Consider the following 57,671-nt stretch of genomic DNA (forward strand, 5'->3'; position numbering starts at 1 on the left):
TCCGTGAGCGCCATATTGCGGCGCCGGACCAGGCGACTTCGGATCTGGCCTATGAAGCCGCCGTCAAAGCGCTTGAAACAGCCGGCATGACAGGCGGCGATTTGGACCTGATCATCGTGGCCACCATCACGCCGGATTCCGCATTCCCGTCGACGGCTTGCATCCTGCAGGATAAGCTCGGTGCCAAAGGCGCGGCAGCGTTCGATCTGTCTGCGGCTTGCTCCGGCTTTGTGTACGGGCTGGCAACAGCGACGAGTTTCATTCAAAGCGGCATGTACAACAATGCGCTTGTGATCGGTGCCGATACGCTTTCCCGCATCACGGATTATACGGACCGCAACACCTGCGTGCTCTTTGGAGACGGAGCTGGAGCCGTTATTCTGGGTGAGGTTCCGGAAGGCCGCGGCTTCAAATCGTTCGATCTCGGAGCCGAAGGTGCCGGAGGCGGTTTGTTGAAATTAGAGGGCGGCGGCTCGCGTTTGCCTGCATCTGCCGAGACGATCGAAAACAAACAGCATTACATTTACATGAACGGGCGCGAGGTGTTCAAATTTGCGGTGCGCGTCATGGGAACGGCAACCGTTGACGTGCTTGAGAAAGCGGGCCTGGATCGTACAGATGTCGATCTGTTCGTTCCGCATCAGGCCAACATCCGCATTATTCAATCCGCGATGCAGCGGCTCGAGCTGCCGGAAGAGAAGGTTGTCGTCAACGTGGACAAATACGCCAACACTTCGGCTGCGTCGATCCCGCTTGCCCTCGTGGAAGCAGCGGAAGAAGGCCGCATGAAGGAAGGCGACACGGTGCTGATGGTCGGCTTCGGCGGCGGTTTGACTTGGGGTGCGTCCGTACTCGTTTGGTAAAATTACAAGCTGGGAGAGAAGAATCAGATGGGTAAAATAGCATTTGTATTTCCCGGACAGGGATCACAGGCAGTCGGGATGGCAAAGGACGCTCATGATCACGTGCCTGCATCCGCGAACATTTTCCGTACAGCGGACGAGACGCTTGGCTTTTCGCTGAGTTCATTGATTTTTGAAGGTCCGGATACCGAGCTGAAACAGACATCGAATACACAACCGGCTCTGTTGACGGCAAGCATTGCCTTGCTTGAGGCTTTCAAAGAAAAAGGGATCGAGCCTGACTACGTGGCTGGACACAGTCTTGGCGAATACAGCGCATTGGTTGCAGCCGATGTACTGACTTTCGCGGATGCCGTGAGCATTGTGCGTGCGCGCGGCCAGTATATGGAACAAGCTGTACCTGGAGGTCAAGGAGCGATGGCAGCCGTGCTGGGTGCGGATCGGGAAGCGCTGGGGGTGCTTTGCCGGGACGTATCGGCTGGTGGTCATGCCGTGGAACTCGCAAATATGAACTGTCCGGGCCAGATTGTCATCTCGGGCGTGAAGGAAGGCGTTGCTGCCGTCGCTGAACGGGTGAAAGAAGCTGGCGGCAAACGCGCCATTACGTTGGAGGTTAGCGGTCCGTTCCATTCCTCGTTGATGAAGGAAGCTGCTAATAAACTGGCAGATAAACTGAGTGGCGTTACATTTTCTCCGGCGCGTGTGCCTGTCGTGGCCAATGTAACGGCAAGACCTGCCGAAGACGGTAAAATCCCGCAATTGTTGACGGAACAGGTCTATTCTCCCGTATTATGGGAAGACAGTGTGACATGGCTGATCGAACAAGGCGTCGATACTTTTGTGGAAATCGGTTCAGGCAGCGTGCTGACAGGTTTGATTAAAAAGACAGATAAAACCGTCAGCCTCTACAACGTGAACAGCCTTGAAACGCTGGAAGCAACCGCGGCTGCGCTGCAATCCTGAGCCGATCGGATACTCTGGGAAAGGAGGACTGACTATGTCCAAACCATTGGAAGGAAAAAACGCGCTTGTTACGGGTGCCTCCCGAGGCATCGGACGCAGCATTGCGCTTGCGCTGGCGGAGGCCGGGGCTAACGTGGCCGTGAACTATGCAGGAAGCCAGGCTGCTGCGGAAGAGGTGGCTGAAGCGATTCGTGCCAAAGGCGTGAAGAGCATAACGGTTCAAGCGAATGTGGGCGTGATGGATGAAGCCGAACAAATGGTGAAAGCTACGATTGAAGCATGGGGCAATGTGGACATTCTGGTGAATAACGCCGGAATTACCCGCGATAACCTGATCATGCGCATGAAAGAGGAAGAGTTCGATCAGGTGATCGAGACGAATCTCAAAGGGGTGTTCAATTGCTTGAAAGCAGTGACACGTCCAATGATGAAACAGCGTTCAGGCAAAATCATCAACATTTCCTCCGTTGTCGGCGTGCTTGGAAATGCAGGGCAAGCTAATTATGTCGCTGCGAAAGCAGGGGTCATCGGTTTGACGAAGGCGTCTGCCCGCGAATTGGCATCCCGCGGTATTGCGGTCAATTGCGTGGCACCGGGCTTCATTGAAACCGATATGACCAAGGAACTGTCACAAGAGCTGGTCGATGGCATGTTAAGCGGCATTCCGCTTGCCCGTCTTGGCCAGCCGAATGAAATTGCTGGCGTGGTGACATTCCTCGCTTCGGATGCTTCTTCTTATATGACAGGGCAGACGCTGCATGTCGATGGCGGCATGTACATGTAGTTCTTCCCGGACTTGAACGCATGCCCGGGGAACAGACGCTGGACGATCCGCAAATGCCGGAAAAAGGTTGGGTTCCCCGGCCGGGGACCGCATATGTCTTCTATGGCATTTTGCTTGCGATTCTCGTATAATACCAAGGAGGAGGTGAACCGGATGTCCGATGTATTGGAGCGTGTAAAACGCATCGTCGTCGACCGCTTGGGCGCAGACGAGGCTGAAGTTACACTTGAAGCATCTTTCAAGGAAGACTTGGGAGCTGATTCTCTCGACGTAGTAGAATTGGTTATGGAATTGGAAGATGAATTCGATTTGGAAATCTCTGATGAAGATGCAGAAAAAATTACGACCGTAGGTGAAGTTGTAAACTACATACAATCTCATACCTAAAGTCAATTTAGTCCCGCACCTGTTTTCGAACGGCGGGACTTCTCATCATTCATCGGTTTTTCTCATTCCGCAGGTAAATTCGTCCCGGTGTCTTCGGACAGAGGACCGGATTGCCTGCGGATATTCCCACAAAATACGTGCGTATACGCAGTCGATATAGAGGTGAGTCGGTTTGAAACAAAGAGTCGTAATTACCGGTATGGGCGTCATGACATCGCTCGGAAAGGATTTGGAAACGTTCTGGGGCAACCTGATGGCAGGAAAGTCCGGCGTCTCCAAGATCGAGGCTTTTGATGTGAGTGAATACACCACACAGATCGCGGCAGAGATCAAGGATTTTAATCCGGAAGATTACATGGATCGCAAAGATGCGCGCAAAATGGACCGTTTTGTTCAGTTTGCCGTTGCTGCGGGTTTCAAAGCCGTTGAAGACAGTGGTTTGAAAATCAACGAAAATATTGATGCAGAACGTTTCGGCGTGTCCATCGGTTCGGGCATCGGCGGATTGGGCACATGGGAGGACCAGCATAATGCGCTCCTGCAAAAAGGCCCTAAACGGGTAAGTCCGTTCTTCATTCCGATGATGATCTCCAATATGGCATCAGGCCAGATGTCCATCTCCCTGGGCGCCAAAGGACCGAACATCAACGTGGTCACGGCTTGCGCAACAGGAACTCATTCCATTGGTGATTCCTTCAAGCTGATTGCGAACGGCGACGCCGACGCGATGATCTGCGGCGGTGCCGAAGCGACGATCCGTCCGACGGGCCTTGCGGGATTTTGCGCCATGCGCGCCATGTCCACGCGAAATGATGAGCCGGAAAAAGCAAGCCGTCCTTTCGATACCGGTCGCGACGGTTTTGTGATGGGCGAGGGTGCGGGCATTCTGATCCTGGAATCGCTGGAGCATGCCCAGAAGCGCGGAGCTCGCATCTATGGCGAAGTCATCGGGTATGGCCTTACAGGTGATGCTCATCATATGACCGATCCTGATCCTGACGGCGCGGCACGCTGCATGAAGATGGCTCTTCGCAGTGCAGGCATCGAGCCGGAAGCCGTGGATTACATCAACGCACATGGCACATCGACGCCTGCGGGTGACCTTTCCGAAACGACGGGCATCAAAAAGGCATTTGGAGACCATGCGTACAAGCTGGCGGTGAGCTCTACTAAGTCGATGACGGGCCATATGTTGGGCGCGGCAGGCGGCGTGGAAGCCGTCATTTGCGGTTTGACGCTGGCGCACCAGACGATTGCGCCGACCATCAATCTGGACAACCAAGATCCTGAATGTGACCTGGACTACGTGCCTAACGTTCCTCGCCAAGCGGATATCAATGTTGTTATGTCCAACTCGTTTGGATTTGGCGGTCACAACGCAACCATCATTCTCAAAAAATTCGAAGCATAAGGGGCTAGTTCGTTTGAGTGAAGATCTGAAGCAGTTACAGCAAAAACTTCAAATCAAATTTGACAACAGGCAGCTCTTAAAACAAGCGTTTACCCATGCTTCTTATGTAAACGAACACCGGTTCAGTCAGCATCAGGACAACGAACGCCTGGAATTTCTGGGCGATGCGGTGCTTGAGCTGACCGTATCGGAATACTTGTATCAACTGTATCCTGATCGGCCGGAAGGTGAACTGACCAAACTTCGGGCATCTATCGTATGCGAACCTTCCCTGGTCAAATTTGCTGAAGTTCTCGGTTTTGGACAGTACGTTCTTCTCGGCAAGGGAGAAGAACTGACGGGTGGTAGAACGCGGCCGGCATTGCTCGCTGACGTGTTCGAGTCTTTCATTGGCGCGTTGTATCTCGACCAAGGACTGGAACCCGTAAGAACGTTTTTGGAAAAACATGTGTTTCCGTTGATCGTCCCGGGCGGCAAGCTGCAGGTCAGCGACTTTAAGACGGAACTGCAGGAACTTACTCAGCATCATAATATGGGTGTCCTTGAATACCGCATTGTGGAGGAACGGGGACCTGCCCATGAACGGGAGTTTGTCTCCGAGGTCCTAATGGGTCAAGAACGGCTTGGCAGAGGCACAGGACGATCCAAAAAGGAAGCCGAGCAGCAGGCTGCATCTGCGGCTCTGGAGCGCTTGAAGCTGCCGGAGGCCTGAGCTTGACCGTGTGCGTACAGACAAACGAAGAGCAAAGAGCAGCCCGTGGGTCCGCCCCGGCGGAAATGACCGGCCGGACTGCTTTTTGCTCTTTTTTTTGTAAGACGGACACGTGAAAGCCGGTGAGTACTTGCCGGCGCGAATTTAACTTTTTACACGAAAACGGAGGAGGTGACGGGAAGCCCGATGTTTCTGAAACGCATTGAATTGGGTGGATTCAAGTCATTCGCCGACAAAACGGAAATGGAATTTGTCCGCGGCATTACCGCGGTGGTAGGTCCCAACGGGAGCGGGAAAAGCAACATTTCCGACGGGATCCGCTGGGTGCTTGGAGAGCAAAGCGCCAAATCGCTGCGCGGCGGCAAAATGGAAGATATCATTTTTGCCGGCAGTGATGCCAGGAAAGCCGTCAATTACGGCGAGGTTTCCTTGACGCTGGACAATGAGGACCATGCGCTGTCCCTGGATTTTGGTGAAGTGACGGTAACCCGCCGCGTGCATCGCAGCGGAGACAGCGAGTATTTTATTAACAAACAAGCCTGCAGGCTGAAGGATATTACCGAACTGTTTATGGATACCGGCATCGGAAAAGAGGCCTATTCCATCATCGGACAGGGAAGAATCGAGGAAATATTGAGCACCCGTTCCGAGGACCGGAGAGGCATCTTCGAAGAGGCTTCGGGAATCGTCAAATACAAAACGCGCAAACGGGACGCCACGCGCAAGCTCGATGAAACAGAACAGAATTTGCTGCGCATCCATGACCTGGTCACCGAGCTGGAGGATCAGATTGGCCCGCTGAAGGAGCAATCCGAAAAGGCGATCCACTATAAAGAGTTGCGTGGGCAGTTGAAATCCAAGGAAATTTCCATGTACGTGTACCAAATCGAACAGATCCATGCCTCCTGGAGCAAGGCCAATGCGCGTCTGGAAGCATTGAAGGAAGAAGAAGTCGGGTTGGCTGCGATCGTTTCCACGCATGATGCCAAGCTGGAGAGCGACCGGAACGCCTTGCGCCTGCTGGAGTCAGAGGTGGAGCAGCTTCAGGCAGAATTGTTGCAATACAGCGAAGCGACGGAGAAAAGCGAAGGGCATGGCGAGCTGTTGAAAGAACGTTTTCGCCATCTGCAGACGAATCGCGAACAACTGCGGACGAGCCTGGAATCGAGCGAGGAAAGACACCGGGAACGCAAGGCAGAACTCATTGCCTTGCGCGAGAAGTACGCTGCGCTGGAACGCGAGCTCGCCGACGTGCGGAATCGGCTTTCCGAAGAGGAGGCAAAGCTGGTCGGCGTTACCGGCGGCATCAGCCAGCAGCAGGAAGAAAGCCTGAAGGGCAATTTGCTGGAGCTGATGAACCAGATGGCCCAGGCGCGCAACGAAATTCGTTACGTGGACCAGCAGAAGGAAAATCTGGAGCGCCGAATGAACCGCGCTTCCGAGGAGTCCGGCAAATGGGAGGGCCAAAAGGAAGTTCTGGAACGCCGCAAGGCCGAAATCCAGAAAAAGGTTGCGCAGCTAGGCAAACAGATAAGCGATCTTCGCAGCGGATATATTTCGGAAAGCGAACGGCTGAATTCTTTGCAGAAGCTGCTCGAAGAGAGCCGGGGCACGGTCCGGAAATGGGAGCAAAAACGCGAGGCGCAGATTTCACGCCGGGATACGATGAAAGAAATGCAGGATGACTTCGACGGATTCATGCTGGGTGTCAAGGAAGTGCTGAAGGCATCGCGCAAAGGCGTGCTGAACGGCGTCCACGGCGCCGTGGCCGAATTGGTTCAGGTGCCTGAGCGGATCGAACTTGCCGTCGAGACGGCCATGGGGGCATCGCTGCAGCATATCGTCATGGAGAACGAATCGGTCTCCAGGCAGGCGATCGCTTTCTTGAAGCAGCGCCAGCTTGGACGGGCCACCTTTCTCCCGCTGGACGTCATCCGGCCGCGCGCGATCGGTGCCGGAGAGCGTTCCATGATCGAAGGCATGGACGGTTATGTCGGAATCGGAGCCGATCTGGTCCATTACGACTCCCGTTATGCGGCCATTATAGGCAGTCTGCTTGGCAATGTCATCATTGCGGAGACGCTGGAGCATGCCAACAAAATTGCCGCGCGCTGCCAGTATCGTTTCCGGGTAGTTACGCTCGAAGGCGACGTGGTGAATGCGGGCGGTTCCATGACCGGGGGAAGCCAGCATAAAAAAAATTCCAGTCTGCTCAGCCGAAAACGCCAGCTGGATCAGCTGGATCAGGATATTTTGGATACCGAACAGCAGATCAGGAAGCTGCACCAAGGCGTGGAGGACATAAAGTCCCAATTGGAGCAATGCCAGGACAAGCTGGATGAGCTGCGCCAATCCGGGGACGTGACGAGAAACGAAGAGCAGCAGGCGTCCATGGAGATGAAACAAGTGGAGCATGAGCTTCGCCACGTGCTGGAGCAAGTCGCTGTCGCCGGACAGGAGAAGAGCGGGTTTACCGAGGAGCTCAAAGACCTGGACGCGGCCCGGGCGGATGCAGTCAAAAAGCTTGAAGAGCTCGAAGAAGAAGAGAAAGCGACGCATCGGGCGATCCATGCTGCCGAATTTGCCCGCAAAGCGAACGAATCGGCCAAGGAAGAACTGCAGACCCAGCTGACCGAGCTGAAAGTTCGGGAAGGGAAACTGGATCAGGAGCGTTTCTCGAATGAGGAACAGCTGCGGCGCCTCGAACGGGAAGTTTCCTCCCTGGAGAAGGAATTGAAACAAAATAGCACCTTGCTTGCATCAATGGAAGCGGACCTGAAGAAGACGGAACAGGACAGCGTGAAGCAGATCGAAGACCTGAACCGGTTCAAGCTGAAAAAAGCGGAGTCTTCCCGCGAATTGGACTTTAAGCGCGCCGCCCGGAGCGAATTGTCGAAAAAGCTTGAGCTCGCCGAAAGCGAGACGAAGGAGCAGCGGGTTCAGCTCAAAGCGGTGGAAGAGCAGATGCGCCAGACGGAAATATCCGTCAATCGTCTGGATGTCGAGCTGGAGAGCATTTTGCGCAAGCTGACCGATGAATACGAGCTTGGCTACGAGCTGGCCAAAGAGCGATACCCTGTACCTGAAGACGTGGAAGGCACGAGGCAGGAAGTTCAGAAGCTTAAACGGAGCATTGCCGACCTGGGCGATGTCAACCTGGGTGCCATTGAAGAATTCCAGCGGGTCAACGAGCGTTATGAATTCCTGAACGATCAGAAGAATGACCTGGTGGAAGCCAAAACGACGCTGTATCAGGTGATCCGCGAGATGGAGGACGAGATGGCCAAACGGTTCAAATCAACGTTTGATGCCATTCGCCGCGAATTCGGCACGGTGTTCAGCAAATTGTTTGGCGGAGGACGCGCCGATCTCGTATTGATGGACCCTGAACGTCTGTTGGAAACGGGCATCGATATCGTCGCCCAGCCTCCGGGCAAAAAATTGCAAAACCTGCAGCTCTTGTCCGGCGGTGAACGGGCATTGACCGCAATGGCGCTTCTGTTTGCCATCCTGCACGTCAAGCCGGTTCCGTTCTGCGTGCTCGACGAGGTCGAGGCTGCGCTGGACGAAGCAAACGTGGTGCGTTTTGCCCAATATTTGCGCGAGTTCTCGGAGCAGACGCAGTTTATCGTGGTTACCCATCGCAAAGGCACGATGGAAGAGGCCGACGTGCTGTACGGGGTCACGATGGAGGAAGGCGGCGTTTCCAAGCTGGTTTCGGTCAAACTGGAGGATGAAGAGGCCGTAATCGCATAAATGCCGGAAAAGGCAAGCTGTATTTAAAACGAATCAACTAAGGAGCTGCGATGACATTCGTAAGGTATTTCGTCGCAGTCTCTAACACGATGGAGGGGCTTTATGAGTTTCTTTAAAAGGCTGAAGGATAGCATTGCAAACAAAGCGGAGTCGGTGACGAAGCAGTTCAAGGACGGTTTGGAAAAAACGCGCAAAGGGCTTGTGGAAAAGGTAACCGACCTGGTCATCCGCCGCAAAAAAATCGACGAGGAGTTCTATGAGGAGCTCGAAGAGATCCTGATCGGTGCCGACGTAGGGGTGAACACAGTTTTGACGCTGATCGACGACCTGCGCGACGAAGTGAAGAAGCGCAGAATCGAGGATGCGGCAGAGCTGCAGCCGGTGCTGTCGGAGAAGCTGAAAGACCTGCTCCGCGGGGAGCAAAACAGCGAATTGAGAATGAATCCGGATGGGATCACGGTTATTTTGTTTGTCGGGGTCAACGGCGTGGGCAAAACGACGACCATCGGCAAACTGGCCCATCGTTTCAAACAACAGGGCAAAAAGGTCATGATGGCTGCTGGAGATACATTCCGTGCCGGGGCGATTGAACAGCTGGAGGTATGGGGACAACGCGCCGGCGTTGAAGTCATCAAACAGCAGGCAGGTTCCGATCCGGCTGCGGTCATGTATGATGCCGTTCAAGCGGCGAAACAGCGGGGAGTGGACGTGCTGCTGTGCGATACGGCAGGCCGTCTGCAAAACAAATCGAACCTGATGGAAGAGCTGAACAAAATCTATCGTGTCATCCAGCGCGAAATTCCCGACGCTCCGCACGAAGTGCTGATGGTGCTTGACGCGACCACAGGCCAGAATGCACTTAGCCAAGCCAAGCTGTTCGGCGAGAAAAGCGGAGTTACGGGCCTGGTGTTGACCAAACTGGACGGCACAGCCAAAGGTGGAATCGTGGTAGCGATCCGCCAGGAGCTTGACCTTCCGGTCAAACTGGTCGGTTTGGGCGAAAAAATCGATGATCTTCAGCCGTTCGATTCGGAGCAGTTCGTTCATGCGCTCTTTGCCGGATTAATCCAGGAGCAGTCTGCCGACAACGAGAAGAACGAAGATACAAACGAATCGTAGTACAATGATACCTATATTGGTTGATGTTCAACTTATATAGATTACCCTGATTGCCGTTGATGAATGGAAACCTCGCGTGCCATGGACAGCGGCAATCGGTGTATAATGGAACTAAGCAGGAAATGAAAGCCAGGATTAGAAAGGACGGTTGATATGGCCAACACCTATACCTATTCCCGCCGCGAGGAAGTCGCCAATGCCGTGACCCATGGCATCGGCGCCGCCCTTAGCGTGGCTGCATTGGTGCTGCTCATCGTATTTTCAAGCATGAAAGGCACTGTATGGCATGTCGTCAGCTTCACGATTTACGGTATTACGATGCTGCTGCTGTACACCAACTCAACCATGGTCCATGCCCTGAAGGAGGGCAAGGCCAAAGATTTGTTCGAGTTTTTTGACCATTCATCCATCTACCTTTTCATTGCAGGTACCTATACGCCGTTTTTGTTCGTGGCAGTGCGCGGAACGCTTGGATGGACCTTGTTCGGCGTTATTTGGGGCATCGCCTTGGCGGGCGTCATTTTCAAGGCGTTTTTCACGAAACGGTTTTTGTTCATGTCCACGTTGTTTTACCTCGCAATGGGCTGGTTGATCGTTATTGCCTGGCAGCCGCTGGTGGCAGCTGTACCTACCGGCGGCATTACGCTTCTGGTGGCCGGGGGAATCATGTACACGCTCGGAACGCTGTTTTATGTGTGGCGCGGTTTCCCTTACCACCATGCGATTTGGCATTTGTTCGTGCTTGCAGGCAGCATTCTTCATTTCTTCGCGGTGCTGTTATACCTCACGCCACTGCGTTAAAATCGGAGAAAAACGAATCGTTTTCCGTGCCGGAAACGGTTCGTTTTTTGCTTCGTGAAGGAAAAAAGATTGTGACAAGTATTTTTGCTTGACATCCGGTTTTGTTTTGGGTATGATAAGGAACGTTGCAAGAGTGTAAAGTGTTTTTCCTTGACGAAGGGAGTGCCCCGATGTGAGTCAAGAGAACCGGCTGGACAAGACAAACCGGATAAACTTGCTATTTGCTTTCTATGAGCCATTGCTTACGGAGAAGCAGCAAACATTTTTGAAGTATTACTTTCATGATGACTTCTCGCTCGGTGAGATTGCTGCCGAATTCGAGATCAGCCGCCAGGCGGTATATGAACATATCAAGCGTGCGGAGCAGGTGCTGGAAAACTACGAAAGCAAGCTGGGCTTGCTGGAGAAGCATGAACGGCGCGGCCGTACTTTGGAACAATTGCGAATGGCATTGGAACGCGCAGGCGTTTCCGTGGATAACGACAAACAAATAAACGATTTGGTTCGTCAGTTAGCGGATTGATCGGCAATCCTGGATGAAACCAAATCGGTATGAAACAGTATAAAGGCTAAGGAGGTGGGATCATGGCATTTGAAGGATTGACGACCCGACTGCAAAATGTGTTCAGCAAGCTGCGCGGCAAAGGCAAAGTGTCCGAAGAAGATGTTGCCGAAGCGATGCGCGAGGTTCGTCTGGCATTGCTCGAAGCGGACGTAAACTTCAAAGTGGTCAAGGAATTCATCGCCAAGGTGAAAGAAAAAGCTGTCGGCAAAGAAGTGATGGACAGCTTTACGCCAGGCATGGTCATCATCGACATCGTTAACAAAGAGTTGACGGAGCTGATGGGCGGAAGCCAGTCCAAGCTGGCCAAGGCCAACAAACCGCCGACGGTGATCATGATGGTCGGTTTGCAGGGTGCGGGGAAAACGACCACATCCGGCAAACTTGCCAAAATGCTGCAGAAGCAAAACAGCCGTCCATTGTTGGTGGCGGGCGACATTTATCGTCCGGCAGCCATCAAGCAGCTGCAGGTGCTCGGTGAGCAGCTGAAGGCTCCGGTCTTTAGCCTGGGAGACCAGACAAGCCCGGTCGAGATTGCTCGCCAAGGTTTGCAGCACGCCAAGGAGAACGGCAATGATTACGTCATTATCGATACGGCAGGCCGCCTGCACGTCGATGAACAGTTGATGGAGGAATTGCGCCAGATCCATAGCACGGTAAATCCGGACGAAGTACTGCTTGTCGTGGACAGCATGACGGGTCAGGATGCCGTTAACGTGGCTGAGCATTTCAACAACCAGCTTGAGTTGACCGGCGTTGTTCTGACCAAGCTGGATGGCGATACGCGCGGCGGTGCCGCTTTGTCGGTAAAAGCCGTTACCGGCTGCCCGATCAAGTTTGCTTCGCTCGGCGAAAAGCTTGATGCACTGGAGCCTTTCCATCCGGAACGAATGGCTTCCCGTATTCTGGGGATGGGCGACATGCTCTCATTGATCGAGAAAGCCCAGTCCAACATCGATACCGAAAAAGCGAAGGAAATGGAACGTAAAATGCGTAATGCCGAATTTACGTTCGAGGATTTCCTGGAGCAAATGGATCAGGTGAAAAAGCTGGGACCGATCGACCAGATCATGGACATGATACCCGGCATGGGCAAGATGAAACAAGCCAAGGACCTTAAAGTCGATGACAAACAAATGGGACGCATCGAAGCGATCGTGTTCTCGATGACAACGGAAGAGAAACGAAATCCGGACCTCATCAACCACAGCCGCCGGAAACGGATTGCAACAGGCAGCGGAACTTCGCTTGCGGAAGTCAACCGCCTGATTAAGCAATTCGATGAAATGCGGCGCATGATGAAGCAATTGTCCGACATGATGGGCCCTAAAGGCGGTAAAAACAAAGCGATGAAGCAGCTCAAAGGCTTGGGCAAGGGAATGAAATTTCCTTTCCGTTGATGGCATGGGCAGCTGAATGATAGGCAACAGATTTCGTTGAAGGAGGTGAATGTTCAAAATGGCAGTTCGTATTCGTCTGAAACGTATGGGTGCTCACAAAGCTCCTTTCTACCGCGTCGTGGTATCGGATTCCCGTTCCCCGCGTGATGGTCGTTTTATCGAGGAGATCGGTTACTACAACCCGGTTGAACAACCGGCAGTTGTCAAAATCGATGAAGATAAAGCATTGCAATGGCTCCAAAACGGTGCGCAAGCATCCGACACTGTTCGCAACTTGCTGAGCAAAGCGGGCGTGATGAAAAAGTTCCACGAGTCCAAACAATCGAAATAAGTTGCTGATTCGGAGGGTCATCTATGGAAGAATTAGTAAGTACAATTGCTAAGGCTTTGGTCGATCATCCGGAAGATGTGGCAGTTCGAACGGTGGAGAAGGATCGGCTCGTCGTTTACGAGCTGACCGTTCATCCCGACGATGTCGGAAAGGTGATCGGCAAGCAAGGGCGAATCGCGAAATCTCTGCGTACGGTCGTCACGTCAGCAGCAGTTAAGATGGATAAACGGGTTACCGTTGATATCATATCTTAAAGATATACGAAAGGGGGTTAGGATGCATGTCCTAGCCCCTTTTCGTACATGCTGAAACTTACAATCATAGCGATGGGTTGAATGAAATGCAGGAGGAATGTATGTCACAATTCATGAATGTAGGTAAAATCGTTAACACTCACGGCATCCGCGGTGAACTGAAAATCATGCCCACCACGGACTTTCCTGAAGTTCGCTTTGCCAAAAATGCAGAGCTTTATTTGTTCATGCCTGACGGGCAATCCGTATTGGCAAAGGTTGAAGCGGCTCGTCCGCACAAAAACATGTATATCGTTCGTTTTAAGGAATTTGGCAACATTAACGAGGTGGAGAAATTCAAAGGCGGTATGGCCAAGGTTTCGAAGGAAGACCTTGCCGAGCTGGAGGAAAACGAATATTATTTCCATCAAATTATCGGCTGCTCCGTCGTCACTGAAGAAGGCGATACACTGGGCAAGATTACAGACATTTTGACACCCGGCGCCAATGATGTATGGGTCGTTAAGACATCTGCCGGCAAAGAAGTGCTGATTCCGGTGATTGACGACGTTGTACTGGATGTGGACATCGAGCAGCAGCAGGTCAAAATTCATCTGATGGAAGGGTTACTATAGGATGAAGGTCGATGTACTGACGTTGTTCCCGGAAATGTTCGAAGGTGTGTTTGGTTCAAGCATTTTGGGCAAAGCCCAGGCAAAAGGGCTGGTTTCCCTGAATGCCGTCAATTTTCGGGACTATGCCAACAACAAACATCATACGGTGGATGATACCCCTTATGGCGGCGGAGGCGGAATGGTGCTTAAGCCTGATCCGATCTTCGCAGCCGTGGAGGATGTCGTGCAGCAGCGGGGACCTGAAGGGAAACGGCCGCGCATCATACTGATGTGCCCGCAAGGAGAGACCTTCACGCAGAAAAAGGCGGAAGAACTCATGCAGGAGGATCACCTGATTTTTATATGCGGCCATTATGAGGGTTACGATGAACGAATTCGCGAATTCCTCGTCACGGACGAGCTGTCCATTGGGGACTACGTGCTGACTGGAGGCGAATTGCCGGCCATGGTGGCCATTGACAGCATTGCACGACTTATTCCGGGCGTGCTGGGCAATGAAACGAGTGCGGTGACCGATTCGTTCAGCACGGGGCTGTTGGAGTACCCGCATTACACCCGACCGCCGGAATTCAGAGGCATGAAGGTTCCGGATGTGCTGCTGTCAGGACATCATTCGAATATCGAAGCCTGGCGCAGGGAGCAGTCGCTGCTCCGCACGCTGGAGCGCAGGCCGGACCTGCTCGAAACGGCGGAGCTGTCCAAGAAAGAACGCGAGTGGCTGGACAAGCTTCGTTCGAAGAAACAGGAAACCGGATCAGGGGACCGATGATCGGTCCGGAGATTCTCCATAGCGTGGATCAAAAGAGCACATCTTGCATTGGGCAAGGTTGCTCTTTTTTTTGGATAGGTTGTTCTCCCTTTTCTCAAAAAGAGGTTGTAAATAATGGTAAAAATGCTTATCGTTTAATGTGAAGTTGATGGACCGAACAAATGGGGAGGCGGAAATGACATGAACGACCAAACGCATGAGGTGGGCAGAGTCGATATCAGCCAAGCAGGCCTGCGCTGCAAAATGCTGCTTGGTGACCTGAACGGCGATGGCAGGTTGGAGATGCTGCTGGTACAAGCCGATGGCGGGATCGATGATCGTTATGTTCCACATCAGGTACGTTGTTTGACGGCGTATGACCTGACCGGAGAGCTTTTATGGCAAGTAGGGTCTCCTGATCCGGATGCAGGCGGACCGGGATCGGATTATCCGGCCCAAATTGCGGACTGGGATGGAGACGGCAGCAATGAAGTGGTTTGTGTCATGGAGAAGCGATTTCTGGTGTTGGACGGGTCTACGGGGGAAATCAAAGAAAGCCATGCCTTACCCGGCGAGCAGGCGCATGATTGCATTATTTTGGCGAACCTTACGGGTGAACCACAGAAAATGGACGTTATTTTAAAAGATCGTTATAAAACGATGTGGGCATTGAACCATGAGTTTGAACTGTTGTGGAAGCATGAGGGCAACACGGGGCATTTCCCCTGGGTGTATGACATCGACGGTGACGGGCGGGACGAAGTGATGGCCGGGTATGACATGCTCGATCATGATGGCACGTTACTGTGGTCCTGCAGGGACCTGGAGGATCACGCGGACTGCATCTGGTTTGGCGACGTGGATGGCGATGGAAAGACCGAGATTGTCATCGGGGGAAGCGTGACGGTAATGATGGATCTCCAGGGTAACGAGAAATGGCGTTATACCGGTTCAATCGAATCGCAGCACGTTGCGCTCGGAACGTTTTGCGATGGCCTGAAAGGCTTGCAGGTGGCGGGATTGGACCGTATTGTTCGCGGGGACGAACAGGGTCTTGACGGCATGTTTTTGCTGGATGCTGCGGGTCAAGAAATATGGAAGGAGAACCGGACGACCCGCGGCTGGCTTACGATCATCGAGCCTGTACGTAAGTGGGACGACAGCGGGCTTGATTATATTTTAGCTTATCGCAGGGGAGGGGGCGTGCTCCCGTCATTGATCAACGGAGATATGGAAACGGTTGCATCCTTTGGCAAAGAGGGGTATGCGGTTCATGCGGACCTCTGCCAAAGCGGACGCGAACAGGTCATTATTTACGATGCGCTGGAAGCTGTCATCTATTCGAGCTCCCCGTTAAGCCTAGAACAGGCCCAGACCGAAAGAGCCCAGCCACAGTCCAAACGACTGTATAGCTCGACTCTTTATCCGGGTGGGGAAGTATAATGATCACGATGCGGGACATGCTCTTCGTAGGAGAAGTATATCCAAATGTACAGCATTTCCGAGTGGTTGGAAAAGGAAGAATTAGTCCCTCTTTTGTTCGGGTTGAAGCAATGTGGATAGATCCGTGTCTGTTGTTACAGTTAACCTTGGAAGCTTCATGGGGTTGTCTCCAGGCCGCACAAACCCGGGACGCACCGAGAACGCCATGCGGTAACCGTTTTGTTGAAGCTTATAGATCATTTGCGTGCTGGTGTAACCAAAAGGATAAGCCAGATATGGCGTATCGATCCCGGCAATCTCTTTCATCTGCTCGATGTCGCCGTTCAGGAGGGTGGTATCCAGTCCGACCGGTACGCTTTCGCCGCAGCGCATGAAGCCTTTGTGATGAAGGTTGTAAGTATGGCTGTTGAATTCAAATACGTCCGAAGCCGCTTGCATTTCCTGTTTGGATATGAATGATTTCTTGGCCGGATCAAAATGGACGGGACGCTCCTCGATTTTGCTGCCGATCACGAACTGGGAAGCATGAAAATTGTACTTTTTGAGTATGGGATACCCAAGGGTATAGTTGTTCTGATAACCGTCGTCAAAAGTGATAACAATGGATTTTTGGGGCAAGGAAATCTGGCCCTTCACGTATTGTTCCAACTGTTCCAGCGTCACGGTCTGGTATCCTTCATCGTGCAAAAATTTCATGTTTTGCTCAAAAGCCTCGAGAGTGATGATCGATTTGTTGCCTGGTTCGCGATTATCCGCTTTGGGTTCTATGTAATGGTACATCAGTACCGGAACCTCGGTTGCCGTCCCGGGCTGAACCTTAAATGATGGATCGAGTTTCGGAACATTGGAGTAATCCGGATGGGAGATGAGAAATGCTTTCCGCTTCACCATGTCCCACGAGGTACATGCCTTATGGGATAAAGCATTGGTGGGATGATTGACTGCATATACGTACAATGTCACAAAACATGTAAGTGCAGCGAGCAGGGCGAGCATGATTTTTTTGATTGGTTTCATAATGACAAAGCTCCTTCTATTGAAAATCCGCGCATCGACAAAGTGCTTGTTGCCGACAAGCTCTATCATAGACGAATGAATCGAAGAGAAAGTTACATTATTGTGATTGCTCCACTTCATGGGGAGCGGATATAAGATGGATTCGGGTGTTTATACAGGTTTTTAAGTTGTGACAAATCATTGTTATCGGTATTTTTGGTTTAATATGCATAATTTTTTGGAGATATCCTTGTGTTTTGAATTTGTGCATGGTACAATATTTCTGTTGTGTGGAATACGGCGGTCCTCTATGGATAATGATGGAGACATCGTAGTCTCCGGAAGAAGTATGAACGCCTGTACGGAAGGAGGGAGTCATAGATGAATATCGTCCAAGCGATTACTCAAGAACAACTTCGCAAGGATGTGCCAAGTTTCCGCCCTGGTGACACTTTGAAAGTGCACGTTAAGGTTATCGAGGGAACTCGTGAGCGTATCCAGTTGTTTGAAGGTGTTGTGATCAAGCGCCGTGGTGGCGGAATCAGTGAGACTTTTACGGTTCGTAAAATTTCTTACGGTGTAGGTGTGGAAAGAACATTCCCGCTTCATTCCCCAAAAATCGATAGAATCGAAGTGGCTCGCCGTGGTAAAGTGCGTCGTGCGAAGCTTTATTATCTTCGTGAACTGCGCGGTAAAGCAGCGAGAATTAAAGAAATTCGTTAATATAACGGATAACGGAGAGGGCTTGGAAACAAGCCCTTTTCGTTTTTGTCTGGGAAAAGTTGAACCGGAGGTACACTTCCGAGTAAAATGGTATAGCGACACATGCGCAAAAGTCCGGGAGGCTTTGTAAAATCAGTTATTTTCGTAAGACATGGGGATAGCATCGCCATACAAATGCACATAGATGCTTACGTTTCGATTTACATAACTGATGGTCGGCATCACTGCTTGCATGGAAGGACAACGATCGTGAGCGGCAGTATGCTGAATGTGTTATTGGCTGTAAACATGTACCGTGAAGAGAGGAAGATCAGTGATGGAACAAGAAGTTCAACAGGACCACGGCAAACCTGCCGAAGAGAATGGCAGTCGATCCAAGAAAGCCAAAAATGAAATCGTGGAATGGATCAAAGCGATTGCGATTGCATTGGTTTTGGTCGTTTTGATTCGTTGGCTGCTGTTTAAGCCGTTTGTGGTGGACGGGCCTTCGATGCAGCCGAATTTTCATACCGGCGAACGGGTGATCGTCAATGAAATTTTGTACGACATCCGCGAACCGAAACGCGGTGAGGTTATCGTCTTCCACGTGCCTTCGGAAGGCCGCGATTTCATTAAGCGCGTCATTGCCGTTGCCGGCGATACGGTTGAAGTCAAGGGAGATACCGTATTGGTGAATGGAGAAAAAGTGAATGAAACCTACATTCAGGGCGCGATTGATGCTGCGGAAGCAAATGGGGGAACCTACAACGTGAAGGACTTCCCGAATGAGCAGTTCCCTGACGGAAAGGTGCCTGAAGGTCACGTTTTCGTGATGGGGGATAACCGTCCGAACAGTACGGACAGCCGAATGATCGGTTATGTGCCGCTTGGCGATATCGTAGGTCGCGCAGACGTGATTTTCTGGCCGATCAGCGACGTGAAGTGGATTAACTGATCCAGGGATGATTTTTAAGTAAACAACGAGGTGAAGACAAGGTGACGATACAATGGTTTCCAGGTCATATGACCCGAGCCAGACGCCAGATTCAGGATAAGTTAAAGCTGATTGACGTGGTCATCGAACTGCTGGATGCCCGTCTGCCTGTCTCCAGCCGCAATCCGATGATTGACGAAATTTTGCAGGGCAAGCCAAGAATGATTTTGCTGAACAAAGCCGATCTGGCCGATCCGAAAGTGACGCAAGAATGGATTGCCTATTTCAAAGAGGAAGGCATTACTGCATTTCCCGTAGATGCCTCGACAGGCACCAATGTGAAGGATATTCCGGCACAGGCCCGATTGCTGCTGAAAGAAAAGATCGAACGCCAGTTGGCCAAAGGTATGAACCCCAGAGCTATCCGCGCCTTGATCGTGGGCATTCCGAACGTCGGCAAATCGACGCTGATCAACCGGCTTGCCGGACGCAACATTGCGGCAACGGGGGATCGTCCGGGCGTAACCAAAGGGCAGCAATGGATCAAGGTTGGCAAGGAAATGGAATTGCTGGATACACCGGGCATTTTGTGGCCCAAATTTGAGGATCAGAACGTCGGTTATCGCTTGGCGGTAACGGGGGCCATCAAAGAAGAAATTTTGAATGCCGAAGATATCGCCTTTTTTGCCATCGGCTATCTCATGCGTTATTACTGGGAGGCACTTGAAGAGCGTTTTGATCTGCAGGAGTTCTCGCGGAATGCGGACGAGTCGGATGACGTCATTGCCATCATGGAACAGGTCGGACGCAAACGCGGCTGCATCGTCAGCGGCGGGCGCGTGGATCTGGAAAAGGCGTCCCGAACGTTCCTGAGGGAGCTGCGTGCAGGCAAAATGGGGCGGTACTCGATGGAAGCACCATACTAAACCATATGCAAGATGCCGAAAGAATCGGCCGTTACCGGATTGTCGGGAACGGCCGATTTTTGCGTTTTATATTCCCCGGGGCTCTCGATCCGGTCTGACAGATCGAGCGTAAATTCAAATAGGGGCAGATTTTGTTCGGCAGGCTTGCAAAAGATGGAAATGGGTCTTACATATATTCAGCGTATTTCCATGCATGGTATGATGAAGAGCAGGGCTGTTCGTGGGAACGAGGGACAGGATATATTCAATTTTAAGCATAAGTGACCGATAAAATAAGAAATTGATCGTGACGGGATGAACGGGCAGAACGAGTCTGGAGAAGCGAGGCATTGCCTAAAACGTTCTGAAGGAAATCTGCATCGAAAGCGGCTGCCGATCCCTGGATTCCCCTTTAAACCATATTTTGTGAAAACAATTGAAAGGATATGGCGTCTAAAGAAAATAGGGTGCCGTAACCGTATATATGATTTGCCAGGAACAAGCATGGGCAGAGGAGAGGATATGAAGTGACTGAAAATATGGAGTTTGACGAGCTGATTCATCAGCATGCCCGAACTGAACCCGCACATAACGATGCAGACAGCGATTCGACGGACTTGCTGTTCTATGAACGGGAATATTGGGCAAGCGGTTTTGGACACATTGCCGGCATCGATGAGGTGGGACGCGGCTGCCTGTTCGGGGACGTGGTCACTGCGGCGGTGATTTTGCCGCCAGGACTGATTCTGGAGGGCGTGAACGATTCGAAAAAGCTGTCCGAGAAAAAACGCGATGCCTTGTATGAAATCATCATGGAAAACGCAGTGTCCGTCGGGGTAGGATTCGTGGACGCGGAAACGATTGATCGCATCAATATCAAGCAGGCGACCAGGCTGGCCATGAAGCGGGCTGTTGATGCGCTTGACCAGACGCCGGACTATTTGCTGGTGGACGCCGAAAAAGTGGATGTCCAGATCCCGCAGTTGTCGATCGTTAAAGGGGACGCGAACAGCCAATCCATCGCGGCAGCGTCCATTATAGCCAAGGTGACCCGCGATCGGCTGTGCCAAGGGGAATGGAACAGGTTATATCCGGACTATGGTTTGGCTGTACATAAGGGCTACGCCACGAAATTTCATCGGGAGCAAATCATGCTTCTTGGCGCTACGCCAATGCATCGCAGAAGCTTCTTGGGCAATTTGATCGGGGAGCAGCCTACATTGTTTTAATCTAGAAGCACGAAAGGAGGGGGAATTATGAATATCAGCTCGATGATTCGCGGAATTTTAGGGGATAGCAAGCCTGGAAATGCCAAGCCGCTTGAACTCAAGGAAGGCCAAGTGGTACGGGGGTCGGTCGTCAGCGTCTCGGAGGACGGCGGAGATGCCGTCCTGCAAATTCAGGGAGTTCAGGTGCGGGCAAAGCTGGAAACACCGCTTCGTGCGGGTGAAACGACGCTGCTGCAAGTGCAGCCGCCCGGTGAAAACGGCATGACGGTGATGAAGCCGCTGGCCGGTTCGTTGTCTGAACTGCCGCAGGCTTCCATGAATCAATTGCTGCAGGACGTAGGCCTGCCGGACACAAAAGGCAATCGTGAGCTGCTGATCGCGATGCAGCGCAGCGGATTGCCCTTGACCAAGGATAATGTGACCCTGGTTCAAAACATGCTTGCGGCCAAACCCGCCCAAGTTCCGGCAGAGGAATGGGTTCAGGCGACGGGAATTGCATTTCAGAGAGGATTGCCGGTGACGGCGGAAACGGTCAAAGGATTGCATCAGGCCGTGTTTGGGCCGCCTCTGCATCAACTGTTAAGCGGTTTGACGGAGCAGCTCGAATCAATGTTGTCGCAGATGTCTGGCAAAACGCCGGGGAAGAATGGAGAGGCGAACGGCAAGGTTGTGGCTCCGACGACGGCTGCGCCGATGACGAGCAGTGCGGAAGCTGCGGATAACGGGACCGCAGCAGGCGGAAGCCGCGCTGCCGGAGGACCGGCTGCGGCAGCGCAACAGGCGGGGGCGGCTCCGGCGGGCGCGGCGACAACGGTAAATGGAGCCGGAGAGGCTCCGGCAGCTGCGGCGAAGCCGGGGACGCAGCCGGGCGTGCCCGGGACCGAAGCCGGAGGCGCGAAGGCAGGGACGGTGGCCGGCGGCGCTGAGAACGCCGGCAAAGGCGGTATTCCGGCAGGCACCGGAATACCGGGATCGAGTCCGCAAGATATGGATGCGGACTCGCCGGGGTTGGGCCGTCCGGCGGGAACCGGGACGGCAGGTGAAGCAGCTGGCCGCGTGATCGACGGTCAGCCCGGGGCGGCCGGGCGTGCAGCCGGCCGCGGGGAAGCGCCTGCCGCAGCCGCAGCAGGCCCGGCATCGCCTGCTGCGGCGCAGGCGGCGCCAGCAGCGCCTACGGCAGCGGAGCTGGCGCCCCGGCTGCTGGCGCTGCTGGATGCGCTGCGCGGCGCATCCACGGCCGCACCGGCTCAGCCAGGTGCGGCGTCCCAGGCCGCCCCTGCCGCGCAGCAGGGCGGCCAAGCGGCTGCGGCTGCCGGAGGCTCGCCGCAGCCCGTGCCAGCCGGCGCGGATGCGCCGCCGGCTGGCCCCGCCGCAGCCCCTGCGGGCGCTGCGGCAGGGCACGCGCCTGTCACCCACGAGGGGGACCCGTGGGTGGGGCGCGTGCTGAAGCTGCTCGGTGCGGAGCACGAGCAGCAGGCCGTGCACGGCGCGGCTGCGCAAGCGCGCGCCGGAGAGGCGGCGAGTCCGGCTGGCGCGGACTCGCTGAAGGGCCTGCTGCTGCAGCTTGCAAGCAGCGATGGAGCTCCGGCGGCTCTGAAGGATGCCGCCGTCCAAGCCGTTCAATATCTTACCGGTCAGCAGCTGCTGCTGACGACGGACCGAAACGCTACGTTTGCACAGATGCACTGGTTTATCCCGATAATCGGTCCCGATGGTGAAGAGACGGCTTCCGTACAAATCCAGTCCCGCCGGGGACAACGCGGCGAGCTGGATGCAGCAAATTGCCGGCTGTGGTTTGACCTCAACATGAAAAACCTTGGTCCTACGCTCGTGGACGTACAGGTCGTTAACCATATCGTCAGTTTGCGGGTACTTAACGATCGGGAAGGGATGGGACCGCTGCTGGAAGGTGGACGACAACTCATCCATCAGGCGCTTGATCAGCTGGGGTATCAGCTGCTAAGCTTCCGGACGGAGCCTTGGCCTGCAGATAAAGAGCCTGGAGGCGAACGGAAAGTTAGCGCTTCGGATTATAGTCCTGACCGATACAAAGGGGTGGACGTGAAAATATGAAGGATGAGGTTCAGCCCATTGGGTTGTCCAAAAGAGCCGTTGCGCTGAAATACATTCCGGGAGAGACGGATGCTCCCGTTGTTGTAGCCAAAGGACGAGGCAAAGTTGCGGAAGCCATTCTGGAAAAGGCAAAAGAAAACGGGGTTCCCGTTCAGGAGGACGCCGCCCTGGTGGAAGTGTTGTCCAAACTCGATTTGGACGAGCAGATTCCTGCCGAGCTGTATCAACTGGTGGCGGAAATATTGACTTATATTTACCGTGCCGATCGGATGGCTTCTGCGCAAGAGGATGGAGACGCATGGTAAACGACAAGTCGAATCCATCCAAGGCAATCAGGCTCACGCGCCAACAAAAAGGCAGGATTGGAGAAGAGGCGGCTTTAGCTTGGCTCAAGGAGCAAGGATACCTGATTCTGGAACGCAATTGGCGTTGTCGAAGCGGCGAGATTGATATCATCGCGCAGCTGGATGGGCTGGTCATTTTTGTGGAAGTACGGAGTCGAAGCCATGTCTCCAAATTCGGAACGCCCCAAGAATCGGTAGATGCCCGTAAAATGCAGCAGGTTCGTTCAACGGCTGCGGTTTACCTGCAAAGCCGGGAGACGGCATCTCAGCCGCAAGTTCGTTTTGACGTGGTCGCTGTGATGCTGGATCATCGCGGAACGACCGTTTCGGTGAATCATATCGTCAATGCGTTCTGAGAGGCCATGGTGTGACCAAGCGGCACACGCATAAGAGAATTTGATAGAGGCATGTCCGAGGCAGAATCCTTGTCACTCGGACCAAGCCTCTTTTTATTGTAGGTGTTTTGAATATGCTCGCTGGCTGGGTGTATAATGGAGCAGCATGGCGTACGATTTAAAAAACAGGAAATGATCTCGCATATTTGATTGCCGGACTTCGCTCTCAAACCCATTACCATATCATTGGCAGGAGGTATCCTATTTTTATGAACCATTCCATTCAAACCCATAACGTTGTAAGAGAGACCATTCAAAACCGCCGTACCGTCAAAAAATTCAAACAAGAAGCGGTTCCGACTTCCACGATCGTTGAGCTGCTGGACACGGCCGTGTGGGCACCGAACCACAAATTGCGGGAGCCATGGAGATTTGTGCTTTTCAACGGCGAGGGCAAACAGAAGCTTGCCGATGCCATCGATGCAGAGATGGGCGAAGACAACAAGTTTTCGGCCAATATCAAACAAGTGCCTGCCGTGCTTCTGGTAGTATTGAAAGAGGACCCAAGGCAAAACGTATGGGACGAGGATTTCGCAGCCGTGAGTGCACTGGTGCAAAACTTTATGCTGGCCGCCTGGAGTGAGGAAATCGGAACGTTCTGGGTAACGAAGCCGTTCCTTTACGCTCCGAAATTCCGCGAATTATTGGATATTGAGCCGGGGGAAAAAATTATCGGTATGGTTTATCTCGGGTATCCCGAAGTGATTCCGCCTGCCCGGGAGCGGACGCCGGCCAAAGAAAAATTAACGCTGTTCGAATAATCTTCGCGAAGGCGATGAGAATAGTGTAACAGCTTCTACTGCTGAGTCTCATTTGTTAAACGCGCAAATCATAATTAGCCCCAGCTTTCTAGCAGCCTTCGGTCATGAAGGTTTCATAAAGCAAGGGGCTTTTTTGCGTTGAATTTTCCTGGGTTAAGCCTTGTATCCCTTCAAATCAAAACAGGTTCATATCCAACTGCCGATATTGAATGGCTTCAGCGACATGTGCCGTCAAGATGACGCCTTCGTGATCGAGATCGGCGATCGTTTGCGCCATTTTGATGATCCGGTCATGGGCGCGCATGCTTAAATGCAATGCTTGCAACGTATGCTGCAACAACTGCTCTGCTTCTTCAGGCAGCCGTACAGAACGCCGAAGCAGCCTGCCGGAAAGCTGGCTGTTCCAGCGAATGCCGCTTCCGGCATAGCGTTTTGCCTGGATTTGATGGGCACGCACGACATTGGCCTGCATTTCGGCGGATGTGGGAGAAGGCGCAGAATGTTTCCATTCGCCGGGTGGCGGCACTTCAATCTGAAGGTCGATTCGATCCAGCAGCGGTCCGGAAATTTTGGCACGGTAAGCCGCGACGCGAGACGGAGGGCAGATGCAGCGTTGTTCCTCGCCTCTGGCGGTTAAATACCCGCACGGACATGGGTTCATGGAACAAGCGAGCATGAACTGGGCAGGGAAGGTGAATGCTGCCCTCGCCCGGCTTATGGTCACCTTATGATCCTCGAGCGGCTGCCGCAACACTTCAAGCACCTGGCGGTGAAATTCCGGAAGCTCGTCAAGAAACAGGATGCCCCTGTGGGCCAAACTGACTTCCCCGGGCTTGGGTATGCCGCTTCCTCCGATCAAACCCGACGTCGATATCGTATGATGGGGCGAACGGTAGGGCCGTTCTGTCACAAGTCCCGATGCGGCTTCTTTCAGTTTGCCCGCAGCGCTCAAAATTTTGGTCACTTCCAGCGCTTCTTCGTCAGATAATGGCGGGAGGATGGTTGGAAGCCGCTTGATCAGCATCGTTTTGCCCGTCCCGGGAGGTCCAACGAGCAAAATATTATGCATCCCGGCAGCAGCGATCATGAGCGCCCGTTTGGCATGATGCTGCCCAAGAACGTCGGCGTAGTCATCGCGTAATGCTGCGGATGCGGCATGTTGTCCGAAATCCATTGGCCCCGTGCCATTGGCAGGAGATTCGAGATGCGCATAGTTATGCAGCTCCACCGGACCTGCGTCCGGCGTGGTTCCTCTGCCTTCGGAACCGGGCTCATGTGCATTCGGAGCGATATGCTGAAGATGCCGAATACCATGCACCTGTATTCCGCTGATCAGCGAGCCTTCCGCAAGATTATCGGCAGGCAGGATCACGGAGGTAAAGCCTTGCCGTTTGGCCAGATCAACCATGGCGAGCACGCCGGGAACGGGCCTGACCGATCCGTCCAGAGCCAGCTCGCCCACAATTAATGTTCGTTCTTCTGCTGGAAGCACCAATTGTCCGCTGGTTACGAGAAGGGCGATGGCAATCGCAAGATCGAACGAGGAGCCTTCCTTGCGAAGGTCCGCCGGCGCCAGATTGATGGTGATGCGCTGCAACGGATACTGGTACCCGCAGTTTTTGATGGCGGCACGAACCCGTTCGACAGCCTCGCGGATCGCCGAGTCCGGCAAACCTATAATCGCGGTAAGCGGCAGGCCGTTGGACAAGTCTGTCTCCACTTCGATGAGCATCCCGTCGATGCCGTACAGACAGGCGCTGTGCAATTTTCCGTACATAAAAAGAAACACCCCATTTCGTGTGTTGGCTGCGCATAAAGCGGCCGATTCGCGAATGAAGGTGCTTCCTAATCATCTATTAAGCATTGTATATAAAAGGAAACCGAGCGTCAACTCCGATTCGGAACCATACTGCGGATCAATCCGGCCGGTTTCCTGAACAGCCGTACATTTCGTATTTCCGTATTCGCAAAAAGAGTAGGCCGGCGAGCAAGATTCCGGGCATATCCTTTGAAATGGTTATTACAGTACGTTCAACTCAACGTCGATGTTGCCCCGTGTAGCCCGGGAATAAGGACATGCTTGATGTGCCGCCTCGACCAGCTTCTCCGCAGTGGCTTTGTCCACGCCTTTTGCCAGTACGTCCAGCGTAACCGCGATGCCAAAACCGCCGTCCTCGACTTTGCCGAAATGAACGGTAGCCGTTACCTCGGAGCCTTCCAGCTTGATTTTTTGCATGCGTGCAACCATGTTGAGCGCACTATCGAAACAAGCCGCGTAACCTGCTGCAAACAGCTGCTCCGGGTTAGTGCCTTCTCCGCCGGCACCGCCCATTTCTTTCGGTGTACGGACATCCAAGCGCAGCTCAGGAACGGAGGACTCGACGTAGCCATTGCGGCCGCCTACTGCTTTCACTGTGGTTTCATACATTTTTTGTTGGATCGTCATCATGATATATCGCTCCCTGTTTTATTATTATATTTTACACAATTCAATTTATCACAATTAAATAGAAAAGTAAAATAATTTGTGTTCAATTATTCTGTTTTATTTTTAATTTGTGATAATATAGAGGTTAGATTCCTGAATCATGTAACACGATTGTTAGGAATGAATGTTTATATAGGCAGGTGAGAGCAACGGATGCAGGAAGACGTTTTGAAGCTGGATAACCAATTATGTTTTGCGATATATGCTTGTTCACGCGAAATTACAAAGATGTATCAGCCTTATCTCGAAGAGCTTGGCGTAACCTATTCGCAATATCTTGTCATGCTCGTGTTGTGGGAGCGCGGAGAATGTACGGTGAAAGAGATCGGCGAGGCGCTGTATCTGGATTCGGGGACGTTGACCCCTTTGCTGAAACGATTGCAATCGGCCGGCCTCATCCATCGTGAACGTTCCGCACAGGATGAACGCAAGGTGCTGATTACGCTGACAGACCCGGGCCGGGAGCTTCGTCAAAAAGCTTTGATGATCCCGGCTTCCATCCAGGGCGATGCTTGCTTGAACAACGCCGAATTTCAGACGTTGCTTGATCAATTCAAGGGGCTGCTTCAAAGGGTGCACGAGACGAACATGAAAGAAGCAAAAAAATAAAGCATAATCCATGACCAAGAAGAGCCTTCGGTAAAAAACCGGAGGTTTTCCAGTTTTATCCAAGTATTCACATTGCGGAATCAAATCCATATCAAAATGCTGTCTATTCACAGCCACATTTTTAAGGAAAGCGTTTTAAAAACATGTTACAATGGACTGGGTTTAAGTAAAAAAAGTCAACAATTGTCTTTTGTTCGTCATCATAACCCGCCTTGTTGCAGTCATGTTGATAGGAGGATTCGAGAATGAATATCCATGAATATCAAGGAAAAGAAGTACTGAAACAGTATGGAGTTGCCGTACCAAACGGGAAGGTTGCTTATACAGTCGATGAAGCGGTTGAAGCCGCAGAGGCACTGGGCAGTCCGGTGACTGTAGTCAAAGCGCAAATTCACGCCGGAGGCCGCGGAAAAGCAGGCGGCGTAAAGGTAGCGAAAAGCACGGATGAAGTTCGTGCCTATGCATCCGAGATTTTGGGGAAAGTGCTGGTTACTCACCAGACTGGACCGGAAGGCAAGGAAGTCAAACGCCTTTTGATCGAAGAGGGCTGCGATATCCGCAAAGAGTATTACGTCGGGGTAGTTGTAGACCGGGCCACAGGACGCGTCGTTATGATGGCATCCGAAGAAGGCGGTACCGAGATTGAAGAAGTGGCGGCGGCAACGCCGGAGAAAATCTTCAAAGAAGTGATCGATCCTGCCATCGGATTGCAGGTCTTCCAGGCACGCAAGCTGGCATACAGCATCGGCATCCCGAATGAGCTGGTTAATAAAGCCGTGAAGTTCATGGTTGCGTTGTACACAGCATTTGTCGAAAAAGATTGTTCCATTGCAGAGATCAATCCGCTCGTTGTTACGGGAGATGGAAACGTTATCGCATTGGACGCGAAGTTGAATTTCGATTCCAACGCATTGTTCCGCCACAAGGATATTCAGGAACTGCGCGACTTGGACGAAGAAGACGAGAAGGAAATCGAGGCTTCCAAATATGATCTCAGCTACATAGCGCTGGATGGCAACATCGGCTGTATGGTAAATGGCGCGGGACTGGCGATGGCGACGATGGACATTATCAAATATTACGGCGGAGACCCAGCCAACTTCCTGGACGTTGGTGGCGGCGCAACGACGGAGAAAGTCACCGAAGCGTTTAAGATCATTCTATCCGATGCCAAGGTCGAAGGTATTTTCGTTAACATTTTCGGCGGGATCATGCGCTGTGACGTCATTGCCAATGGCGTGGTTGAAGCCGCGAAGCAGCTCGGCCTGACGAAACCGCTTGTCGTTCGCCTTGAAGGAACCAACGTGGAATTGGGCAAACGTATTCTGGGCGAATCCGGATTGAATATCGTTCCAGCCGATTCCATGGCCGACGGCGCACAAAAAATTGTTGCCCTCGTCAAATAAGTTCATTCCTTGGTACCGGAGCCATGTCCGGGACATGAAAAATAACCGTAAGGGGATGTGAAGCAACGTGAGTATTTTGGTCGATAAAAATACAAAAGTCATTACACAAGGCATTACGGGTTCAACAGGAATGTTCCATACGAAGGGCGCTTTGGATTACGGAACCCAAATGGTCGGCGGCGTCACGCCGGGCAAAGGCGGAACGAATGTGGACATCACGCTGGAGAACGGCGAGGTCGTAAGCCTTCCGGTTTACAATACGGTTCTTGAAGCTAAAGAAGCGACAGGAGCGACGGCAAGCGTAATCTATGTGCCGCCGGCGTTTGCTGCGGATTCCATCATGGAAGCCGTGGATGCCGAGCTGGATCTGGTGATCTGCATCACCGAGGGCATTCCGGTCCTTGACATGGTGAAGGTTTCCCGATTCATGGAAGGCAAAAAGACGGTCCTGATCGGCCCTAACTGTCCGGGCGTGATTACGCCGGGAGAATGCAAAATCGGAATCATGCCGGGGTACATCCATAAACCAGGACATGTGGGCGTAGTATCCCGCAGCGGAACGTTGACATATGAGGCCGTACACCAGCTGACAACTCGTGGCATCGGTCAATCCTCCGCCGTCGGGATTGGTGGGGACCCTGTCAAAGGTTCCGAGTTCATCGATATTCTGAAACGCTTTAACGAAGATCCTCAGACTCATGCCGTGATCATGATCGGTGAAATCGGAGGGACTGCGGAAGAAGAAGCAGCCGAGTGGGTTCGCGACAATATGACCAAGCCGGTGGTAGGTTTCATTGGCGGCGTAACTGCGCCTCCGGGCAAACGCATGGGCCATGCCGGAGCAATCATTTCCGGCGGTAAAGGCACGGCGAAGGAAAAAATCGCAAAACTCGAATCTTGCGGCATCAAAGTTGCGCCGACGCCATCCGAGATGGGTTCGACGCTCGTAAGCGTGCTCGAAGAAAAAGGCATTTTGAATTTGTGCACGACACATTAAAACTTTCCCGTTATAATAGAAGAAACGATGCTCAAAAAATGAGTTTATTTGGGTTATCGACGATATTGTGACACGGAAGGTAAGCAACCTTTTGTCCCTCATCCGGACGAAGGGTTGCTTTTTTGCGTTTTTTTGTCGCAAACAGGAAGGATTACATTTCACGACAAAGTAAACGCTTGCAATCCGGGGTCACTTGCCACACAATATGAGGGAAGCTTTTTTCCCTCCAGCGGGAGGAAGTATACATATGAAAGATAAATGGATTTTATTCGGATTGCATGAAATGGAGGGCATTGGACGGAAAACGATCTCCAAGCTGATGTCCGGTGAGCACAAACTGGCAGACATGCTCGATTTTCGTAAAGAGGATTGGTTAAAGGCCGGGCTGAGAACGGATCAGGCACTCCGTTTGGTCGAACGATTAAATCGAAGCTGGATCGAGGAGAGACGAGAGCAGGTTTATAAACTGGGAATTCGGGTGATTACGTATCTGGATGGTGAGTATCCCATATTATTGAAGGAAACGGGATCGCCGCCTTGGGTATTATATGGCATTGGAGATATGGGTTTGCTATGTTCGGATTCCATTGCCATGGTGGGCACGCGAATGCCGACCGTATATGGCCGCAAAATCGGCGAGAAGCTGGCTGGTGATTTATGCCATGCAGGCTTGACGGTGATAAGCGGGTTGGCCAGAGGCATTGATAGCGTATGTCATGAAGCGGCCTTGCGTGCAGATGGCAAAACCATCGCCGTTTTCGGAACAGGCATCGATCAGATCTATCCGGCCGAAAATCGTGGATTAGCCGCAAAAATTGCTGAAAAAGGACTGCTGCTGTCGGAATACCCGCCAGGCACCAAAGCGCGGCAAGGACTGTTTCCCGAACGCAACCGAATTATTGCCGGACTAAGCCTGGGGACGCTTGTTGTCGAGGCCGACCTTCGCAGCGGCTCGCTCATTACCGCAGACGCAGCCCTGGAAGCCGGTCGGGATGTATTTGCTGTTCCGGGACCGATCACTTCCCCGAAGAGCAGAGGAGCCCATAATTTGATTCGTCAGGGCGCCAAATTGGTCACATCCGTTAACGATCTGTTGGAAGAATATCAAATGGGCTTGCCAAATCCCGAACAACTTCCTTACAATAGAGGTCGTTCAACGAAGAAAGGCGAAGGGATTGCACAAGCGATATTTCCCGAAACAAGTCTTTCTTCCGACGAGCAACGCGTCATCACTCTGCTGGAGCATGAGGAGCAGTCTCTGGACCAGCTTGTGGAACGGCTGGGTTGGGATTTTGGACATTTGCATTCAGTTCTGTTATCTTTAATCATAAAAAAGCAGATTAACCAATTACCTGGGTCAAGGTATGTGAGGGTATGACGACGCTGCAGCTGCTGCAGTGTGTGAACATAAACGTTATGAGAAGTTAGTTAGATTGGATGAGTTCGCTTGTTTTAGCAGCTCGTCACTGAGAGGAGGATGAACCTATGGCGGATTCACTCGTTATCGTGGAGTCGCCCTCAAAGGCGAAGACGATTGGCAAATATTTGGGCAGCAAGTTCATCGTAAAGGCTTCGATGGGACATGTGCGCGATTTGCCGAAGAGTCAGATCGGCGTTGAGGTTGAAAATGATTTTAATCCGAAATATATTACGATCCGCGGCAAAGGTTCTGTTCTGAAAGAACTCAAGGATGCACGCAAAAAGGTGAAAAAAGTGTATCTCGCAGCTGACCCGGATCGCGAAGGTGAAGCGATAGCCTGGCATTTGGCCCATGCGCTTGAACTGGATGACACCGAGGATTGCAGGGTTGTTTTCAACGAGATTACGAAGCAGGCCGTGAAGGATGCTTTCAAAACCCCGCGCAAAATCAACATGGACTTGGTGAATGCCCAGCAAGCGAGAAGGATTCTTGATCGTCTTGTCGGGTACAAGATCAGCCCGCTATTATGGAAGAAAGTCAAAAAGGGGCTATCGGCAGGACGAGTTCAGTCGGTAGCCGTCAAAATCATCTTGGATCGGGAAAATGAAATCAATGATTTCATTCCCGAAGAGTACTGGAGCATTACTGCCAAGCTGACGGCAGACGGCAGCCCTTTCGAAGCCAAGTTTCATCAGTTGAATGGCGTAAAAACCGAGCTTGGCAGCGAGGCAGAGGTTCAGGCTGTGCTTAAACAGATCGAAGGCGCTCCTTTTACAGTCAAGGAAGTAAAAGAGAAGGAACGCAGCCGCAACCCATCTGCCCCGTTTACGACGAGTTCCCTGCAGCAGGAAGCGGCCCGGAAGCTCAATTTCAGGGCATCCAAAACGATGTCTGTTGCCCAACAGCTCTATGAGGGCGTTGACCTTGGCAAAGAGGGCACCGTGGGTCTTATCACGTATATGCGTACCGACTCCACTCGAATTGCTGCATCCGCGCAGGAAGAAGCCAAAGATTACATCATCAGCAAGTATGGCGATGCCTTTGTGCCGGAAACTCCCCGCAACTATGCGAAAAAGGCTGCCAATGCGCAGGATGCGCACGAAGCGATTCGGCCTACCTCCATTTTGCGCGATCCGGATTCCATCAAGTCGTTTATGAGCCGTGACCAGTTCAGGCTGTATAAGCTGGTTTGGGAACGCTTCGTGGCGAGTCAAATGGCTTCTGCCATTCTGGATACCCTGTCGGTAGATATCGCTGTGGGAGACGCCACGTTTCGGGCGGCTGGTTCGAAAGTCCGCTTCCAGGGATTCATGAAGGTGTACGTGGAAGGCAATGACGACGGTACAACTGAAGAGGATCGTTTGCTTCCGCCGCTGAAAAGCGGTGATGTGCTCGAAAAGCAAGAGATCGAACCGAAACAGCATTTTACGCAGCCGCCGCCGCGGTATACGGAAGCAAGGCTCGTTCGCACGTTGGAAGAGCTGGGTATAGGGCGTCCAAGTACGTATGCGCCAACGCTGGAAACGATCCAGAAACGCGGATATGTCGCGATCGAAGAAAAGAAATTTATGCCGACTGAGCTTGGTGAGCTGGTTATTGAGCAAATGGAGGAGTTTTTCCCGGAAATTCTGGATGTCGAGTTTACGGCCAACATGGAGGGGGATCTCGACCATGTGGAGGAAGGCACGGAAGATTGGGTGAAGGTCCTCGCCGAATTCTATGAATCGTTCGAGAAGCGCCTTGAATTTGCCGAAGAAGAAATGAAGGAAATCGAGATCGAAGATGAAGTCTCGGATGAAACATGCGAAAAATGCGGCAAACCGATGGTTTACAAGCTGGGTCGTTTCGGGAAATTTTTGGCATGCTCCGGCTTTCCGGATTGCCGAAACACGAAACCGATCGTCAAGGATATCGGCGTAACTTGTCCAAAATGCAAAGAAGGTCATGTCGTGGAACGGCGCAGTAAAAAAGGACGGGTGTTTTACGGCTGCGACAGATATCCGGAGTGCGACTTCGTATCCTGGGATAAACCGTCTGCCAAGCCGTGCCCTAGCTGCGGTTCCATGATGGTTGAGAAGCGCAACAAGCAGGGAACTCGCCTGCAGTGTACTTCATGCGATCATCAGGAGCCCGTGGAGGAGCCGGAAGAAGAATCAGCGCAATAGCATAGATGGGGGTAAATGATTTTGAGTAATGAACAACAAGTGACTGTGATTGGTGCCGGATTGGCCGGTACGGAAGCGGCCTGGCAAATCGCAAGCCGCGGGGTGCGCGTGAAGCTGTATGAAATGAGACCGGTAGTGAAAACGCCTGCACATCACACGGATAAATTCGCCGAACTGGTATGCAGCAATTCGCTTCGTGCCAATGGGTTGACCAATGCGGTCGGCGTCCTGAAGGAAGAAATGCGCATGCTGAACTCGCTGGTGCTTGCAGCTGCAGACCGCCATGCAGTACCTGCTGGCGGTGCGCTTGCCGTTGACCGGGACGGGTTTTCGGGTGAAATTACATCTACGCTGCACAATCATCCGCTGATCGAAGTGGTGAACGAAGAGTTAACCGCGATTCCGGAGGATGGCATTGTGGTCGTGGCTACCGGCCCGCTGACTTCGCCTGCATTGTCCGAGCAGATCAAAGCGCTTATGGGCGAGGAATATTTTTACTTTTACGACGCGGCTGCGCCGATTATCGAAAAAGATTCCATCGACATGAACAAAGTATATCTTGCATCCCGCTATGACAAAGGCGAGGCGGCATATCTGAACTGCCCGATGACCGAAGAGGAATTCGACACGTTCTACGAGGCGCTGATTACGGCTGAAGTCGCTCAATTGAAAGAATTCGAGAAGGAAATTTATTTCGAAGGCTGCATGCCGATTGAAGTCATGATGAAACGGGGAAAACAAACCGCGCTGTTCGGACCGATGAAACCGGTTGGCCTCGTCAACCCGCATACAGGGACGCTGCCGCATGCAGTCGTTCAGCTGAGACAGGACAATGCTGCAGGCACGCTGTACAATCTCGTAGGCTTCCAGACCCATCTGAAATGGGGAGAACAAAAGCGGGTATTCTCGCTGATTCCTGGTTTGGAAAATGCGGAATTCGTGCGTTATGGAGTCATGCACCGAAACACGTTCATCAACTCGCCGAAGCTGCTTCACCCGACCTATCAATTCAAAGGGCGTTCCAACCTGTTCTTCGCCGGCCAAATGACCGGGGTTGAAGGGTATGTGGAATCCGCGGCATCCGGACTGATTGCCGGTATGAATGCAGCCAAGCTTGCGCTGGGGCAGGATATGGCTGTGCTGCCTGCGGAAACGACGCTGGGAAGCATGGCTCAATACATTACCACTGCCGATTTCAAGCATTTTCAGCCGATGAACGCGAATTTTGGTTTGCTGCCGAAATTGGCGCAGAAAATTCGCAACAAAAAAGAAAAAAATGAAGCTCTTGCTCAGCGTGCACTGGACGGCATTGCCCGTTTTGCGGCTGAGGAGGGCCTGACGGTTCCTGGACGCGTTTAAATCATACGTAGGAGGCTTATATCATGGACATGTCATTTCACGCGACGACGATCTGTGCTGTGCGCCACAATGGCAAAGCCGCGATTGCCGGGGATGGGCAGGTGACCATGGGACAGAGCGTGGTCATGAAACAAACGGCCAAAAAGGTGCGACGTTTGTACCGGGGGCAGGTCGTTGCCGGTTTTGCGGGATCTGTAGCTGACGCTATTACCTTGTTTGAAAAATTCGAAGGCAAGCTGGAGGAGCATCACGGCAATCTGCAGCGGGCTGCCGTTGAGCTCGCCAAGGATTGGCGTCAGGATCGGATTTTGCGCAAGCTGGAGGCATTGCTGATCGTGATGGATCATAGCGGCATGCTCCTTATTTCCGGCGGTGGCGAAATTATCGAACCGGATGACGACGTCATTGCAATCGGATCGGGGGGGAATTTTGCTTTGTCAGCAGCAAGAGCATTGAAACGTCATGCCACGGATCTGGAAGCAAAGGATATCGCCAGGGAGGCGCTTCAAATTGCCTCAGAGCTATGCGTGTATACCAATAACAACATTATTGTCGAAGAGCTGTAATGTAACCCCGCAAGCGAGAACCTGGGTCGAAGGTTTGTTTCAAGCGCTATGCGGGGTTACCCCTAGTTTTGGATAAAAGTTAAGATGCCGGAAAAAATCCGGCATAATGGCAGGAGGGAACCGGAATGCAAACTCAATCGTTAACCCCAAGACAAATCGTAGCAGAGCTGGATAAGTACATTGTAGGACAGAAGCAGGCGAAGAAATCGGTGGCGGTTGCGCTTCGCAACCGTTATCGACGGAGCCTGCTGCCTGAACACACCCAGGACGACATCGTACCGAAAAACATTTTGATGATCGGCCCGACCGGGGTCGGGAAAACGGAAATCGCGCGCCGCTTGGCCAAACTGGTAGGCGCTCCTTTCGTGAAAGTGGAAGCTACGAAATTTACGGAAGTAGGTTATGTCGGCCGCGATGTCGAATCCATGGTCCGTGATCTGATCGAAACGTCCCTGCGCATGGTGAAACAGGAGCGTACGGAAAAAGTGAAGGATAAGGCTGAGGAAGCCGCCAATGAGCGAATCGTACATATTTTGGCGCCTTCGACGTCCCGTTCTAAAAACCAGCGTAATCCGTTCGAAATGATCTTTGGCAACAATTCGAGCCAGGAAGACGAACAGGAAGATCGCCAAACCGATTCCGGGCTTGCGGAAAGACGGCGGAAAATCAAATTCGACCTGTTGTCAGGCAAATTGGAAAACGAAATTATCGAAATCGATGTCGAGGATACGACGCCTTCCATGATGGATATGTTTGCCGGGCAGGGGAATGATCAGATGGGCATGAACATGCAAGAGATGTTTGGCAGCCTGCTGCCCCGCCGCACCAAAAAACGCAAGCTGGCCATCAAGGAAGCGCGCAAGGTGCTGACCCAGGAAGAAGCGGGCAAACTGATCGATATGGATGATGTCACCCAAGAATCGGTCCGTCGGGCAGAACAAACGGGGATCATTTTTATCGACGAAATTGACAAAGTAGCCAGCCAAGGGCGCGGGAGCGGCCCGGACGTCTCCAGGGAGGGTGTACAGCGCGACATTCTGCCGATTGTCGAGGGTTCGACGGTGATGACCAAATATGGGCCGGTCAAAACGGATTATATCCTCTTTATCGCAGCTGGCGCATTTCATGTCGCGAAGCCGTCGGATCTCATTCCGGAGCTGCAGGGACGTTTTCCGATTCGCGTGGAGTTGGATAGCTTGACGCTTGAAGAATTCGTATCCATTCTGACAGAACCTAAAAATGCGTTAACAAAGCAATATGTCGATTTGTTGCGAACGGAAGATATTGAGATCGAGTTTTCAGCCGAAGCCATTCGGGAGATCGCAAAGCTTGCCGTGTCCGTAAACCAGAACACCGAGAATATCGGTGCCCGCCGTCTGCACACCATTCTGGAGAAGCTGCTGGAGGATTTATCCTTTGAGGCCCCTGAGCTGACGCTGGAGCGCATGCTCATTACACCGGAGTATGTTCGGGAAAAACTCGGCGATATTGCACAGGATCGCGATTTAAGTCAGTACATTCTATAAGGGAAAAGACACGCACCGGGCGAATGTCCCAATGCGTGTCTTTTTTTTGAAGCTTCGCATATAATTTCGACATTTTTGTTACATAGCAGCTAATGTTTAACAACGTTTTAACCGATAATAGAGTAAAAGCACGATGGGAGATGCCGAAATATAGGACTTGTGAAGCAGATCAAGGAGATTGGCTTAGATAAGCATCCGCATATGTTTAAAATTCAATTGGTTTGAATTCCAAATATAGGTTTATTTATTGTCCTAGTCTAGTGATCGGTTTAATGGCAATGGGTCGGTTTTATTGCGCAAATGCGAAAAAAGCCTGAGTAATGGGACATTTTGGATGAAACTGAAAACCGGGGACGGTGCACGGTTTTGTTAACTCTAAATGTTAAGAAATTGTTAGTCTCCCAAGTTCAGAAATGAAGGGTTGTCTTCTGGACGGGGTGTCAATTATGAATTACAACGATACATCGGTTTTATTGCATCCTGGTTTGGAAAGCCTATTGTTACGCCAAATTTTTCATGTTTAACCATGGGAAAATTCGCCGGATAACTCTTCGCTCAATTCGGATCGCTTAAAAATATAGATGAAATCGTGAAGCGAACTTTGAATTGTAAGAGACTAGATGTTAAGTAGATTTAAACAATGTTTTCTTTTGGGTCCCATCGTTTACGAAAAAAATCATAATTTGCTGAAAATACTCAAAAAGCTCTGTCTTTAAGAAAAGATAGGGCTTTTTTCTTATTGTAATAAATGCCAATCTCTAAGAAACTTATGTTATACGACAACATCAGAGTTAATTCTACTTAAGTCCTAGATCGACGGATAAAAACGAACCTGTTTTTGTCGAAAACAAGGATAACTTGAAGAAAAAGGGTTGTAACTTTTTCCATAATTTTAAAAGAGAGGAGGGATATTATGAATCTTTTGAATGATATTAGTTTTAAAAGGTTGCAAGGTGCACTTGATGCGTCGAATATGCGGCAAAATGCCATTGCCAACAACATCGCGAATGCTGACACCCCGTATTTCAAGCGTTCTGACGTTTCTTTTGAAGAAATGCTGCAACAGCAAATGAACGATGGGGATATCAAGGTTTTGAAAGGGAAAGTGACAGATCCAAGGCATTTTGTCATAGGTCCTTCCTCTTCCGTTCCCGCGCCAGTAGTCGAAATGGACCAGAGTACCTCAATGAACAATAACCAGAACAATGTCGATATTGATCGTGAGATGAGTCTTCTGGCGGAGAACCAACTGAGATATAACGCCTACATTCAGCAGGTAAATGAACAGATCAAGATGATGCGAGTCGGAATTGAAGGGAGATAATTCTAGTGAACGTTAGCAACAGCTTTAGTATTAGTTCGTCTGCTCTAACCGCGCAGCGTTTGCGGATGGATGTGATCTCGTCCAACATTGCGAATGCCGAAACGACCCGTGCCAGCGTGTCCAACGGAGAAGCGGTCCCATACAAAAGGAAAATGGTTGTCCTGGAACCGAACAAATCCTCGTTCAGCAGCCTTCTTCAAAGTCAGATGCAAGGAGGGGCTACCGGGAAAGGAGTCAGGGTTTCGGAAATTCGCGAAGATCAGTCACCGCTTAAACCGGTGTACGATCCGACACATCCGGATGCTAACGCCGAAGGTTATGTCATGATGCCCAATGTCGACATCGCCAAAGAAATGGTGGATATGATCTCGGCCTCACGCTCATATGAGGCAAATGTTACAGCACTGAATTCCACCAAAGCGATGTTCACGAAAGCTCTGGAAATCGGAAGAGCCTGATTGAATGTGAATCGGTAGCACCAAGTGAGACAAACGAAAGAGCTGACGGGAGGGACATTAATGATTCAAAATAACATGTTCAGTATACAAGGGGCTCAACCTTTGCAGTTGCAGAGCACGACAGTGGAACGGCCATCCACACCAGCCGAAACGATTCAAAACTTCGGTACATATCTACAAGAGGCTCTTGGCTCCGTAGCGGCCCAAGAGAACGAGTCACACGAAATGACCAACCAGTTTTTGGTTGGCAAAGCAAATATCGATCAGGTCATGATCACGTCTGAACAGGCGCTGCTTAGCTTGCAGTTGACGACCCAGATTCGAAACAAAGTGATCGAAGCATATCAGGAAATTATGCGTACTCAACTGTAATAGCACGCCTGCAATGATGTCGGCGCTGGACCTAACAACTAGCAGACGCGGTACTGATCCTGCCAACATTCTTCCTGCTTTCAAACGAGCGAGCGACGGAGATGGCTTCGGGACAGATTAGCAAAGTTTCGGATGGGGTGACAGAGTGAACGAGAGAATGGCCCGGTACAAGGACAAAACGGTCCAGTATTGGAATAGTTTCAGTAAAAAACAAAAGATATTGCTAGTATCCACTTTTGCATTTTTGATCTTGGCTGCGGTTGTCGTGACGATGCAATTGTCCAAGACGGAATATGAGGTGGCCTTCAAGGATCTGAACGCAAGCGATTCCGCAGGAGTCATCAATTATCTGAATTCGGCGAACATTCCTTACAAATTAAGTGCGGATGGCAAATCGATTTCGGTTCCAAGCACCGACGTGGCCTTGACAAAAGTCAATGTGGGTTCGCAAGGCATCATTCAAAACGGTTCTTTGGGATATAAGGCATTCGAGGAATCCTCGTCGCCGATCGGAATGACCGACAAAGAGTTCGATGTCAAATACAACAACGCGATTAACGGGGAAGTAGAGCAGCTTCTTCAACGGATGCAAGGCATTCAAGAGGCGAAGGCTCTGATTAATATGCCGAAAGATAATATTTTTGCAGGCCTTGAAGAGCAGGACAAAGCATCTGCTTCCATTGCATTGACGTTCCAGCCTGGATATCATCCTAACCAGGCAGCTGTAGACGGGTATTTCAATCTCGTGAAAACAGCGGTTCCCAATCTGCCGATTGAGAACATTACCATTACGAATGCCGACGAAGCTGAACTGATTCCGACTGCACGAGGAGGCAGCGGCGGATTATCCTCCGAAGTTCAGGAAAATATGGCGTTGCAGAAAAAGTTCGAAAACGATGTGCGCAACAATGTGAAACAATTCCTGTCCCAAATCGTGGGCGAAGACAAGGTTAATGTATTGGTGGCGTCCAAACTTAACTTTGATAAAGAAACACGCAAGGAAAACCTGGTAACACCGGTAGATACCGAAAATATGCAAGGGATCGCCATCAGCGTACAGGAGATCCAGAAGAGTTATTCAGGTGCAAGCAATCCAACCGGCGGTGTAGCAGGTACCGGTCAAGAGGAAATTCCCGGATACCCGTCTGCCGACGGCGGCTCGGGGAACTCGACTTCCGAAGAGTCCTCAAGCACCAGAAATTACGATGTGAACCGGATTGTGAAAGATATCGTTTCAAGTCCTTATACTGTAAAAGATTTAACCATTAACGTCGCGGTTGAACCACCAGCAGGCCAAACGGAATTGCAGCAGCCTGTCCAGGATGCGATCGAGAACATTCTGGTAAATATCGTCCGTGCTTCCTTGGCTGATTCCGATGTTCAATTAACAGACGCGGATTTGACTAAAAAAGTTTCAGTGATTTCCCAAGGATTCCAAACGACAACTGCGGAAAGCACCGGTTTCCAACTTTCTTCATGGATGTTATGGGCAGCAGGCGGGTTAGTGGCAGCGCTGATCGCTGCAGTGGTGATCCTGCTTGTGCGTCGCCGTCGCAGACAAGAAGAAGACGAAGAAGAGGAGCTTCCTCTCCCTGTAGCAACAGAGTTTCCGTCCATTACGCTGGACAGTGTGACGAACGAAAGTCAAGTGCGCAAACAATTGGAGAGTTTGGCAAAGAAAAAGCCAGACGAATTCGTCAATCTGCTGCGTACGTGGCTGGCTGACGAATAGAGGTGAATGCATTGGCAAAAGCGAGCGGTCAAGGATTGACCGGAAGACAGAAAGCAGCAATTTTATTGATTACGCTGGGACCGGAAGTTTCGGCCCAAATCTTCAAACATCTCAGAGATGAAGAGATCGAACAGCTGACATTGGAGATTGCCAATGTTCGCAAAGTGGATTCTGCGGAAAAAGAAATGATCTTGGCGGAATTCCACCAAATTTGTTTGGCCCAGGAATACATCTCTCAAGGCGGTATTACCTATGCCAGAGAGATTTTGGAGAAAGCGCTCGGCTCTCAAAAAGCGCTTGAAGTTATTAATCGCCTGACGGCCACGCTGCAGGTCAGACCATTTGACTTTGCGCGCAAGGCAGATCCGAACCAGATTCTGAACTTTATCCAGAACGAAAATGCACAGACCATCGCTCTCGTTCTTTCTTATCTTCAATTTGAACAAGCGGCTGCCATCCTTTCATCTTTGCCGCAAGAGAAGCAGGCGGATGTAGCCCGAAGAATCGCGGTCATGGACAGCACGTCTCCGGAAGTCATTGCGCAGGTGGAGAGAGTCTTGGAGCAGAAGCTTTCATCAACAGTAACACAAGATTATACGAACGCAGGTGGTATCGAATCCATCGTGCAAATCCTCAACGGGGTCGACCGGGGGACGGAACGCACCATTCTGGATTCCTTGGAAATTCAGGATCCGGAGCTTGCCGAAGAAATCAAAAAACGGATGTTCGTGTTCGAGGATATCGTCAATGTGGACGATCGTTCGATTCAGCGCATTATCCGCGATATCGACAACGCCGACTTGCAGTTGGCATTGAAAGTGGCCAGCGAAGAAGTTCGGGATGTTATTTTCCGAAACATGTCGAAGCGTATGGCCGAAACGTTCAAAGAAGAAATGGAATTTATGGGTCCTGTGCGTCTGCGTGACGTTGAAGAAGCCCAAACGCGCATCGTAGGAACTATCCGCAAACTGGAGGATGCAGGTGAGATCATTATCGCCCGTGGCGGAGGAGATGACATCATTGTCTAATTTGATTAAATCTTTTCAGTATGTGCCTGCTCAGGATCACAAGCGTCTGGAAAACCACCATTATTACGGAGAAGCGGAAACAGCTTCGGATGGTGATGATGATTCGACACATGCCGCATCATTGCAAGCACGTGTTGACGAGGAATCCAAACGCCTGACGGAAGAGATGCTGAAGGATGCCAAGGAGTTTGCGGAAAAGCAGGTGCGTGAAGCTTCAGAGCAGACGGAGCAAATGCTTCAGGAGGCGAAGGAACAGATCGAGGCCTGGTGGCAGGAGCAACGTCAGCAGGATGAGCATTTAATTGAAGCCATGCGTTCACAAGGCTTTCAGCAAGGCTATGAAGAGGGCAGGGTACAGGCTGAGCATGAGCTCCAGGTGAAAATCGAAGAGATGATGAAGGAAGCCCAGCAAGTTCTCCGAGAGGCATATGTAGCAAAAGAGCAAATCATTCAGGAAGCAGAGCCTTTCCTCGTTGAACTTGCTTGCGGAATAGCGGAAAAAGTGATCGACAAACAGCTGACGCTTGATCCGGAGCATATGCTCGAGCTCATTCGACAGAATTTGTCGCGAAAACGGGAGCAGGGCATCATTACGTTGTGTGTAGCCCCTGAACAATTTGCATTTGTCCAGGCTGCGCGGGAAGAACTCGCGCTGTCGATTGATTCGCAGGCGGAATTGCAAATTCTGCCCGATGCGACCGTGAAGGACAAAGGTTGTGTCATCCGGTCGTCCTTCGGGAGTGTGGATGCCCGAATCGACACACAGCTTTCCGAAATCAAAAAAGAATTGGTCCGCATCGCACTTGAGGATGAGGAGTCGAAAAGTTAAATGAAGATTTTAAGCTCGCAGCGATATATGGAACATTTGCGACAATTCGATCCCGTTCGAGTGAATGGCAAAGTGACTCAGGTCATTGGTCTCATGGTGGAATCGGAGGGGCCGGATGCAAGCATCGGCGATGTATGCTACATCTACCCTGGCAAATCGGCCAAACCGCTTCAAGCGGAGGTTGTAGGTTTTCGAGACAATAAGGTGCTGTTAATGCCGCTTGGGGAACTTCAATCCATAGGTCCAGGCTGCGATGTGGTCGGGACAGGCAAGCCGCTTGGCGTACAGGTCGGTTCCGAACTGCTCGGAAAAGTGCTTGACGGTCTGGGCAAGCCGCTCGATGGTTCGCTTTTGCCGTCAAGAATGCCAACCTACTCGACCTCCAATGCACCGGTTAATCCAATGGATCGCCCAAGGGTACTTGAGACGATGAGTGTCGGCGTGAGAGCCATCGATGGACTTCTTACGGTAGGCAAAGGCCAACGGGTTGGCATTTTCGCAGGTTCCGGTGTCGGGAAAAGTACGCTGATGGGCATGATTGCCCGCAATACGGCGGCGGATGTCAACGTCATCGCGCTTGTCGGGGAGCGGGGACGCGAAGTTCGTGACTTTATCGAACGCGATCTGGGGCCGGAAGGACTGGAGCGTTCGGTCGTCATCGTCGCGACCTCGGATCAGCCGGCCTTGATTCGAATCAAGGGAGCGGTGATCGCTACGACCATTGCAGAATATTTCAGGGACAGAGGCATGAATGTCATGTTAATGATGGATTCTGTAACGCGATATGCGATGGCGCAACGGGAAGTGGGGCTTGCTGTCGGCGAACCGCCGGCCATGAGGGGATACACTCCTTCGGTGTTTGCCAGCCTTCCCAAGCTTTTGGAGCGCGCAGGGACAGGGCCGACCGGTTCCATCACGGCATTTTATACGGTGCTTGTCGACGGGGATGACATGAATGAACCTATAGCCGACGCCGTCAGGGGGATTCTTGACGGGCACATCGTGCTGAACCGTGCCATTGCCAACAAAGGCCACTTTCCGGCGATCGACGTTTTGGCCAGCATCAGTCGTGTCATGAAGGATATCGCACCGGAGGAACAACTGGATGCCGTAAACAACATGAAACGGTTGATGGCCGTGTACAAAGAATCCGAAGACTTGATCAATATCGGTGCCTATCAGAAAGGTTCCAATGCAGCTATCGACGAGTCGATCGAACAGATCGAGAACATATGGAATTTTACGAAGCAAAAAGTGGACGAAAAAGTGACGCTAAGTGAAGTGCAGGAACGTTTGATTTCTGAATTTGCAAGGAGATGAAAAGGTAAACGATGAAATTTCGATATCATTTCCAAAAGGTTGTCGACCTGAAAAGCAATGAAAAGACACAAGCGGAGTGGATGTTATCCACAGCCATCGGCAAACTTCAGACCGAGGAAGAGCATCTGTTGCAGCTGTTGAACGACAAACAGGAAGCCATTGAAGGGATTCAATCCGCAACGGCTGCTAAAGCTTCCGTGTCCAGTCTGCAGGAAATGCAGCGCTACATCCATCATCTCGATGAATGCATTTCCAGGAAAAGCGATGACGTGAAGCATGCTCAGGTTCATGTACAGCGGAATCAAACGTTTTTGAACGGTAAAATGGTGGACGAAAAAGTATGGCTCGAAGCGAGAGGGAAAGCCAAACTCAAGTTTCAGCAGGAGATGCTCCTCCGGGAACAGAACGATCTGGACGAGATGGCTACTGTGCGGTTCGCTGCGAAAGCCGGACGTGCGATTTGATACCGGTTCGCAAAAGCGGAGTTGTCTCGTGAAGGAGGAAATAGAAAATGGCTGTTAAAGACGAAGAGTTGGAAAAGGAGTCCGGCAGCGGTTGGGAAAAGTTTCTCATGATTTCCATCCCGATTGTGTTCACGGTGGTACTGCTCGGGGTGCTCTTGACCCTGTTCAATGTAGATGTTCGAAATAATCTGCTTGAGCTGGCCAACAAGGTTCCTGTCGTAAAAGATTGGGTTCCCGATCCCAAGCTGGATCCTGAAAAAGAAAAGCTTGAAAATAGCGAGAAGCAAGTGGAGAGCGCAGAAGCAACCATTGAGAAATTGAAGTCCGAGGTAGCCCAGAAAGAGACAGAGCTTCAAGCAGCCAAGGAAGCAACGGCAACCGAAACGCAAAAAGCCAGTGAGCTGCAAAAGAAACTCGATGAGGCGAGCAAGGCTGCCGAAGAAGCTGCCAAGTCTGCACCGGAAGAGGAGTCCGACTATCAGAAGCAAATCAAAAGTTTGGCGAAAATGTATGCGGCCATGAGTCCGAGCAAAGCTGCTCCGATTTTGCAAAACATGACGAACGAAGAAATGGTGCTTATGTTAAGTTCCATGCAGTCCAGCGCCCAAACGAAAATTTTGGAGAAAATGGATCCGAAAACGGCTGCCGATGTCACCATGATGATGAAAGACGCCAAACCTTCGGGTGATCTGGCCCTTGACGCATTGCAATCGAGGCTCAAAAAAGAGCAATCGGCATCGCAGACGACGACGGCAACGACATCCAAAAACCTGGACAAAAGCCAGTTGAGCCAAACCTTCTCCACCATGTCTGCTTCAAACGCAGCAACGCTTCTCTTGGAGACGTATAAACTGAGCCCTGACAAAACGTTGACGATTCTGAACTCGGTGGATGATGCCACCCGTTCCCGACTGCTGGAGAGCATGTCCAGCGCAGATTCGGCAGAAACAGCCAAAATTCTGAATCGTTTGATGGGCAACAAATAGAAAGGACCATCTCTCACGGAGAAGGGGGGTGAAAAAGAAATGTCGATGGTATATCAGATGACCTCCACGGCTCCATCGGGCAAAACAGCAGGAGCTTCTAAATCATCCGGAACATCTGCACCTGATGGTGTGACTGGAACGTTTGACCAAACGCTGACACAGTCCATGAACGGAGGCGTAGCAAACGCCAGCACATCCGAATCACCGGAATCGTTGTCTTCCAATCCGCTTGTATTTTCCTTTGCTTCATTGGAAGAAGGAGAACAAACATCATTGATGGAACTGCTAAGCTCGTTGTTTGACGATTTGGATTCGCTTGACGAAACTCTCGAGAACGATCCGACGCTCGCCGCGGAATTGCAATCCATCATCCAGCAGCTGTACGTTCTTTTGAATGGTGCTGAGACCGGGGAAACGGCGGATGAAAACGAAACGGTTCCGACGGAAGCGGCTGCGAGCAGCCCGCTTGCGATCCATCTGGAAGAACATCCGGCGGCGGCGCGGTTTGTGCTGCAGGATGTGCTTACGCAAATGGCGGCCAAGTTTACGGAGCCGGATGGCGCTGTTGTCAAAAACACGACCGAACTTAAACATTTGCTCCAAACCTTGCAGGATCGGCTGGATCAAGCAGGAGTTCCTTTGAACAGCAACAAAGGTTGGACCGAGCTGAAATCCATGGTGGATGCTTTTGCAGTAGTTAATGACCAGACAGAGGGAGCTCAATCCAATGCCGGGCAGTTCAAATCCAACGTTTCGGGACCGCAAAGCAATACGCTGACTTTGCAGTCTGCCATGGCGGATAATGCCAGTGAGGCGGGTGGTTCAATCGAATCGAGTGAAATTCAGCTGGATGGGGCCGATCAGAATCGCATCATTACGGCAGGAGAACTGTCCCTTAGATCGTCCGGAACGCTGGCAGCAAAGCCGGCAGAGCCGGTAATGCAGGCTTCACAATTCAGCAAGGAAATGACGCAATTTGTCATTAACAAACTGGATATCGTACATCAAAAGGGATTCTCGGAAGCGACGATCTCTCTTAGACCAGAGCATTTGGGCAAGCTGGATGTGCAGATTTCGATTCAAAATGGCCAACTCGTCGCCCGCTTCATGACAGAACACGCCATGGCCAAAGACATGATCGAGCAGCAGATGTCGCAGCTTCGGACTTCGCTGGTTGCACAAGGCATACAGGTAGAACGGATAGAGGTAACTCAAAACAGTTCGGTGGGGTCGCAAATGTATCAGGATGGCGGACGTCAGCCTGGGGGCAACTCCCGCGAACAACGGCGCTCGCGTGAACGTGAGGAACAGACCGACGATTCGATAACCGTTGCGAATTTGCAGGAAGAGCTGCGTAACTGGCGCAGCGAGCATGCAGAAGAGAGCGATCTTCCGCGCGATTCGTTTACAGCCAAGGCTTAATCAGGAATGAGGTGAAAGAATGGCTAACGAAATTTTTTCAACCAATGCCACCTGGCCCAACTATTCGGCTGCCAATAAAGCGACTACTAGTGCAGCAACCAAAGAGTTGGGTAAGGATCAATTTCTAAAAATCTTGATTACCCAGCTTCAAAACCAGGATCCGATGCAGCCCATGGAGGATAAGGAGTTCATTGCCCAAATGGCGCAGTTTAGTTCTGTGGAGCAGCTGGTCAATATCTCCTCCAAATTGGAGGCGTTGGGCAAATCCCTGGGCACTGTGTCCAGCATGATCGGCAAGGAAATCAGTTGGATTTCTTCCGGGAATACCAAAAATGACGATCTGAGCTGGAAAGCCGATAAGGACAAGGATGACAACGGAACGTTGCGCCAGGGCATTGTGGATTCCATCATCGTCAGAGATGGGGTTCAATATGCTAAAGTAGGCAACGACGAGATTAAATTGGATGAAATCATCCAGGTGTCAAACCCGAAAGAAGAAGAGGCAGAACCAGATAAAACGGATCCGGATAATAAGCAAGATGCTTCGTCCGAAGAACCTGCATCCGGTGGGAATGCGTCATGACGGATCGGATGACGGTTGGTCAACTCTATGCAGGAGCCTTGACACCAAACTTGCTGCACCGAACGAAGCAGGGGGAGCATGCAGGTCCATCCGAACGGCCTTTTGCGGAGCTGCTTGATGAACATCTGCTCAAATTAAGCAACCACGCTGCGAAAAGGCTTGAACAGCGAGGCATTGAGCTTGGAAGCGAGCAGATGGAGCAGATTGGTTCTGCGCTGGATAAGGCTGCTGCCAAAGGTGCTAAAGAGTCTCTTATATTAATGCAGGATATGGCGTTTATCGTTAATGTTCAAAATCGCACTGTTGTTACAGCCTTGGATAGCAAAAGCATGAAAGACAATGTGTTCACCCAGATCGACAGTGCTGTAATTATTTCTTAACCGGCTGGCCCATTCTCGGGAGCCGAAATGCCGCTGACCGACTGATGCGGCACCAAATAGAGGCTGGGAGGTTTTATTAACATGTTGAAATCGATGTACTCGGGCGTTTCCGGGATGCGGGGCTTTCAAACCAAACTTGACGTCATTGGTAACAATATCGCAAACGTGAACACGGTAGGTTTTAAAGGAAGCCGTGTCATGTTCAAAGACATCATGAGTCAAACGACTGCCGGGGTAACCGCGCCAACCGACGACAACGCCGGGGTTAACGCGAAACAAATCGGTCTGGGCGTTTCGATCGGCTCGATTGACACGCTTCACCTGGCAGGAAGTCCGCAAACGACGAACAATCCCACGGATTTGCGAATTAACGGGGATGGATTCTTTTTGGTATCCATGGGCGGAGACCAAGAGGTGCCCTTTTTAACTCGTGCGGGCGATTTTCATGTTGACGCAGCCCGGAATCTGGTTACTTCGGATGGGTTGTATGTGTTGGACAGTGAAGGTCAGCCCATTACGATCGGTGATGACGTGGTGTCTTTTACCATTGCCCAAAACGGCACGATTAACACAACGATGGCTGACGGCACGGTTGAAGGCGAAATACAAATCGGCATAGGCAAGGTGATTAACCCTGAAGGGTTAGAGAAAATCGGTGGGAACCTGTATCGGATAACGGCAAATGCCAATCCGGAAGGGGCCATCGAAAATCTGACAGCAAACGATCCGGAGAACGGTACAGGAGCCATTATTGCCGGCCAGCTTGAGATGTCCAACGTTGAATTGACGAGCGAATTCACGGAAATGATCGTTGCCCAACGTGGTTTCCAGGCGAATTCGCGGATCATTACGACTTCTGACGAAATCCTTCAGGAAGTTGTTAACTTGAAACGATAATTACGGGATGGCTAATTTGTAGGGTGTGGGGGAGTTGCCTCCTCCACCCCTGATCAAGGGGGCTTAGCATGATTTCGGTTACGCGGTTAAACGGTTCTCCCATGTGGCTGAATGCACTGATGGTTGAGATTGTGGAAGAGACGCCGGATACGTATATTACGTTGGTTACTGGAAAAAGGCTGATCGTGCTCGAGAAGGCGGAAGAGGTCGTTTCCAAAATTAAGGAATATAACCGTGAAATCGGAGTCCAGGCAGCCACCATCAAAGTGCAGCAAACGGAGGAGTCCTGATGAAAAAAGTATTGCCTTGGATCGCTGTCGCACTGCTTGCGATCACATTGATTGTCGTTGTGGCCTTCGTATTTTTGCAAGGACAAAACGATCCGAAGAAAGAAACAAGCGCGGCGGTTGAGAAAAAGTTGACTGCCGACGAGATTGTGGAAGTGTCTTCAGAGATTACCGGAATCAAAACCAATTTGGCGGGCAACAACACTATCGTTTCGGTGAACGTTGTCTTCGAATTGAAAGATGCCAAAGCAAAAGAAGATTTCGAGAAAATCAAAGACCTTGTCGTCAAACCGATCATCATTCAGGCTTTTGCAGATACGCAGCCGGAAGAGCTTGATGGAGCAGAGCGCCGTTCCGAATTCAACAAAAAGCTGACCAAACTCATCAACGAAGCTTTGCCTGAACCGAATTTGACCAAAGCAACTTTCAATGATTTTACAGTGGCATCACTGTAATGAATATGATCAGAACTTGCTGTAAGCCTGTAAGGGGGTGAGAACATGGTGGATGTATTATCACAGAATGAGATTGACGCCCTATTAGCTGCCCTATCTTCTGGAGAGATGGACGCAGAGGAACTAAAAAAGGAAGAAACTCAGAAGAAAGTTAGATCTTATGACTTCAAACGGGCGGTGCGTTTTTCCAAAGACCATATTCGAAGCCTGACTCGTATTCATGAAAATTTTGCACGCTTTCTCACCACTTATTTTTCAGCCCAATTGCGGACGTTCGTTCAGATTAATGTCGTTCAGGTTGAGCAGCTGCCTTATGATGAGTTTATTCGCTCCATACCCAAGATGACGATTTTGAACATTTTTGAAGCAGAGCCTTTGCAGGGACGCATGGTGCTCGAGGTTCATCCTAACGTAGGCTATGCCATGCTGGATCGGTTGTTGGGTGGTCCGGGAACTGCGCCGGTCAAAATATCTTCCATGACTGAAATCGAAACGACCATATTGGAACGGATTTTCAGCCGTGCGTTTGAAAGTTTGCAGGAAGCATGGAAAACGGTGCTCGATATTACACCGCGGTTGGAAGCCATGGAAACCAATCCGCAATTCATGCAGATTGTGTCGCCGAATGAAACCATCGCGCTGATCTCGCTTAGCACCAAAATCGGTGACACCACGGGTATGATCAATTTGTGTATTCCGCATGTCGTTCTGGAGCCCATTATGTCACGTCTTTCGACTCATCAATGGTTTGTTTCCGAGAGGAAAACGAGAGCTCCTGAAGAGTACGAGGCGCTCAAGGAACGCGTAAACAAGGCGAAACTGCCGTTGGTCGCTGAACTGGGAGAATCGCGGATTTCAGTCTCCGAGTTTCTGGGTTTGTCCGTTGGCGACGTAATTACGTTAAACAAGCCGGTTGATCAGGGTTTATCCATTAAAGTGGGGGATCGCTTGAAATATTACGGCAGTCCTGGAACGATAAAAGACCGCGTGGCTGTACAGATCGACGAAATTGTCACCGAAGGAGTTGAAGAGTTTGACGAGTAAGGATTATTTGTCGCAGGAAGAGATTGATGCATTGCTCCGGCAGTCCGAATCCATGAACAGCTCGGAGCCGCTGCCAAAGACCGTGGATGACTTTTTGACTGACCTGGAGCAGGATGCTCTGGGCGAGATCGGAAACATTACATTCGGCAGCGCGGCAACCGCGTTATCCACATTGCTTGGACTTAAAGTAGATATCACGACACCAAAGGTGTCGATCATCAGCCGTTCCCAGTTCGAAACGGCGTTTCCCAAACCGCATGTGGCAGTACACGTCAACTATGTGGATGGATTTGAAGGAATTAATTCGCTGGTCATCAAAAAGCGGGATGCCCAGGTGATTGCAGACCTGATGCTTGGTGGCGAAGGAAATCCGGCGGATGAAGAATTGAACGAGATTCATATCAGCGCCGTACAGGAAGCGATGAACCAGATGATGGGCTCATCGGCGACTTCCATGTCAACGATCTTTAATCGGTTCGTTAACATTTCGCCGCCAGGCATTGATATCCTCAACATGGAAAGCGGCGAAGGTGTAAACAGCTTGCCTGATGATGAGACGCTGATCCAAGTGTCCTTCAGATTGATGATCGGGGATCTGATCGATTCGACGTTGATGCAGCTGCTGCCTGTGCATTTTGCAAAGAGCATGGTCGAAATGCTGATCGGTGGCGCACAGGAGTCCACCGCAGGAGCACCTGTGCAATCGGACCCGCTGCCGGCATCCGCCCCAGCACCGGCTGCCCAGGAACCAGCCGCCCCGGCACCGCAGCCTGCGACACCGCCGCAGATGCCGCCACAGCAGCCAATGCCGGACTATGGTTACGGACAAGCTCCCATGGGGATGCCGCCGCAACAACCATATCCAATGCAGCCGCAGCAACCTTACGGAACGCCGCAGCACTATGGCGGCATGCCGAACCGGAATGTGAACGTGCAGCCCGTGCAATTCGCCAATTTGCAGAATGGCGCATACGGACAGGTTGACGAAAATAATTTGAATTTATTGATGGACATTCCCCTTAAAGTCACCGTAGAATTAGGAAGGACCCAGAAGCAAATTAAGGATATATTGGAACTGTCGCAAGGTTCGATTATCGAGCTGGACAAGCTTGCCGGCGAACCTGTCGATATTTTGGTGAATAACAAGCTGATCGCCAAGGGGGAAGTTGTCGTCATTGATGAGAACTTTGGCGTTCGGGTTACGGATATCGTAAGCCAATGGGACCGGATTCAGAAATTACAATAAGCACAATTTAGGGAGGACTTGAATCAAGATGGCAAACCGAATTTTAGTCGTGGACGACGCTGCATTTATGAGAATGATGATCCGGGACATTTTGTCCAAAAACGGATACGAGGTCGTTGGCGAGGCTCAGGATGGAGCACAGGCAATCGAGAAGTTCAAGGAGCTTCGTCCGGATCTGATCACGATGGATATCACTATGCCTGAGATGGATGGAATCGCGGCTTTGAAGGAAATCAAAAAAATCGATGCCAACGCTAAAGTCATTATGTGCTCCGCGATGGGACAACAGGCCATGGTTATCGATGCCATTCAAGCGGGAGCTAAAGATTTCATCGTCAAGCCGTTCCAGTCTGACCGGGTTATCGAAGCGATCAGCAAGACGCTGGGTTAGGATACATGATGAATTCACAGGACGGGAGTATGGGAGCTGGCGCTGGTCTCAATTATTATATGCAGCTTGTATGGGTAATTGTGGTCCTAGCCGTCATCCTGGTCCTAATCGTTTATTTGCTCCGCTTTTTGAACAAGCGGAATCAGCAGTGGTTTCGAAAAGGAACGGTTCGCATTTTGGGTGGAATCGGTCTGGGATCTCAGAAATCGCTGCAGATTGTAGAAATTGGCGGTCGTGTTTATTTGCTTGGTGTGGGAAATGACATACAGCTGCTGGACAAAATCTCGGATGCCGAAGAAGCGCAAGAAATCATCGACGCTTTTGAGCGGGAAGCCGTGGCACAGCGCGGCAACCTGTCGCCTCTCATCACCAAGCTGGCATCCCGCTTGCGCAAGGAAGAACCTCCGCGAGAGATAGAGCTTGAGGATACGGCGTCATTCCATGAACTGTTTGAATCCAAGCTTCGGCAGATGCCCAATCGCAAAGACAAGATGGAGAAGCTTCTGGAAAAAGACATTACTACAGATCGGTCGAGGGATTCATGAAGAAGAAGATTTGGATAGCATGCAGCCTGATGGCTCTGATCAGCCTTGCATCCGTGACGATCGCTTTTGCGGAGCCGATTCCGAATATCGATATTCAAATCGGCGGAGGAGATGGTTCTGCGCCAGGAACGAGCTCGCTTTCCCTGATCCTGCTGATTACGGTATTGAGTATTGCACCTGCCATATTGGTATTGATGACCAGCTTCACGCGGATTGTGATCGTTCTCGGTTTTGTGCGGACGTCCCTCGGGACGCAGCAGATGCCGCCGAACCAGGTGCTTGTGGGTCTTGCGCTTTTCATGACGTTATTCATCATGTCGCCGACGCTGTCCTCCATTAATCAGGTTGCGCTCCAACCATACCTGAAGGGAGATCTTACACAGACCGAAGCGCTTGAGAAAGCTGCAGACCCCATCAAAAAGTTTATGTTTACCCACACTAGGGAAAAAGACCTATTGCTTTTCATGAAATACAATCAAGCCGAGAAACCTGAGACCTATCAGGATATTCCGATTACCGTAATGGTACCGGCATATGCAATCAGTGAGCTGAAAACAGCATTCCAGATGGGGTTCATGATATTCATTCCATTTTTGGTCATAGACATCGTCATTTCAAGTACGCTTATGGCAATGGGGATGATGATGCTTCCGCCGGTTATGATCTCGCTACCGTTTAAAATACTGTTATTCGTTCTCGTGGACGGATGGTATCTGGTTGTGAAATCACTATTGCTGAGCTTCAACACTTGAGCCGGAATGTTAAAGGAGGACGGTCATGACTTCGGAGTTTATTATCGGTCTGGCCGGGAGAGCGGTTTATACTTCACTGCTGGCCAGCGCGCCCATGCTTATACTTGCCCTGGTTGTAGGTCTTATTATTAGTGTGTTCCAAGCAACAACCCAAATTCAGGAGCAAACCTTGGCCTTTGTGCCCAAAATTATTGCCGTATTGCTCGCAGTCCTCTTGTTTGGACCCTGGATTTTGAATATTTTGGTCGATTTTACGTCCAACATTCTTGAAAATCTTTACAGATATATCGGGTAGGCTTTGAACAATGGAGACGTTGCTGCAAAGTTTTCCTGTTGCTCTGCTTATGTTTTGTCGAATTGCATCATTTTTTGTAACTGCACCTGTCTTTTCGTCCCGAAATGTGCCTAACACTTTAAAAATAGGACTTTCGGCGTTCGTTACGTTGACCGTATATCTGGCATATGGCGTGAATCAAACCGTACCTGCTGATCTGAGTTACATCTTGCTTGTATTTAGAGAGATATTGATCGGACTGCTGCTGGGGTTTGTGGGATATTTGTTCATCACGGCCGTGCAGACGGCAGGAGCGTTTATCGATATCCAAATCGGCTTTGGTATGGCGAATGTTTACGATCCGATGACAGGAGCATCTGCGCCCCTTACCGGTAACTTCAAGTATGCTTTCGCTGTGTTGTTGTTCTTGACGATGAACGGGCACCATTATTTGCTGGACGCCATTGTATACAGTTATCGATGGATTCCGTTATCCAATGCGTTTTTCCTTACGGTTGCCAATGGAAGCATTGCAGAGTTTTTGATCCGGGCATTGGGTGAGGCGTTCATGCTTGCCTTTCAGATGTCTGCGCCGATTGTCGTTTCCTTGTTCCTGACGGATGTCGGGCTGGGTTTTCTGGCGAAAACCGCGCCGCAGTTCAATGTCTTTGCCGTGGGCATGCCTCTCAAAATACTGGTGGGAATTGCTATATTGTTGCTGGTCGTTCCGAGCTTTTCCTACGTGTTCGGTCAACTGTTCGAAGTCATGTTCAGATCCATGGAGCAATTGCTTGGGACCATCGGACAAAGGCCGGTCTGAGTGAAATGGAGGGCTCAATCCGAATGAAATACCAACTTGATCTCCAGTTGTTTTCAGGGGAAAAGACGGAAAAGGCAACCCCCAAAAAGAGACAGGATACCCGAAAAAAGGGCCAAGTGGCCAAGAGCATGGAAGTTTCGGGAGCGGCTATATTGTTATGCGCATTTTTGGTCATGCTGGTGTTTAGCGATTTTTATAAAGAGCGGATCGTACGTTTGTTTACCGACATTTTTATCAATCGCCTGAGCATGGATATCACTTCCGAAAATGTGGTCGCCATGATGATGCGATACGGGATTGAGGTCTTGCTGCTGCTCGCGCCGGTTTTTCTGGTCGTCGTGCTTGTGGCACTGATCGTCAATTACATACAGGTTGGTTTCCTGATGATCGGAGAAGGGCTTAAACCCAAACTGGAGAAACTTGATCCGATCAAAGGGTTCAAAAACATTTTTTCCTTGCGTTCTTTGGTTGAATTCGCCAAATCCATTCTAAAAATGCTTATCATCGGTTATCTCGTATATAGCACGATCATAGGGTATCAATCGGAAATAGCCTCGCTTGCCCATGTTTCATTGGACGCCATTTTGCATTTTGCCGCAAAGCTGGTCATGGATTTGGGAATCAAAACGGCGGTTGCCCTGATGGTGCTGGCTATCTTTGATTATATCTATCAGAAATACGAATATGAGAAAAACATCCGCATGTCCAAACAAGATATCAAAGATGAGTATAAAAAAATGGAAGGCGACCCGTTGATTAAAGGCAAGATTCGGGAACGCCAGCGCAGAATGGCCATGCAGCGAATGATGCAGGAAGTACCCAATGCGGATGTAATTATTACGAACCCTACGCATTTCGCGGTGGCACTGAAATACGAAGGTTCCGAGATGGAGGCACCCCAAGTGATCGCCAAAGGTCAGGACTACGTCGCTTTACGGATTAAGGAAATCGCCAAGGAGAACGGTGTCATTACCATGGAAAACAAACCGCTGGCACGGGCATTGTTCCAAAGAGCCGAGATTGGCGACGCGATACCGGCCGACTTGTTTCAAGCGGTAGCCGAAGTGCTGGCGTATGTATATAAATTAAAGGGCAGAACGAAATAAAAGGGATCGGAGGCCGTACATTCATTGAAAACTAAAGATATTGCCGTCCTAGCGGGGATCATTGGCATCGTGTTGATGATGATTCTCCCGATCCCACTCTGGCTGCTGGACTTGCTGCTCGTGGTCAACATCTCCATCGCCCTGATGATCTTGCTTGTTGCAATGAACAGCAAAGAGGCGCTGCAGTTTTCGATCTTCCCGGCTTTGTTGCTCATTACAACACTGTTTCGGCTTGCGCTGAATATTTCGACAACCAAGCTGATTTTGGGAGAGGGCGAGGCAGGGTCCGTTGTGGCTACCTTCGGTAGCTGGATTGCCGGTGGACAGATTGCGATTGGTTTCATCGTATTCCTTATTCTCGTCGTTGTTCAGTTTATCGTCATTACCAAAGGTTCAGAGCGCGTAGCCGAAGTAGCTGCCCGCTTCACGCTCGATGCGATGCCAGGTAAACAGATGAGTATCGATGCGGATTTAAATGCCGGTTTGATCAATGAACAGCAGGCGCGCGAACGCCGCTCCAAGATTGAACGCGAAGCGGATTTCTATGGAGCGATGGATGGTGCAAGTAAATTTGTCAAAGGTGATGCCATTGCGAGCATCATCATCCTGATCATCAACCTCGTCGGCGGATTCATTATCGGTATGACGGTCCATGGGCTTTCTTTTGCCGAGGCCTTGTCCACGTATTCCGTTCTGACGATCGGTGATGGATTGGTCAGCCAGATTCCTGCACTACTGATTTCGACGGCAGCGGGTCTGATTGTCACGCGGGCATCTTCGGAGGGCAACCTTGCCGATGATATTACCGGACAATTGTTCTCATACCCGATTCTCATTTACATTGTAGCGTTCGTCGTTGCCATGCTGGGGTTCTTTACGCCAATTCATACCGTTACGACATTGCCTCTTGCCGGGTTGCTTGCTTTCGCTGCATGGAGAATGCAGAACAACCTTAACCTGAAGCAAGAAGCCGAGGTACAGATGGAAGAGGAACAACAGATTGAGGAAGTCCGAAGTCCGGAAAGTGTCATCAACCTTCTTCAGGTGGATCCGATTGAATTCGAATTCGGCTATGGTTTGATTCCGCTTGCTGACAACCAGCAGGGTGGGGATTTATTGGATCGGATTATCATGATCCGGAGACAGTGCGCGCTTGAATTAGGGCTTGTCGTGCCGGTCATCCGCATTCGCGATAATATCCAGCTCAGGCCTAACGAATACGTGATTAAAATCAAAGGCAATGTTGTTGGCGGCGGGGAACTGCTTCTGAATCATTACCTGGCGATGAGTCCGGGATATGAGGATGAATCCATCACAGGAATCGAAACGACGGAGCCTGCCTTCGGCCTTCCTGCGCTATGGATTGATGAAGTCGCGAAAGACCGGGCTGAATTGGCTGGATATACGGTTGTCGATCCACCGTCTGTCGTGGCCACCCATTTGACCGAGTTGATTAAAAAACATGCCCACGAATTGCTTGGAAGACAAGAAACGAAAGCGCTTGTGGACAATCTCAGGGAAAATTATGCCGCGCTTGTGGACGAGCTTATTCCTTCCGTTCTTGGCATCGGCGATGTACAGAAAGTGTTAGCCAAACTGCTGCGCGAAAAGATATCCATTCGGGATATGGTTACGATTTTCGAAACGCTGGCTGATTACGGCACATACACGAAAGATCCTGATGTGCTTACGGAATATGTACGCCAATCGCTCTCGCGTCAAATTACCCAGCAATTTTCGCAAAAGGGCGAAACGCTGCGTGTCATTACAGTGGGTCCGGGCCTGGAAAAAAAGATTGCCGAAAGCGTGCAGCAATCCGATCAAGGAAGCTATCTTGCATTGGATCCGGCCTCGACTCAAAATGTGTATCAAAAACTGACCGAACAGGTCAACCGGGTCATTCAATCCGGACAACAGCCTGTCGTGTTGACAT

Annotated in this window: 59 protein-coding genes (2 of these 59 cut by a window edge); 56 read left to right on the forward strand and 3 right to left on the reverse strand. The window is 51.0% G+C overall.

Annotated features, from left to right (window positions below; translation table 11 throughout):
- The 16 genes from SNR34_RS10585 to SNR34_RS10660 form a co-directional block, all read left to right on the forward strand.
- Window positions 1–863, forward strand: partial view of a beta-ketoacyl-ACP synthase III gene (locus SNR34_RS10585; protein WP_236417842.1) — the 3' portion only. 127 nt of this gene lie to the left of the window's left edge; 863 of the gene's 990 nt are visible here — the last part of the coding sequence; its start codon lies beyond the left edge, outside the window; its stop codon occupies window positions 861–863.
- A gap of 27 nt (window positions 864–890) precedes the next feature.
- Window positions 891–1,826: an ACP S-malonyltransferase gene (fabD, locus tag SNR34_RS10590; protein WP_236417841.1), complete on the forward strand. Its 936-nt coding sequence runs from the start codon at window positions 891–893 to the stop codon at window positions 1,824–1,826.
- 34 nt (window positions 1,827–1,860) lie between these two features.
- Window positions 1,861–2,610 (forward strand): 3-oxoacyl-[acyl-carrier-protein] reductase, encoded by a 750-nt coding sequence (gene fabG, locus SNR34_RS10595; RefSeq protein ID WP_486181860.1) that lies wholly within the window; start codon window positions 1,861–1,863, stop codon window positions 2,608–2,610.
- A 153-nt stretch (window positions 2,611–2,763) separates the two neighbouring features.
- Entirely contained in the window at window positions 2,764–2,997 is a 234-nt protein-coding gene (gene acpP / locus SNR34_RS10600; protein WP_024630176.1) for an acyl carrier protein, read from the forward strand.
- 172 nt (window positions 2,998–3,169) lie between these two features.
- Window positions 3,170–4,408, forward strand: coding sequence for a beta-ketoacyl-ACP synthase II (fabF, locus tag SNR34_RS10605; RefSeq protein WP_339277422.1), 1,239 nt, complete (start codon window positions 3,170–3,172; stop codon window positions 4,406–4,408).
- A 13-nt stretch (window positions 4,409–4,421) separates the two neighbouring features.
- Window positions 4,422–5,120 carry a ribonuclease III gene (rnc, locus tag SNR34_RS10610; protein WP_236417833.1) on the forward strand — a complete coding sequence of 233 codons (699 nt, stop codon included), beginning with the start codon at window positions 4,422–4,424 and terminating at the stop codon, window positions 5,118–5,120.
- Window positions 5,121–5,306: 186 nt separating this feature from the next.
- Window positions 5,307–8,876 carry a chromosome segregation protein SMC gene (smc, locus tag SNR34_RS10615; RefSeq protein ID WP_486181861.1) on the forward strand — a complete coding sequence of 1,190 codons (3,570 nt, stop codon included), beginning with the start codon at window positions 5,307–5,309 and terminating at the stop codon, window positions 8,874–8,876.
- 102 nt (window positions 8,877–8,978) lie between these two features.
- The gene (gene ftsY, locus SNR34_RS10620; RefSeq protein WP_486181862.1) at window positions 8,979–9,995 is read left to right on the forward strand and encodes a signal recognition particle-docking protein FtsY; all 1,017 of its coding nucleotides are present in this window, start codon (window positions 8,979–8,981) and stop codon (window positions 9,993–9,995) included.
- Between the two features lie 153 nt (window positions 9,996–10,148).
- Entirely contained in the window at window positions 10,149–10,796 is a 648-nt protein-coding gene (gene trhA, locus SNR34_RS10625; protein WP_339277427.1) for a PAQR family membrane homeostasis protein TrhA, read from the forward strand.
- Window positions 10,797–10,968: 172 nt separating this feature from the next.
- Window positions 10,969–11,319, forward strand: a complete 351-nt coding sequence (locus tag SNR34_RS10630) for a putative DNA-binding protein (protein WP_236417823.1) — start codon at window positions 10,969–10,971, stop codon at window positions 11,317–11,319.
- Between the two features lie 62 nt (window positions 11,320–11,381).
- The gene (gene ffh / locus SNR34_RS10635) at window positions 11,382–12,758 is read left to right on the forward strand and encodes a signal recognition particle protein (protein ID WP_236417822.1); all 1,377 of its coding nucleotides are present in this window, start codon (window positions 11,382–11,384) and stop codon (window positions 12,756–12,758) included.
- Window positions 12,759–12,816: 58 nt separating this feature from the next.
- Window positions 12,817–13,089: a 30S ribosomal protein S16 gene (rpsP, locus tag SNR34_RS10640; protein ID WP_236417820.1), complete on the forward strand. Its 273-nt coding sequence runs from the start codon at window positions 12,817–12,819 to the stop codon at window positions 13,087–13,089.
- A gap of 23 nt (window positions 13,090–13,112) precedes the next feature.
- Complete coding sequence (locus tag SNR34_RS10645; protein ID WP_236417819.1) at window positions 13,113–13,343, forward strand: KH domain-containing protein; 231 nt, start codon at window positions 13,113–13,115, stop codon at window positions 13,341–13,343.
- A 101-nt stretch (window positions 13,344–13,444) separates the two neighbouring features.
- On the forward strand, window positions 13,445–13,957 hold the full coding sequence (gene rimM / locus SNR34_RS10650) for a ribosome maturation factor RimM (RefSeq protein WP_236417817.1): 513 nt from the start codon (window positions 13,445–13,447) through the stop codon (window positions 13,955–13,957).
- 1 nt (window position 13,958) lies between these two features.
- The gene (gene trmD, locus SNR34_RS10655; RefSeq protein ID WP_486181863.1) at window positions 13,959–14,726 is read left to right on the forward strand and encodes a tRNA (guanosine(37)-N1)-methyltransferase TrmD; all 768 of its coding nucleotides are present in this window, start codon (window positions 13,959–13,961) and stop codon (window positions 14,724–14,726) included.
- Between the two features lie 180 nt (window positions 14,727–14,906).
- Window positions 14,907–16,148, forward strand: coding sequence for a hypothetical protein (locus SNR34_RS10660; RefSeq protein WP_486181864.1), 1,242 nt, complete (start codon window positions 14,907–14,909; stop codon window positions 16,146–16,148).
- A gap of 81 nt (window positions 16,149–16,229) precedes the next feature.
- On the opposite strand, the gene SNR34_RS10665 is transcribed toward SNR34_RS10660, so the two are convergent.
- On the reverse strand, window positions 16,230–17,165 hold the full coding sequence (locus SNR34_RS10665; protein ID WP_236417804.1) for a polysaccharide deacetylase family protein: 936 nt from the start codon (window positions 17,163–17,165) through the stop codon (window positions 16,230–16,232).
- A gap of 360 nt (window positions 17,166–17,525) precedes the next feature.
- On the opposite strand from SNR34_RS10665, the gene rplS reads away from it, so the two are divergent.
- From rplS to SNR34_RS10705, 8 genes are all read left to right on the forward strand, one after another.
- Entirely contained in the window at window positions 17,526–17,867 is a 342-nt protein-coding gene (rplS, locus tag SNR34_RS10670; protein ID WP_236417803.1) for a 50S ribosomal protein L19, read from the forward strand.
- Between the two features lie 316 nt (window positions 17,868–18,183).
- Window positions 18,184–18,801, forward strand: a complete 618-nt coding sequence (lepB, locus tag SNR34_RS10675) for a signal peptidase I (protein ID WP_236417802.1) — start codon at window positions 18,184–18,186, stop codon at window positions 18,799–18,801.
- Window positions 18,802–18,842: 41 nt separating this feature from the next.
- Window positions 18,843–19,706 (forward strand): ribosome biogenesis GTPase YlqF, encoded by an 864-nt coding sequence (gene ylqF, locus SNR34_RS10680; RefSeq protein WP_236417801.1) that lies wholly within the window; start codon window positions 18,843–18,845, stop codon window positions 19,704–19,706.
- 506 nt (window positions 19,707–20,212) lie between these two features.
- Complete coding sequence (locus tag SNR34_RS10685) at window positions 20,213–20,914, forward strand: ribonuclease HII (RefSeq protein ID WP_486181865.1); 702 nt, start codon at window positions 20,213–20,215, stop codon at window positions 20,912–20,914.
- A gap of 27 nt (window positions 20,915–20,941) precedes the next feature.
- Window positions 20,942–22,987: a DNA ligase gene (locus SNR34_RS10690; protein ID WP_486181866.1), complete on the forward strand. Its 2,046-nt coding sequence runs from the start codon at window positions 20,942–20,944 to the stop codon at window positions 22,985–22,987.
- Complete coding sequence (locus SNR34_RS10695; RefSeq protein WP_486181867.1) at window positions 22,984–23,292, forward strand: EscU/YscU/HrcU family type III secretion system export apparatus switch protein; 309 nt, start codon at window positions 22,984–22,986, stop codon at window positions 23,290–23,292. Before SNR34_RS10690 ends, SNR34_RS10695 begins: the two co-directional genes overlap by 4 nt.
- Window positions 23,286–23,687, forward strand: a complete 402-nt coding sequence (locus SNR34_RS10700) for a YraN family protein (RefSeq protein WP_486181868.1) — start codon at window positions 23,286–23,288, stop codon at window positions 23,685–23,687. Before SNR34_RS10695 ends, SNR34_RS10700 begins: the two co-directional genes overlap by 7 nt.
- A gap of 248 nt (window positions 23,688–23,935) precedes the next feature.
- Entirely contained in the window at window positions 23,936–24,487 is a 552-nt protein-coding gene (locus SNR34_RS10705; protein WP_339277443.1) for a nitroreductase family protein, read from the forward strand.
- Window positions 24,488–24,662: 175 nt separating this feature from the next.
- Here the strand turns inward: SNR34_RS10705 and SNR34_RS10710 are convergent, their stop codons facing one another.
- Complete coding sequence (locus tag SNR34_RS10710) at window positions 24,663–26,264, reverse strand: YifB family Mg chelatase-like AAA ATPase (protein WP_339277445.1); 1,602 nt, start codon at window positions 26,262–26,264, stop codon at window positions 24,663–24,665.
- 243 nt (window positions 26,265–26,507) lie between these two features.
- The gene (locus SNR34_RS10715) at window positions 26,508–26,936 is read right to left on the reverse strand and encodes an organic hydroperoxide resistance protein (RefSeq protein ID WP_236417060.1); all 429 of its coding nucleotides are present in this window, start codon (window positions 26,934–26,936) and stop codon (window positions 26,508–26,510) included.
- 192 nt (window positions 26,937–27,128) lie between these two features.
- Between SNR34_RS10715 and SNR34_RS10720 the strand changes: the two genes are divergently transcribed.
- The 32 genes from SNR34_RS10720 to flhA all read left to right on the forward strand — a co-directional run.
- The gene (locus SNR34_RS10720; RefSeq protein ID WP_236417061.1) at window positions 27,129–27,584 is read left to right on the forward strand and encodes a MarR family winged helix-turn-helix transcriptional regulator; all 456 of its coding nucleotides are present in this window, start codon (window positions 27,129–27,131) and stop codon (window positions 27,582–27,584) included.
- 245 nt (window positions 27,585–27,829) lie between these two features.
- Window positions 27,830–28,990, forward strand: coding sequence for an ADP-forming succinate--CoA ligase subunit beta (gene sucC / locus SNR34_RS10725; RefSeq protein ID WP_236417064.1), 1,161 nt, complete (start codon window positions 27,830–27,832; stop codon window positions 28,988–28,990).
- A 67-nt stretch (window positions 28,991–29,057) separates the two neighbouring features.
- Window positions 29,058–29,987, forward strand: coding sequence for a succinate--CoA ligase subunit alpha (gene sucD, locus SNR34_RS10730; RefSeq protein WP_339277448.1), 930 nt, complete (start codon window positions 29,058–29,060; stop codon window positions 29,985–29,987).
- 247 nt (window positions 29,988–30,234) lie between these two features.
- Complete coding sequence (gene dprA / locus SNR34_RS10735) at window positions 30,235–31,365, forward strand: DNA-processing protein DprA (RefSeq protein WP_339277449.1); 1,131 nt, start codon at window positions 30,235–30,237, stop codon at window positions 31,363–31,365.
- 107 nt (window positions 31,366–31,472) lie between these two features.
- Entirely contained in the window at window positions 31,473–33,572 is a 2,100-nt protein-coding gene (gene topA / locus SNR34_RS10740; RefSeq protein WP_236417069.1) for a type I DNA topoisomerase, read from the forward strand.
- Between the two features lie 21 nt (window positions 33,573–33,593).
- The gene (trmFO, locus tag SNR34_RS10745) at window positions 33,594–34,931 is read left to right on the forward strand and encodes an FADH(2)-oxidizing methylenetetrahydrofolate--tRNA-(uracil(54)-C(5))-methyltransferase TrmFO (protein ID WP_236417070.1); all 1,338 of its coding nucleotides are present in this window, start codon (window positions 33,594–33,596) and stop codon (window positions 34,929–34,931) included.
- A 23-nt stretch (window positions 34,932–34,954) separates the two neighbouring features.
- On the forward strand, window positions 34,955–35,497 hold the full coding sequence (gene hslV / locus SNR34_RS10750; RefSeq protein WP_236417071.1) for an ATP-dependent protease subunit HslV: 543 nt from the start codon (window positions 34,955–34,957) through the stop codon (window positions 35,495–35,497).
- Between the two features lie 125 nt (window positions 35,498–35,622).
- Complete coding sequence (gene hslU, locus SNR34_RS10755; RefSeq protein WP_236417072.1) at window positions 35,623–37,023, forward strand: ATP-dependent protease ATPase subunit HslU; 1,401 nt, start codon at window positions 35,623–35,625, stop codon at window positions 37,021–37,023.
- Between the two features lie 913 nt (window positions 37,024–37,936).
- Complete coding sequence (gene flgB / locus SNR34_RS10760) at window positions 37,937–38,347, forward strand: flagellar basal body rod protein FlgB (RefSeq protein ID WP_339277453.1); 411 nt, start codon at window positions 37,937–37,939, stop codon at window positions 38,345–38,347.
- 5 nt (window positions 38,348–38,352) lie between these two features.
- Entirely contained in the window at window positions 38,353–38,805 is a 453-nt protein-coding gene (gene flgC / locus SNR34_RS10765; RefSeq protein ID WP_236417074.1) for a flagellar basal body rod protein FlgC, read from the forward strand.
- Between the two features lie 60 nt (window positions 38,806–38,865).
- Window positions 38,866–39,177: a flagellar hook-basal body complex protein FliE gene (gene fliE / locus SNR34_RS10770; protein ID WP_486181869.1), complete on the forward strand. Its 312-nt coding sequence runs from the start codon at window positions 38,866–38,868 to the stop codon at window positions 39,175–39,177.
- Between the two features lie 145 nt (window positions 39,178–39,322).
- Window positions 39,323–40,909 carry a flagellar basal-body MS-ring/collar protein FliF gene (gene fliF, locus SNR34_RS10775; RefSeq protein WP_236417076.1) on the forward strand — a complete coding sequence of 529 codons (1,587 nt, stop codon included), beginning with the start codon at window positions 39,323–39,325 and terminating at the stop codon, window positions 40,907–40,909.
- A gap of 11 nt (window positions 40,910–40,920) precedes the next feature.
- Window positions 40,921–41,937, forward strand: coding sequence for a flagellar motor switch protein FliG (gene fliG / locus SNR34_RS10780; protein ID WP_236417078.1), 1,017 nt, complete (start codon window positions 40,921–40,923; stop codon window positions 41,935–41,937).
- Window positions 41,930–42,766, forward strand: a complete 837-nt coding sequence (locus SNR34_RS10785) for a FliH/SctL family protein (RefSeq protein WP_236417079.1) — start codon at window positions 41,930–41,932, stop codon at window positions 42,764–42,766. The genes fliG and SNR34_RS10785 overlap by 8 nt, the downstream gene beginning before the upstream one ends.
- Window positions 42,767–44,086, forward strand: coding sequence for a flagellar protein export ATPase FliI (fliI, locus tag SNR34_RS10790; protein WP_236417080.1), 1,320 nt, complete (start codon window positions 42,767–42,769; stop codon window positions 44,084–44,086).
- A gap of 11 nt (window positions 44,087–44,097) precedes the next feature.
- The gene (gene fliJ, locus SNR34_RS10795; RefSeq protein WP_236417081.1) at window positions 44,098–44,550 is read left to right on the forward strand and encodes a flagellar export protein FliJ; all 453 of its coding nucleotides are present in this window, start codon (window positions 44,098–44,100) and stop codon (window positions 44,548–44,550) included.
- 47 nt (window positions 44,551–44,597) lie between these two features.
- Complete coding sequence (locus SNR34_RS10800; RefSeq protein ID WP_236417082.1) at window positions 44,598–45,536, forward strand: MotE family protein; 939 nt, start codon at window positions 44,598–44,600, stop codon at window positions 45,534–45,536.
- 39 nt (window positions 45,537–45,575) lie between these two features.
- The gene (locus SNR34_RS10805) at window positions 45,576–46,958 is read left to right on the forward strand and encodes a flagellar hook-length control protein FliK (protein ID WP_486181870.1); all 1,383 of its coding nucleotides are present in this window, start codon (window positions 45,576–45,578) and stop codon (window positions 46,956–46,958) included.
- Window positions 46,959–46,977: 19 nt separating this feature from the next.
- Window positions 46,978–47,541: a flagellar hook capping FlgD N-terminal domain-containing protein gene (locus SNR34_RS10810; protein WP_343259529.1), complete on the forward strand. Its 564-nt coding sequence runs from the start codon at window positions 46,978–46,980 to the stop codon at window positions 47,539–47,541.
- The gene (locus SNR34_RS10815) at window positions 47,538–47,921 is read left to right on the forward strand and encodes a TIGR02530 family flagellar biosynthesis protein (protein ID WP_339277460.1); all 384 of its coding nucleotides are present in this window, start codon (window positions 47,538–47,540) and stop codon (window positions 47,919–47,921) included. The genes SNR34_RS10810 and SNR34_RS10815 overlap by 4 nt, the downstream gene beginning before the upstream one ends.
- Before the next feature lie 81 nt (window positions 47,922–48,002).
- On the forward strand, window positions 48,003–48,818 hold the full coding sequence (gene flgG / locus SNR34_RS10820) for a flagellar basal body rod protein FlgG (protein WP_236417086.1): 816 nt from the start codon (window positions 48,003–48,005) through the stop codon (window positions 48,816–48,818).
- A 68-nt stretch (window positions 48,819–48,886) separates the two neighbouring features.
- Window positions 48,887–49,108: a flagellar FlbD family protein gene (locus SNR34_RS10825; protein ID WP_236417088.1), complete on the forward strand. Its 222-nt coding sequence runs from the start codon at window positions 48,887–48,889 to the stop codon at window positions 49,106–49,108.
- Window positions 49,108–49,560 carry a flagellar basal body-associated FliL family protein gene (locus SNR34_RS10830; RefSeq protein ID WP_343259528.1) on the forward strand — a complete coding sequence of 151 codons (453 nt, stop codon included), beginning with the start codon at window positions 49,108–49,110 and terminating at the stop codon, window positions 49,558–49,560. The genes SNR34_RS10825 and SNR34_RS10830 overlap by 1 nt, the downstream gene beginning before the upstream one ends.
- Before the next feature lie 45 nt (window positions 49,561–49,605).
- Window positions 49,606–50,604 (forward strand): flagellar motor switch protein FliM, encoded by a 999-nt coding sequence (gene fliM, locus SNR34_RS10835; RefSeq protein ID WP_236417091.1) that lies wholly within the window; start codon window positions 49,606–49,608, stop codon window positions 50,602–50,604.
- The gene (fliY, locus tag SNR34_RS10840) at window positions 50,594–51,850 is read left to right on the forward strand and encodes a flagellar motor switch phosphatase FliY (protein WP_236417092.1); all 1,257 of its coding nucleotides are present in this window, start codon (window positions 50,594–50,596) and stop codon (window positions 51,848–51,850) included. The genes fliM and fliY overlap by 11 nt, the downstream gene beginning before the upstream one ends.
- Window positions 51,851–51,878: 28 nt before the next feature.
- A complete protein-coding gene (locus SNR34_RS10845; protein WP_236417093.1) occupies window positions 51,879–52,241 on the forward strand; it encodes a response regulator in 363 nt (120 codons plus the stop codon).
- An 8-nt stretch (window positions 52,242–52,249) separates the two neighbouring features.
- Window positions 52,250–52,786 (forward strand): flagellar biosynthetic protein FliO, encoded by a 537-nt coding sequence (locus SNR34_RS10850; RefSeq protein ID WP_236417413.1) that lies wholly within the window; start codon window positions 52,250–52,252, stop codon window positions 52,784–52,786.
- Complete coding sequence (gene fliP / locus SNR34_RS10855) at window positions 52,783–53,538, forward strand: flagellar type III secretion system pore protein FliP (protein ID WP_236417094.1); 756 nt, start codon at window positions 52,783–52,785, stop codon at window positions 53,536–53,538. Before SNR34_RS10850 ends, fliP begins: the two co-directional genes overlap by 4 nt.
- A gap of 25 nt (window positions 53,539–53,563) precedes the next feature.
- Window positions 53,564–53,833, forward strand: a complete 270-nt coding sequence (fliQ, locus tag SNR34_RS10860; RefSeq protein WP_236417095.1) for a flagellar biosynthesis protein FliQ — start codon at window positions 53,564–53,566, stop codon at window positions 53,831–53,833.
- 10 nt (window positions 53,834–53,843) lie between these two features.
- Window positions 53,844–54,632, forward strand: a complete 789-nt coding sequence (gene fliR / locus SNR34_RS10865) for a flagellar biosynthetic protein FliR (protein WP_339277468.1) — start codon at window positions 53,844–53,846, stop codon at window positions 54,630–54,632.
- Window positions 54,633–54,655: 23 nt separating this feature from the next.
- Window positions 54,656–55,738, forward strand: coding sequence for a flagellar biosynthesis protein FlhB (gene flhB / locus SNR34_RS10870; RefSeq protein WP_236417097.1), 1,083 nt, complete (start codon window positions 54,656–54,658; stop codon window positions 55,736–55,738).
- A 24-nt stretch (window positions 55,739–55,762) separates the two neighbouring features.
- On the forward strand, window positions 55,763–57,671 hold the 5' portion of the coding sequence (gene flhA / locus SNR34_RS10875; RefSeq protein ID WP_339277469.1) for a flagellar biosynthesis protein FlhA. 125 nt of this gene lie beyond the right edge of the window; the window shows 1,909 of its 2,034 coding nt (coding positions 1–1,909); the start codon lies at window positions 55,763–55,765; its stop codon lies beyond the right edge, outside the window.

Source organism: Paenibacillus sp. XP01, assembly GCF_057364885.1.

Coding starts and splice junctions, on each gene's coding strand:
- fabD (WP_236417841.1), top strand. CDS start 891: ATGGGTAAAATAGCATTTGTATTTCCCGGACAGGGATCACAGGCAGTC.
- fabG (WP_486181860.1), top strand. CDS start 1,861: ATGTCCAAACCATTGGAAGGAAAAAACGCGCTTGTTACGGGTGCCTCC.
- acpP (WP_024630176.1), top strand. CDS start 2,764: ATGTCCGATGTATTGGAGCGTGTAAAACGCATCGTCGTCGACCGCTTG.
- smc (WP_486181861.1), top strand. CDS start 5,307: ATGTTTCTGAAACGCATTGAATTGGGTGGATTCAAGTCATTCGCCGAC.
- ftsY (WP_486181862.1), top strand. CDS start 8,979: ATGAGTTTCTTTAAAAGGCTGAAGGATAGCATTGCAAACAAAGCGGAG.
- trhA (WP_339277427.1), top strand. CDS start 10,149: ATGGCCAACACCTATACCTATTCCCGCCGCGAGGAAGTCGCCAATGCC.
- ffh (WP_236417822.1), top strand. CDS start 11,382: ATGGCATTTGAAGGATTGACGACCCGACTGCAAAATGTGTTCAGCAAG.
- rpsP (WP_236417820.1), top strand. CDS start 12,817: ATGGCAGTTCGTATTCGTCTGAAACGTATGGGTGCTCACAAAGCTCCT.
- SNR34_RS10645 (WP_236417819.1), top strand. CDS start 13,113: ATGGAAGAATTAGTAAGTACAATTGCTAAGGCTTTGGTCGATCATCCG.
- rimM (WP_236417817.1), top strand. CDS start 13,445: ATGTCACAATTCATGAATGTAGGTAAAATCGTTAACACTCACGGCATC.
- trmD (WP_486181863.1), top strand. CDS start 13,959: ATGAAGGTCGATGTACTGACGTTGTTCCCGGAAATGTTCGAAGGTGTG.
- SNR34_RS10660 (WP_486181864.1), top strand. CDS start 14,907: ATGAACGACCAAACGCATGAGGTGGGCAGAGTCGATATCAGCCAAGCA.
- SNR34_RS10665 (WP_236417804.1), bottom strand. CDS start 17,165: ATGAAACCAATCAAAAAAATCATGCTCGCCCTGCTCGCTGCACTTACA.
- rplS (WP_236417803.1), top strand. CDS start 17,526: ATGAATATCGTCCAAGCGATTACTCAAGAACAACTTCGCAAGGATGTG.
- lepB (WP_236417802.1), top strand. CDS start 18,184: ATGGAACAAGAAGTTCAACAGGACCACGGCAAACCTGCCGAAGAGAAT.
- SNR34_RS10690 (WP_486181866.1), top strand. CDS start 20,942: ATGAATATCAGCTCGATGATTCGCGGAATTTTAGGGGATAGCAAGCCT.
- SNR34_RS10695 (WP_486181867.1), top strand. CDS start 22,984: ATGAAGGATGAGGTTCAGCCCATTGGGTTGTCCAAAAGAGCCGTTGCG.
- SNR34_RS10700 (WP_486181868.1), top strand. CDS start 23,286: ATGGTAAACGACAAGTCGAATCCATCCAAGGCAATCAGGCTCACGCGC.
- SNR34_RS10705 (WP_339277443.1), top strand. CDS start 23,936: ATGAACCATTCCATTCAAACCCATAACGTTGTAAGAGAGACCATTCAA.
- SNR34_RS10710 (WP_339277445.1), bottom strand. CDS start 26,264: ATGTACGGAAAATTGCACAGCGCCTGTCTGTACGGCATCGACGGGATG.
- SNR34_RS10715 (WP_236417060.1), bottom strand. CDS start 26,936: ATGATGACGATCCAACAAAAAATGTATGAAACCACAGTGAAAGCAGTA.
- SNR34_RS10720 (WP_236417061.1), top strand. CDS start 27,129: ATGCAGGAAGACGTTTTGAAGCTGGATAACCAATTATGTTTTGCGATA.
- sucC (WP_236417064.1), top strand. CDS start 27,830: ATGAATATCCATGAATATCAAGGAAAAGAAGTACTGAAACAGTATGGA.
- dprA (WP_339277449.1), top strand. CDS start 30,235: ATGAAAGATAAATGGATTTTATTCGGATTGCATGAAATGGAGGGCATT.
- topA (WP_236417069.1), top strand. CDS start 31,473: ATGGCGGATTCACTCGTTATCGTGGAGTCGCCCTCAAAGGCGAAGACG.
- hslV (WP_236417071.1), top strand. CDS start 34,955: ATGGACATGTCATTTCACGCGACGACGATCTGTGCTGTGCGCCACAAT.
- hslU (WP_236417072.1), top strand. CDS start 35,623: ATGCAAACTCAATCGTTAACCCCAAGACAAATCGTAGCAGAGCTGGAT.
- flgB (WP_339277453.1), top strand. CDS start 37,937: ATGAATCTTTTGAATGATATTAGTTTTAAAAGGTTGCAAGGTGCACTT.
- fliE (WP_486181869.1), top strand. CDS start 38,866: ATGATTCAAAATAACATGTTCAGTATACAAGGGGCTCAACCTTTGCAG.
- fliI (WP_236417080.1), top strand. CDS start 42,767: ATGAAGATTTTAAGCTCGCAGCGATATATGGAACATTTGCGACAATTC.
- fliJ (WP_236417081.1), top strand. CDS start 44,098: ATGAAATTTCGATATCATTTCCAAAAGGTTGTCGACCTGAAAAGCAAT.
- SNR34_RS10800 (WP_236417082.1), top strand. CDS start 44,598: ATGGCTGTTAAAGACGAAGAGTTGGAAAAGGAGTCCGGCAGCGGTTGG.
- SNR34_RS10805 (WP_486181870.1), top strand. CDS start 45,576: ATGTCGATGGTATATCAGATGACCTCCACGGCTCCATCGGGCAAAACA.
- SNR34_RS10810 (WP_343259529.1), top strand. CDS start 46,978: ATGGCTAACGAAATTTTTTCAACCAATGCCACCTGGCCCAACTATTCG.
- SNR34_RS10815 (WP_339277460.1), top strand. CDS start 47,538: ATGACGGATCGGATGACGGTTGGTCAACTCTATGCAGGAGCCTTGACA.
- flgG (WP_236417086.1), top strand. CDS start 48,003: ATGTTGAAATCGATGTACTCGGGCGTTTCCGGGATGCGGGGCTTTCAA.
- SNR34_RS10825 (WP_236417088.1), top strand. CDS start 48,887: ATGATTTCGGTTACGCGGTTAAACGGTTCTCCCATGTGGCTGAATGCA.
- SNR34_RS10830 (WP_343259528.1), top strand. CDS start 49,108: ATGAAAAAAGTATTGCCTTGGATCGCTGTCGCACTGCTTGCGATCACA.
- fliM (WP_236417091.1), top strand. CDS start 49,606: ATGGTGGATGTATTATCACAGAATGAGATTGACGCCCTATTAGCTGCC.
- SNR34_RS10845 (WP_236417093.1), top strand. CDS start 51,879: ATGGCAAACCGAATTTTAGTCGTGGACGACGCTGCATTTATGAGAATG.
- SNR34_RS10850 (WP_236417413.1), top strand. CDS start 52,250: ATGAATTCACAGGACGGGAGTATGGGAGCTGGCGCTGGTCTCAATTAT.
- fliP (WP_236417094.1), top strand. CDS start 52,783: ATGAAGAAGAAGATTTGGATAGCATGCAGCCTGATGGCTCTGATCAGC.
- fliQ (WP_236417095.1), top strand. CDS start 53,564: ATGACTTCGGAGTTTATTATCGGTCTGGCCGGGAGAGCGGTTTATACT.
- fliR (WP_339277468.1), top strand. CDS start 53,844: ATGGAGACGTTGCTGCAAAGTTTTCCTGTTGCTCTGCTTATGTTTTGT.
- flhB (WP_236417097.1), top strand. CDS start 54,656: ATGAAATACCAACTTGATCTCCAGTTGTTTTCAGGGGAAAAGACGGAA.